The sequence below is a fragment of the Mycobacterium paraffinicum genome, from assembly GCF_001907675.1.
GTDB lineage: Bacteria > Actinomycetota > Actinomycetes > Mycobacteriales > Mycobacteriaceae > Mycobacterium > Mycobacterium paraffinicum_A.
The window spans coordinates 54,766-110,455 of record NZ_MPNT01000018.1; the positions used below are offsets into that span (position 1 = coordinate 54,766).

Annotated in this window: 58 protein-coding genes and 1 pseudogene (2 of these 59 running past the window's edge); 20 read left to right on the forward strand and 39 right to left on the reverse strand. The window is 69.2% G+C overall.

Annotated features, from left to right (window positions below):
• Together BRW65_RS19240 and BRW65_RS19245 are read left to right on the forward strand one after the other, a co-directional pair.
• Positions 1-716, forward strand: partial view of a (2Fe-2S)-binding protein gene (locus BRW65_RS19240; RefSeq protein ID WP_073877374.1) — the 3' portion only. The gene continues 1 nt to the left of window position 1, outside the view; only the last 716 of its 717 coding nucleotides appear in the window; the start codon is cut by the window's left edge — 2 of its three bases fall inside, at positions 1-2; it ends in the stop codon at positions 714-716.
• A gap of 5 nt (positions 717-721) precedes the next feature.
• Positions 722-1,342, forward strand: coding sequence for a flavodoxin family protein (locus BRW65_RS19245; RefSeq protein WP_073877376.1), 621 nt, complete (start codon positions 722-724; stop codon positions 1,340-1,342).
• A gap of 4 nt (positions 1,343-1,346) precedes the next feature.
• On the opposite strand, the gene BRW65_RS19250 is transcribed toward BRW65_RS19245, so the two are convergent.
• From BRW65_RS19250 to BRW65_RS19260, 3 genes are read right to left on the reverse strand one after another with little or no spacing between them, the layout of a single operon-like run.
• The gene (locus BRW65_RS19250; RefSeq protein ID WP_067747316.1) at positions 1,347-1,541 is read right to left on the reverse strand and encodes a DUF3046 domain-containing protein; all 195 of its coding nucleotides are present in this window, start codon (positions 1,539-1,541) and stop codon (positions 1,347-1,349) included.
• 43 nt (positions 1,542-1,584) lie between these two features.
• A complete protein-coding gene (locus tag BRW65_RS19255; RefSeq protein WP_208611895.1) occupies positions 1,585-1,857 on the reverse strand; it encodes a hypothetical protein in 273 nt (90 codons plus the stop codon).
• Positions 1,858-1,889: 32 nt separating this feature from the next.
• On the reverse strand, positions 1,890-3,056 hold the full coding sequence (locus tag BRW65_RS19260; RefSeq protein WP_073877380.1) for a glycosyltransferase: 1,167 nt from the start codon (positions 3,054-3,056) through the stop codon (positions 1,890-1,892).
• Positions 3,057-3,109: 53 nt separating this feature from the next.
• Between BRW65_RS19260 and BRW65_RS19265 the strand changes: the two genes are divergently transcribed.
• Positions 3,110-3,541, forward strand: coding sequence for a limonene-1,2-epoxide hydrolase family protein (locus BRW65_RS19265; RefSeq protein ID WP_073877382.1), 432 nt, complete (start codon positions 3,110-3,112; stop codon positions 3,539-3,541).
• Here the strand turns inward: BRW65_RS19265 and pspM are convergent.
• From pspM to pgsA, 4 genes are all read right to left on the reverse strand, one after another.
• Complete coding sequence (gene pspM / locus BRW65_RS19270; RefSeq protein WP_073877384.1) at positions 3,538-4,347, reverse strand: phage shock envelope stress response protein PspM; 810 nt, start codon at positions 4,345-4,347, stop codon at positions 3,538-3,540. The two genes, BRW65_RS19265 and pspM, sit on opposite strands and share 4 nt — an antisense overlap.
• Positions 4,348-4,357: 10 nt before the next feature.
• On the reverse strand, positions 4,358-5,188 hold the full coding sequence (gene pspA / locus BRW65_RS19275) for a phage shock protein PspA (protein ID WP_073877386.1): 831 nt from the start codon (positions 5,186-5,188) through the stop codon (positions 4,358-4,360).
• A gap of 127 nt (positions 5,189-5,315) precedes the next feature.
• A complete protein-coding gene (clgR, locus tag BRW65_RS19280; protein WP_073877388.1) occupies positions 5,316-5,666 on the reverse strand; it encodes a transcriptional regulator ClgR in 351 nt (116 codons plus the stop codon).
• Positions 5,667-5,781: 115 nt separating this feature from the next.
• Positions 5,782-6,351, reverse strand: a complete 570-nt coding sequence (gene pgsA, locus BRW65_RS19285) for a CDP-diacylglycerol--glycerol-3-phosphate 3-phosphatidyltransferase (RefSeq protein WP_139273179.1) — start codon at positions 6,349-6,351, stop codon at positions 5,782-5,784.
• 68 nt (positions 6,352-6,419) lie between these two features.
• Between pgsA and BRW65_RS19290 the strand changes: the two genes are divergently transcribed.
• Positions 6,420-6,947, forward strand: coding sequence for an amino-acid N-acetyltransferase (locus tag BRW65_RS19290; RefSeq protein ID WP_073877392.1), 528 nt, complete (start codon positions 6,420-6,422; stop codon positions 6,945-6,947).
• A gap of 75 nt (positions 6,948-7,022) precedes the next feature.
• Here BRW65_RS19290 and BRW65_RS19295 read toward each other — a convergent pair whose 3' ends face one another.
• Positions 7,023-9,506, reverse strand: a complete 2,484-nt coding sequence (locus BRW65_RS19295; RefSeq protein ID WP_084187880.1) for an FtsK/SpoIIIE family DNA translocase — start codon at positions 9,504-9,506, stop codon at positions 7,023-7,025.
• Between the two features lie 170 nt (positions 9,507-9,676).
• Here BRW65_RS19295 and BRW65_RS19300 point away from each other — a divergent pair, with 170 nt between their 5' ends.
• Genes BRW65_RS19300 through BRW65_RS19310 form a run of 3 tightly spaced genes read left to right on the forward strand, consistent with a single transcriptional unit; the run spans position 9,677 to position 11,677 of the window.
• On the forward strand, positions 9,677-9,991 hold the full coding sequence (locus tag BRW65_RS19300) for a putative quinol monooxygenase (protein ID WP_073877394.1): 315 nt from the start codon (positions 9,677-9,679) through the stop codon (positions 9,989-9,991).
• A complete protein-coding gene (locus BRW65_RS19305) occupies positions 9,988-10,809 on the forward strand; it encodes a mycofactocin-coupled SDR family oxidoreductase (RefSeq protein WP_139273183.1) in 822 nt (273 codons plus the stop codon). The genes BRW65_RS19300 and BRW65_RS19305 overlap by 4 nt, the downstream gene beginning before the upstream one ends.
• 4 nt (positions 10,810-10,813) lie before the next feature.
• Positions 10,814-11,677: an SAM-dependent methyltransferase gene (locus BRW65_RS19310; protein WP_073877398.1), complete on the forward strand. Its 864-nt coding sequence runs from the start codon at positions 10,814-10,816 to the stop codon at positions 11,675-11,677.
• 79 nt (positions 11,678-11,756) lie between these two features.
• Here the strand turns inward: BRW65_RS19310 and BRW65_RS19315 are convergent, their stop codons facing one another.
• From BRW65_RS19315 to BRW65_RS19355, 9 genes are all read right to left on the reverse strand, one after another.
• Positions 11,757-13,433 carry a ribonuclease J gene (locus BRW65_RS19315; protein WP_073877400.1) on the reverse strand — a complete coding sequence of 559 codons (1,677 nt, stop codon included), beginning with the start codon at positions 13,431-13,433 and terminating at the stop codon, positions 11,757-11,759.
• Between the two features lie 20 nt (positions 13,434-13,453).
• A complete protein-coding gene (gene dapA / locus BRW65_RS19320; RefSeq protein WP_073877402.1) occupies positions 13,454-14,356 on the reverse strand; it encodes a 4-hydroxy-tetrahydrodipicolinate synthase in 903 nt (300 codons plus the stop codon).
• Between the two features lie 70 nt (positions 14,357-14,426).
• The gene (gene thyX / locus BRW65_RS19325) at positions 14,427-15,179 is read right to left on the reverse strand and encodes an FAD-dependent thymidylate synthase (RefSeq protein WP_073877486.1); all 753 of its coding nucleotides are present in this window, start codon (positions 15,177-15,179) and stop codon (positions 14,427-14,429) included.
• A gap of 10 nt (positions 15,180-15,189) precedes the next feature.
• On the reverse strand, positions 15,190-16,251 hold the full coding sequence (locus BRW65_RS19330; protein WP_073877403.1) for a restriction endonuclease subunit S: 1,062 nt from the start codon (positions 16,249-16,251) through the stop codon (positions 15,190-15,192).
• Positions 16,248-17,618: an N-6 DNA methylase gene (locus BRW65_RS19335; protein WP_073877406.1), complete on the reverse strand. Its 1,371-nt coding sequence runs from the start codon at positions 17,616-17,618 to the stop codon at positions 16,248-16,250. The genes BRW65_RS19330 and BRW65_RS19335 overlap by 4 nt, the downstream gene beginning before the upstream one ends.
• Positions 17,618-18,871, reverse strand: a complete 1,254-nt coding sequence (locus tag BRW65_RS19340; protein WP_432206440.1) for a winged helix-turn-helix domain-containing protein — start codon at positions 18,869-18,871, stop codon at positions 17,618-17,620. Before BRW65_RS19340 ends, BRW65_RS19335 begins: the two co-directional genes overlap by 1 nt.
• Positions 18,872-18,909: 38 nt before the next feature.
• Entirely contained in the window at positions 18,910-19,611 is a 702-nt protein-coding gene (locus BRW65_RS19345; RefSeq protein WP_073877408.1) for a DivIVA domain-containing protein, read from the reverse strand.
• Positions 19,612-19,696: 85 nt separating this feature from the next.
• On the reverse strand, positions 19,697-20,194 hold the full coding sequence (locus tag BRW65_RS19350) for a dihydrofolate reductase (RefSeq protein ID WP_073877410.1): 498 nt from the start codon (positions 20,192-20,194) through the stop codon (positions 19,697-19,699).
• Entirely contained in the window at positions 20,191-20,991 is an 801-nt protein-coding gene (locus tag BRW65_RS19355; protein WP_073877412.1) for a thymidylate synthase, read from the reverse strand. The genes BRW65_RS19350 and BRW65_RS19355 overlap by 4 nt, the downstream gene beginning before the upstream one ends.
• A 209-nt stretch (positions 20,992-21,200) precedes the next feature.
• Between BRW65_RS19355 and BRW65_RS19360 the strand changes: the two genes are divergently transcribed.
• Positions 21,201-21,941: a dienelactone hydrolase family protein gene (locus tag BRW65_RS19360; protein ID WP_073877414.1), complete on the forward strand. Its 741-nt coding sequence runs from the start codon at positions 21,201-21,203 to the stop codon at positions 21,939-21,941.
• Here the strand turns inward: BRW65_RS19360 and BRW65_RS19365 are convergent.
• The 4 genes from BRW65_RS19365 to BRW65_RS19380 form a co-directional block, all read right to left on the reverse strand.
• Positions 21,930-23,144, reverse strand: a complete 1,215-nt coding sequence (locus BRW65_RS19365; RefSeq protein ID WP_073877416.1) for a glycosyltransferase — start codon at positions 23,142-23,144, stop codon at positions 21,930-21,932. The genes BRW65_RS19360 and BRW65_RS19365 overlap by 12 nt on opposite strands.
• Before the next feature lie 198 nt (positions 23,145-23,342).
• Positions 23,343-24,434: an acyl-CoA dehydrogenase family protein gene (locus BRW65_RS19370; RefSeq protein WP_073877418.1), complete on the reverse strand. Its 1,092-nt coding sequence runs from the start codon at positions 24,432-24,434 to the stop codon at positions 23,343-23,345.
• Positions 24,431-25,624, reverse strand: a complete 1,194-nt coding sequence (locus BRW65_RS19375) for an acyl-CoA dehydrogenase family protein (RefSeq protein ID WP_073877420.1) — start codon at positions 25,622-25,624, stop codon at positions 24,431-24,433. The genes BRW65_RS19370 and BRW65_RS19375 overlap by 4 nt, the downstream gene beginning before the upstream one ends.
• Positions 25,625-25,626: 2 nt before the next feature.
• Positions 25,627-26,403 (reverse strand): SDR family oxidoreductase, encoded by a 777-nt coding sequence (locus BRW65_RS19380; protein WP_073877422.1) that lies wholly within the window; start codon positions 26,401-26,403, stop codon positions 25,627-25,629.
• A 90-nt stretch (positions 26,404-26,493) separates the two neighbouring features.
• Between BRW65_RS19380 and BRW65_RS19385 the strand changes: the two genes are divergently transcribed.
• On the forward strand, positions 26,494-26,841 hold the full coding sequence (locus BRW65_RS19385) for a PE-PGRS family protein (RefSeq protein WP_073877490.1): 348 nt from the start codon (positions 26,494-26,496) through the stop codon (positions 26,839-26,841).
• Here the strand turns inward: BRW65_RS19385 and BRW65_RS19390 are convergent, their stop codons facing one another.
• The 3 genes from BRW65_RS19390 to BRW65_RS19400 all read right to left on the reverse strand — a co-directional run bounded on the left by BRW65_RS19390 (position 26,842) and on the right by BRW65_RS19400 (position 31,931).
• Positions 26,842-30,081, reverse strand: a complete 3,240-nt coding sequence (locus tag BRW65_RS19390; protein WP_073877424.1) for an acetyl-CoA carboxylase family protein — start codon at positions 30,079-30,081, stop codon at positions 26,842-26,844.
• On the reverse strand, positions 30,078-31,622 hold the full coding sequence (locus BRW65_RS19395) for a class I adenylate-forming enzyme family protein (RefSeq protein ID WP_244168142.1): 1,545 nt from the start codon (positions 31,620-31,622) through the stop codon (positions 30,078-30,080). Before BRW65_RS19395 ends, BRW65_RS19390 begins: the two co-directional genes overlap by 4 nt.
• Positions 31,623-31,712: 90 nt before the next feature.
• Positions 31,713-31,931: a hypothetical protein gene (locus BRW65_RS19400; protein ID WP_073877428.1), complete on the reverse strand. Its 219-nt coding sequence runs from the start codon at positions 31,929-31,931 to the stop codon at positions 31,713-31,715.
• A 363-nt stretch (positions 31,932-32,294) separates the two neighbouring features.
• On the opposite strand from BRW65_RS19400, the gene BRW65_RS19405 reads away from it, so the two are divergent.
• Genes BRW65_RS19405 through BRW65_RS19415 form a run of 3 tightly spaced genes read left to right on the forward strand, consistent with a single transcriptional unit; the run spans position 32,295 to position 35,388 of the window.
• A complete protein-coding gene (locus BRW65_RS19405; RefSeq protein WP_073877492.1) occupies positions 32,295-32,951 on the forward strand; it encodes a response regulator in 657 nt (218 codons plus the stop codon).
• A gap of 3 nt (positions 32,952-32,954) precedes the next feature.
• Positions 32,955-34,511 (forward strand): GAF domain-containing protein, encoded by a 1,557-nt coding sequence (locus tag BRW65_RS19410; RefSeq protein WP_139273180.1) that lies wholly within the window; start codon positions 32,955-32,957, stop codon positions 34,509-34,511.
• A 43-nt stretch (positions 34,512-34,554) separates the two neighbouring features.
• Positions 34,555-35,388, forward strand: a complete 834-nt coding sequence (locus BRW65_RS19415) for an acyl-CoA thioesterase domain-containing protein (protein ID WP_073877430.1) — start codon at positions 34,555-34,557, stop codon at positions 35,386-35,388.
• Here BRW65_RS19415 and BRW65_RS19420 read toward each other — a convergent pair.
• The 3 genes from BRW65_RS19420 to dapB form a co-directional block, all read right to left on the reverse strand.
• Complete coding sequence (locus tag BRW65_RS19420; RefSeq protein ID WP_073877432.1) at positions 35,385-35,786, reverse strand: flavodoxin family protein; 402 nt, start codon at positions 35,784-35,786, stop codon at positions 35,385-35,387. The genes BRW65_RS19415 and BRW65_RS19420 overlap by 4 nt on opposite strands.
• Positions 35,787-35,848: 62 nt before the next feature.
• The gene (locus BRW65_RS19425; RefSeq protein WP_073877434.1) at positions 35,849-36,304 is read right to left on the reverse strand and encodes a hypothetical protein; all 456 of its coding nucleotides are present in this window, start codon (positions 36,302-36,304) and stop codon (positions 35,849-35,851) included.
• 7 nt (positions 36,305-36,311) lie between these two features.
• Positions 36,312-37,049, reverse strand: coding sequence for a 4-hydroxy-tetrahydrodipicolinate reductase (dapB, locus tag BRW65_RS19430; protein WP_073877496.1), 738 nt, complete (start codon positions 37,047-37,049; stop codon positions 36,312-36,314).
• A gap of 104 nt (positions 37,050-37,153) precedes the next feature.
• On the opposite strand from dapB, the gene BRW65_RS19435 reads away from it, so the two are divergent.
• On the forward strand, positions 37,154-38,503 hold the full coding sequence (locus BRW65_RS19435) for an HNH endonuclease signature motif containing protein (protein WP_073877436.1): 1,350 nt from the start codon (positions 37,154-37,156) through the stop codon (positions 38,501-38,503).
• A 9-nt stretch (positions 38,504-38,512) separates the two neighbouring features.
• Here the strand turns inward: BRW65_RS19435 and BRW65_RS19440 are convergent, their stop codons facing one another.
• Positions 38,513-39,595 carry an NAD(P)H-dependent amine dehydrogenase family protein gene (locus BRW65_RS19440; RefSeq protein ID WP_073877438.1) on the reverse strand — a complete coding sequence of 361 codons (1,083 nt, stop codon included), beginning with the start codon at positions 39,593-39,595 and terminating at the stop codon, positions 38,513-38,515.
• A complete protein-coding gene (locus BRW65_RS19445; RefSeq protein ID WP_073877440.1) occupies positions 39,592-40,599 on the reverse strand; it encodes a Rieske 2Fe-2S domain-containing protein in 1,008 nt (335 codons plus the stop codon). Before BRW65_RS19445 ends, BRW65_RS19440 begins: the two co-directional genes overlap by 4 nt.
• Positions 40,600-40,771: 172 nt before the next feature.
• Between BRW65_RS19445 and BRW65_RS19450 the strand changes: the two genes are divergently transcribed.
• Together BRW65_RS19450 and BRW65_RS19455 are read left to right on the forward strand one after the other, a co-directional pair.
• Positions 40,772-41,347 (forward strand): TetR/AcrR family transcriptional regulator, encoded by a 576-nt coding sequence (locus BRW65_RS19450; RefSeq protein WP_139273184.1) that lies wholly within the window; start codon positions 40,772-40,774, stop codon positions 41,345-41,347.
• Complete coding sequence (locus tag BRW65_RS19455) at positions 41,344-41,856, forward strand: GNAT family N-acetyltransferase (protein ID WP_073877444.1); 513 nt, start codon at positions 41,344-41,346, stop codon at positions 41,854-41,856. The genes BRW65_RS19450 and BRW65_RS19455 overlap by 4 nt, the downstream gene beginning before the upstream one ends.
• On the opposite strand, the pseudogene BRW65_RS19460 reads toward BRW65_RS19455, so the two are convergent.
• Positions 41,843-42,343 (reverse strand): annotated as a pseudogene (locus BRW65_RS19460) (flavin-containing monooxygenase); the annotation flags it as partial. The gene BRW65_RS19455 and the pseudogene BRW65_RS19460 sit on opposite strands and share 14 nt — an antisense overlap.
• Positions 42,344-42,550: 207 nt before the next feature.
• Here BRW65_RS19460 and ald point away from each other — a divergent pair.
• Entirely contained in the window at positions 42,551-43,666 is a 1,116-nt protein-coding gene (gene ald / locus BRW65_RS19465; RefSeq protein WP_073877446.1) for an alanine dehydrogenase, read from the forward strand.
• Here the strand turns inward: ald and BRW65_RS19470 are convergent.
• From BRW65_RS19470 to rpsO, 4 genes are all read right to left on the reverse strand, one after another.
• The gene (locus tag BRW65_RS19470) at positions 43,663-44,688 is read right to left on the reverse strand and encodes a nitronate monooxygenase (RefSeq protein WP_073877448.1); all 1,026 of its coding nucleotides are present in this window, start codon (positions 44,686-44,688) and stop codon (positions 43,663-43,665) included. The genes ald and BRW65_RS19470 overlap by 4 nt on opposite strands.
• A 4-nt stretch (positions 44,689-44,692) precedes the next feature.
• Positions 44,693-46,048, reverse strand: coding sequence for a M16 family metallopeptidase (locus BRW65_RS19475; RefSeq protein WP_073877450.1), 1,356 nt, complete (start codon positions 46,046-46,048; stop codon positions 44,693-44,695).
• On the reverse strand, positions 46,026-48,293 hold the full coding sequence (locus BRW65_RS19480; RefSeq protein ID WP_073877452.1) for a polyribonucleotide nucleotidyltransferase: 2,268 nt from the start codon (positions 48,291-48,293) through the stop codon (positions 46,026-46,028). The genes BRW65_RS19475 and BRW65_RS19480 overlap by 23 nt, the downstream gene beginning before the upstream one ends.
• 306 nt (positions 48,294-48,599) lie before the next feature.
• On the reverse strand, positions 48,600-48,869 hold the full coding sequence (gene rpsO, locus BRW65_RS19485) for a 30S ribosomal protein S15 (RefSeq protein WP_003878661.1): 270 nt from the start codon (positions 48,867-48,869) through the stop codon (positions 48,600-48,602).
• A gap of 170 nt (positions 48,870-49,039) precedes the next feature.
• Here rpsO and BRW65_RS19490 point away from each other — a divergent pair, with 170 nt between their 5' ends.
• Together BRW65_RS19490 and BRW65_RS19495 are read left to right on the forward strand one after the other, a co-directional pair.
• Positions 49,040-49,381, forward strand: a complete 342-nt coding sequence (locus tag BRW65_RS19490; protein ID WP_073877498.1) for an ArsR/SmtB family transcription factor — start codon at positions 49,040-49,042, stop codon at positions 49,379-49,381.
• A gap of 3 nt (positions 49,382-49,384) precedes the next feature.
• On the forward strand, positions 49,385-49,870 hold the full coding sequence (locus tag BRW65_RS19495; RefSeq protein WP_073877454.1) for an SRPBCC family protein: 486 nt from the start codon (positions 49,385-49,387) through the stop codon (positions 49,868-49,870).
• 23 nt (positions 49,871-49,893) lie between these two features.
• On the opposite strand, the gene BRW65_RS19500 is transcribed toward BRW65_RS19495, so the two are convergent.
• Positions 49,894-50,871 (reverse strand): bifunctional riboflavin kinase/FAD synthetase, encoded by a 978-nt coding sequence (locus BRW65_RS19500; RefSeq protein WP_073877456.1) that lies wholly within the window; start codon positions 50,869-50,871, stop codon positions 49,894-49,896.
• 101 nt (positions 50,872-50,972) lie between these two features.
• Here BRW65_RS19500 and mntR point away from each other — a divergent pair, with 101 nt between their 5' ends.
• Complete coding sequence (mntR, locus tag BRW65_RS19505; protein WP_073877458.1) at positions 50,973-51,665, forward strand: manganese-binding transcriptional regulator MntR; 693 nt, start codon at positions 50,973-50,975, stop codon at positions 51,663-51,665.
• Positions 51,666-51,696: 31 nt separating this feature from the next.
• On the opposite strand, the gene BRW65_RS19510 is transcribed toward mntR, so the two are convergent.
• Entirely contained in the window at positions 51,697-52,887 is a 1,191-nt protein-coding gene (locus BRW65_RS19510; RefSeq protein WP_073877460.1) for a lipid-transfer protein, read from the reverse strand.
• Between the two features lie 163 nt (positions 52,888-53,050).
• Between BRW65_RS19510 and BRW65_RS19515 the strand changes: the two genes are divergently transcribed.
• A complete protein-coding gene (locus BRW65_RS19515) occupies positions 53,051-53,875 on the forward strand; it encodes an SHOCT domain-containing protein (protein ID WP_073877462.1) in 825 nt (274 codons plus the stop codon).
• 4 nt (positions 53,876-53,879) lie between these two features.
• On the opposite strand, the gene truB is transcribed toward BRW65_RS19515, so the two are convergent.
• The 3 genes in view from truB to BRW65_RS19530 are tightly spaced (each overlapping or abutting the next) and all read right to left on the reverse strand, a layout consistent with a single transcriptional unit that may run on beyond the window.
• A complete protein-coding gene (truB, locus tag BRW65_RS19520) occupies positions 53,880-54,785 on the reverse strand; it encodes a tRNA pseudouridine(55) synthase TruB (protein WP_073877464.1) in 906 nt (301 codons plus the stop codon).
• The gene (gene pptT / locus BRW65_RS19525; protein ID WP_073877466.1) at positions 54,782-55,462 is read right to left on the reverse strand and encodes a 4'-phosphopantetheinyl transferase PptT; all 681 of its coding nucleotides are present in this window, start codon (positions 55,460-55,462) and stop codon (positions 54,782-54,784) included. Before pptT ends, truB begins: the two co-directional genes overlap by 4 nt.
• Positions 55,459-55,690, reverse strand: the end of a protein-coding gene (locus BRW65_RS19530) for a metallophosphoesterase family protein (RefSeq protein ID WP_073877468.1). It continues 746 nt past the right edge of the window; the window shows 232 of its 978 coding nt (coding positions 747-978); its start codon lies beyond the right edge, outside the window; the stop codon is at positions 55,459-55,461. The genes pptT and BRW65_RS19530 overlap by 4 nt, the downstream gene beginning before the upstream one ends.

The window sequence follows — 55,690 nt, forward strand, 5'->3', positions numbered from 1 at the left end:
TGAACGTGCGAGACATCTCCGCCGAGCTGGCCGAAATATCTTCCTACCAAGGGTTTTTCGCGCTGACCGTGGGCGGTGACGCGGCCGGGTGGCACCCGGTCCGGCAGTCCTACGCCGACGGGTTCACCGACTTGGTCGAGGCCACCGCCCGGCGCTATCACACGACGGATCTGCGGATCGGCGCCTCGCTGGTTCACCTCGGACACGCCACCCGCCTATGGTCACCCGTGCTCGCGTGCGCGCTGGGCCACGGCGTCGTCCCCGACCTGGGCGACCTGCAACGCGCCGACGACGGGGCGCGACTGCGGTTGCCCGCGCCGGTCGGGATCCCGGTCAGCTCACCGAACGCGCTGTACCGGTTGGTCGTGCAAGAGCACATGCAACCGCTTGCCGCCGGTCTGCGAGTGGGGTTGGCGCCCGCCCTGCTCGCGGGCAACGTCGCGTCCGCGCTGGTCGGAGCGGCCCGCGCACTGCTCGTCGTGCGGCCCGACCTGGGCGCGCCGATCGCCGAGACGGTCCATGCGCTGCTGGGCACCGGCGTGCTGGCCGGATCGGGTGTGCTCACCGGTCCGTCCCTGGGCTTCAGACGCCGTAGTTGCTGTCTCTTCTACCGCCTGCCCGGCGGATCCGTCTGCGGCGACTGCGTCTTCGAGAGGTCACCGTCGGACCGGACTCGGGCGCCCCGTCGTTTGCCCCACTCGCGCAAGGGTATCTGAGCACCATGCCCACCGAGACATCCCTGCGAGCCCTTGCGCTGACCTGTTCGTTGAAGAAGAGCCCGGCGCCGTCGAGCAGCGAGCTGATCGCCGATCAGGTGCTCGCCCAACTGCGCGGCGCGGGGGTCGGCACCGAGAAGGTGCGCTGCGTGGACCTGGCGTTGCTGCCTGGCGTGGAGGCCGACATGGGCCCGGGCGACGAGTGGCCGGCGCTGCTGGAGAAGATCAGCGCGGCGGACATCGTGGTGCTGTCGACGCCCACATGGGTCGGCCATATGTCCAGTGTCGCGCAGCGCGTTCTGGAGCGCCTCGACGCCGCGATCTCAGACAAGGACGACGCCGGACGGCCCCGGATGGTGGGCAAAGTCGCGCTCGCGGCGGTGGTGGGAAACGAAGACGGCGCACACAAGATCGTCGCCGACCTTTTTCAGGCGCTGAACGACATCGGTTTCTCGATCCCCGCGCAGGGGTGCACCTACTGGAACGGCGAGGCCATGCAGGGGACGGATTTCAACGACCTCGACGACGTGCCCGAAGCGGTGGCGGCCACGACCGAAACGGCGGCCCGCAACGCGGTCCACCTGGCGGCGCTACTGCGGCAGCACGAATACCCGCCCTACGAATAGGCAGTCACCACTGGTCGCGCGGGACGTCGAAGTCGACGCACAGGGCGCGCCACACGTCGCGGGGCTCGACCCCGTCCTCGATCGCCTGGGCGGCGGTGCGGCCGCCGAAACCGGTCAGCACATGGTCCGCCAGCACCGAAGACCCGTAGGCCGCACCGAATCGCAGGACGACCCGCTCGTTGAATTCCGTTAGCCGCACGCCAGCAAGATACCCACCGGGCGCCGATCGGACACCGGCCGCGTCACCGCCAGCTCGCCGGCAGGTCGATCAGGTGATTGGGGCAATAGTCCTGCACGGCCTCGGACATGGTGGTCCGTGCCCGCTGCGCCGACATCCGCGAGCGCAACTGCATGAAGGCGTACTCGGCCGGCGCATAGCCCTGCTCGGCGGCGGCCGGGTCGTCCATCAATTGGCACGCCTGCTGCTCGTCGCCGCTGTCGGCGCGTGCGACGCCCGAACTGAACATCAAGGCGAGAAGCAGGCCGCCGGCCGCGATCGATTTCACTGCCTTCAATGGCGATGCCCTCCTTTGCGCGGCCTTGGCCATCAGCCCGTCAGAGCGAGCGCGTCGTGGCACACCCGCACCGGATCGGCCACACCGGCGATGCTAGCGGCGGCGGTCTGCGCGGCCTGCCGATACCGAGGCGACGAAAGCACCTCGTTGACGGCGGCCACCAACGCCTCGCCGGTCAGTGGCCGGACCAGCCGCCCGCTGCCCTGCCGGACCACCCGGTTGGCGATCTCCCACTGATCCCCGCCGCCGGGCACCGCTACCAGCGGCACCCCCGCCAACAGGGTCTTGGCCACCATGCCGTGCCCACCGCCACAGATGACCAGGTCGGCACGCGTCAGCAACTCGACCTGGCTGCCCAGCCCGACCACCGCCCACGGCGGCACCTCCAAATCCGCCCCGCCCAGCCGGGAGATCACCAACCGCGAGCCGGCGGGCAGCGTCTCCCCCGGCCGCAGGCGAGCCAGCGCGATTTCGGCCAGACCCTCGGTCCCGGTCGACGCGGTCGACGGCGCCACCACGACCACGGGCCCGGAGCCGGCCGGGATGTCCAGCACCCGATCGGTCGGTTCGAAGTGCAGTGGGCCCACCACCACGGCCTCCGCCGGCCAGTCCGGCCGGGGAACCTCGAGGGCGGGCAGGGTTGCGATCAGCCGCCGCAGCGGCCCGGGGTCGTGCGCCGGCAGCCCGATCTCGACCCGGACGGCGGCACGTTGCCGTAGGCCCGCGCGCCAGGACCGCGCGGTGAGCGCCCGCATCGTGGTGTCGCGGAGCCGGCCGCGGATGCCGGTGCCCGGCGCCAGCCCGCTGCCGATCGGCGGCAACCCCTTCGAGGGCAGATACAGCGGATGCGGGTCGAGCTCGACCCACGGGATGTCCAACAGCTCGGCGGCCATGCCACCCCCGGCGGTGATGACGTCGGAAACCACCAGGTCGGGCGCCAGCTCGCGCAGCGCCGGCACGTTGAGGACTGCCATCCGCGCCGCGCGCCGATGGATTCGCGCGCCGGCGTCGACGTCGAGGTCGGTGGCCACCAGCCCGTCCAGCGGGGCGGCGTCGATGCCGACGGCACGGGCGGTGTCGACCCATTCGGCCCCGGTGAACAGCGTGGGCTCGTCACCGGCCCGGGCGAAGCGTTGGCAGAGCGCAATCGCGGGAAACGAGTGCCCGGGATCCGGCCCGGCGACCACGGCGACACGCATCGGCCTTACCCTGCCACAGCACGCGACCGCCACGCTCGCCTACGCTGGCGATCATGACCGAGCTGACCGGGACAACCGTTGCGAACACCCGCACGGTCGAGACCTTCCTGAACGCCCTGCAGGACGCCGATTACGACGCCGCCGACGCGGCACTGGACGACAACCTCGTCTACGAAAATGTCGGGCTGCCGACGATTCATGGCCGTGCCAGGGCCATGAAGCTGTTTCGCCGGATGAACGGCCGCGCCGCCTTCGAGGTGAAGATCCACCGCATCGCCGCCGACGGCGGGGCGGTGCTCACCGAGCGCACCGACGCCCTGATCTTCGGCCCGCTGCGGCTTCAGTTCTGGGTGTGCGGGGTGTTCGAGGTCCACGACGGACGAATCACGTTGTGGCGGGATTACTTTGACTTATTCGACATGTTCAAGGCCACCATCCGTGGCCTGGCGGCGGTGGTGCTGCCGTCGCTGAAGGCGACGTTCTAGCTGGCTCCGCGCAGACCGCCGAGTTCGTCAAACGCCTGCGCCCAGCCGACCAGCCGGTCGGTGGCCCCGGTCAGCTCGGCGCGGTAGCGCTGCGCGGCCGCCAACTGATCGCCGTTGGCGGAGGACACCAATTGCGCTGCCGCGGTGACCATTTCGTTGTACTGGCGAACACCGGCGCTCAGCTGCGCGGTGAACGCGTTGATCGTGGGCACCAGATAGGTTCGGGACGATTCGCTGGACTGGGCCGCCCGCTCCATCGACACCACCTCCGCGGCGGTGGCCGCCATGGCCGCCGAGCTCTTGTTGGCCGCCGCGGTCAGGTCGCGTATTTCGGCGGTCGGCAACATCGAACCCCGCTCGATCACGTTCAGCAGGGAGAGGAATCCGCGCTCGGAGGCGCCCAGCGCGTACATCGCGGGCCGCGCCGCCGAGCCGGGCGGCGGTAGCCGTCGCACGTTCGACGGGCGGGGCGTGGGCAGCGGCTCGGAACGCAACCACCGGTAGCGCAGCAACAGCAGCGTCGCCGGGACGGCCATGACGACCGCGACAGCGCCGGTGATCTCCAGCAGCAACGCGAACCACCCCCACGCCGCCAGCAGCATCGTCACCGCCGCCCAGAACACGCAGCCGACGGCGAATATCAGCCCCCACCGCAGCGCGCGGCGACGCTGCCGCAACAGCCGCGCACGGGGATCCGCTGCGGCGCTGAGCTTTTGGGCCACCAGGCCGGATAGGTCGGCGGCGGTGGCCAATCCCCGCCCCAGCAACGTGCGCCAGAGCCCGCCCCGTGTCTCGCTCACCGCCATGACGCGCCGGCTACTGGCCAAAGGGCTTCTCGGTGGCCGCGCCCCCAGTCGTCTCGGCGGGTGCGGGAGCCGCCTGGGGAGTGGCTCCGGCGGCGGGCGTGCCACCGGTAGGCAACGCTTCGCCGCGCATCGAGGCGCGGATCTGCTCGAGCCGGGAGTGGCCGGCCATCTGGACGCCGGCCTGCTCGACCTCGAGCATGCGGCCCTGCACCGAGCCCTGGGCGAGCTCGGCCGATCCGATCGCGTTGGCGTAGCGGCGTTCGATCTTGTCGCGCACCTCGTCGAGGCTGGGCACGTTGCCCGGCGCAGCGATCTCGCTCATCGAGCGCAGCGAGGCGCTCACCTGTTCCTGCATCTTCGCCTGCTCGAGCTGGCTGAGCAGCTTGGTGCGCTCGGCAATCTTCTGCTGCAGCACCATCGCGTTCTGCTCGACCGCCTTCTTGGCCTGAGCGGCCGCGCTCAGCGCCTGGTCGTGCAGCGTCTTGAGGTCCTCGACGCTCTGCTCAGCGGTCACCAGCTGCGCCGCGAACGCCTCGGCGGCGTTGTTGTACTCGGCGGCCTTGGCGGCGTCGCCGGCTGCGGTGGCCTGGTCGGCCAAGGTCAGCGCCTGGCGGACGTTGACCTGCAGTTTTTCGATGTCGGCGAGTTGCCGGTTCAGGCGCATCTCCAGTTGGCGCTGGTTGCCGATCACCTGGGCGGCCTGCTGGGTCAGCGCCTGGTGAGTGCGTTGCGCCTCCTCGATGGCCTGCTGGATCTGCACCTTGGGGTCGGCGTGCTCGTCGATCTTCGCGTTGAACAGCGCCATCAGGTACTTCCACGCTTTGACGAACGGATTGGCCATGAGTGAGCTCCACCTTCGCTTCTTGTAGGCCGGATGATCCCGGGCCGGGCCGGCGCTTGTCGCTCAATTTAATGGGTCAGCGCCGATCGCCCTACCCCTGGCCGTCGATCCTTGCGCCCGGTTTCGCTCAGGCGATCGCCAGCGACGCCACCGGCGGGATGACGACCTTGGTCTCGGCATCGATGCTGGCGCCACGCAGCCCGTCGGCGGGAGCGCTGTGGGCCACGCGTTCGCGCGCCCGTTCCTGGCCGGCCATCCGCTCGCCGGCGTCGGTCAGCACTGACGACAGCGGAACCTGTAAGGCCTCGCAGATCGCGTTGAGCAGCTCGCTGGACGGCTCCTTGCGCCCACGTTCCACCTCGGACAGGTATCCGAGGCTCACTCGCGCCGAGTCGGACACTTCGCGCAGCGTCCGGCCCTGCGTCATGCGAGCCTCACGCAGCACGTCGCCGATGACCTCGCGCACTAATGACGGCATTCCTGCCCTCCTTCGTCCAGTGAGCCTGCTCGGCACGCATCGACCGCGACTGCAGGCGCTCACAAGATGAAACGCGGCGGGCGGGGTCTTGGTTCCCGTTTCAGCTAATGCCGAATCAGTCGCGCGTCCGGCGCACTTCCCGCACGGTCGACACCACGTAGTCGATGCCGGTGACGATCGTGAGCACGATGGCCACCCCCATCACCACCGCCGCCGCCACCCGCAGCGGCCCCGACAACGGCAGGACGAACAGGCCGATCGCCAGCACCTGCACCACGGTCTTGACCTTGCCGCCCCAGCTGGCCGGGATGACCCCGCGGCGGATCACGGCCAGCCGCAGCACGGTCACCCCGAGCTCGCGGGCCAGGATCACCACGGTGACCCACCAGGGCAGGTCACCGAGCATCGACAGGCCGATCAGCGCCGACCCGACGAGCGTCTTGTCGGCGATCGGATCGACGAACGCCCCGAATTCGGTTGCCATGCCGTAGTTGCGGGCCAGCAGGCCGTCCAACCGATCCGTGATGCAGGCGAGCGCGAAAATCACGAAAGCCACGATCCGGAAGACGACGTCGTGACCGTCCTTGGCGAACAGCGCGAGCAGGAAGATTGGAACCAACACCAGCCGCAGCAACGTCAGGGTGTTAGCGAGATTTGCGATGTGGACGCGGCCTGGCGGTCCCATTAGCGGACCCGTTTGCGGCTGCCCCGACACTGCAACAGAATAACTGTTGACCAGCGCACCCCTGCCCGATGCCGATACTGTTAGCCGTGACCGATAGTTCGCAGGACTGCTTGGTGCGACGCGCGCGAACCTCCGACGTCCCCGCCATCAAGCAGCTCGTCGACACCTACGCCGGCAAGATCCTGCTCGAGAAGAACCTGGTGACGCTGTACGAGGCGGTCCAGGAGTTCTGGGTGGCCGAGCGCGAGGGCGCCGTGGTCGGTTGCGGCGCGCTGCACGTGATGTGGTCCGACCTGGGCGAGATCCGCACCGTCGCGGTCGACCCGGCGATGACCGGCCACGGCATCGGCCACGCGATCGTCGACCGGTTGCTGGAGGTCGCGCGCGAGCTGCAGCTCAAACGGCTGTTCGTGCTCACGTTCGAGACCGAGTTCTTCGGCAAGCACGGGTTCACCGAGATCGAGGGGACGCCGGTTACCGCCGAGGTGTTCGAGGAGATGTGCCGCTCCTACGACATCGGTGTCGCCGAGTTCCTGGATCTGAGCTATGTCAAGCCCAACATCCTGGGCAACTCCCGCATGCTGCTGGTGCTGTAGTGGCGGACTTGCCCGCCGAACGTGCGGCTGGCCGCACAGTCGACGTCCAACGTGCGGCTGGCCGCACAGTCGGCGCTAGAAATCGGGCTCGGGATCGCCGCCGTCGGCGTCGCTGCCGCCCCGGATCAACGCCAGCGTTCCGGCCAGCTCGTCGGGCTTGACCAGCACCTCGCGCGCCTTGGATCCCTCGCTCGGCCCGACGATGCCGCGCGTCTCCATCAGGTCCATCAGCCGGCCGGCCTTGGCGAAGCCAACCCGCAGCTTGCGCTGCAGCATCGAGGTGGAGCCGAACTGGCTGGACACCACAAGCTCGACCGCCTGCAAGAACACGTCCATGTCGTCGCCGATGTCCGGGTCGACGTCGGTGCGCTCGCCGGTCGGCTTGGCGGTGGTGACGCCGTCGGTGTATTCGGGCTCGGCCTGCTCTTTGCAGGCCCCGACAACGGCCTGGATCTCCTCGTCGGTGATGTAGGCGCCCTGCAGGCGCAGCGGCTTGCTCGCGCCCATCGGCAGGAACAGGCCGTCGCCCATGCCGATCAGCTTCTCGGCGCCGGCCTGGTCCAGGATCACCCGGCTGTCGGTGAGCGACGAGGTGGCGAACGCGAGCCGCGACGGCACGTTGGTTTTGATCAGGCCGGTGACGACGTCCACCGACGGGCGCTGGGTGGCCAGCACCAGGTGGATGCCCGCCGCCCGGGCCTTCTGGGTGATCCGCACGATTGCGTCCTCGACGTCGCGGGGAGCGGTCATCATCAGGTCGGCCAGCTCGTCGACGATCGCGACGATGTACGGGTAGGGCCGGTATTCGCGCTGGCTGCCCAGCGGCGCGGTGATGGCCCCCGACCGGACCTTCTCGTTGAAGTCGTCGATGTGGCGCACCCGGGAGGCCTGCATGTCCTGGTAGCGCTGCTCCATCTCCTCGACCAGCCAGGCCAGCGCGGCGGCGGCCTTCTTGGGCTGCGTGATGATCGGGGTGATCAGGTGCGGAATGCCCTCGTACGGCGTCAGCTCCACCATCTTCGGGTCGATCAGGATCATCCTGACCTCCTCGGGGGTGGCCCGGGTCAGCAGCGACACCAGCATGGAGTTGACGAAGCTGGACTTACCCGAACCGGTGGAGCCGGCGACCAGCAGGTGCGGCATCTTGGCCAGATTGGCCGAGATGAAGTCGCCCTCGATGTCCTTGCCCAGCCCGATCACCAGCGGGTGGTGGTCGCGGCGGGTCGACGGCGCGGTGAGCACGTCGGCCAGCCGCACCATTTCCCGGTCGGTGTTGGGCACCTCGATGCCGACGGCGGACTTGCCGGGGATCGGCGCCAGCATGCGCACGCTCTCGGTGGCCACCGCGTAGGCGATGTTCTTCTGCAGCGCGGTGATCTTCTCCACCTTGACGCCCGGGCCCAGCTCGACCTCGTAGCGGGTGACGGTCGGCCCGCGGGTGCAGCCGGTGACGGCGGCGTCGACCTTGAACTGGGTCAGGACCTCGCTGATGGCGTCGGACATGACGGTGTTGGCGGCGCTGCGCTTCTTCGGCGGGTCGCCGGCGATGAGCAGGTTCATCGAGGGCAGCGTGTAGGGGCCTTCGACGACCCGGTCCAGCACCTCGGTCTTCTTCTTGTCGCGCCGGCGGCCCTTGCCGATGGCCGGCTCCGGCGTGGTGGGGATGTCGTCCTCGTTGTCCCGCAGGGCCGGGGCCGGGTCGGCCGTCGGCCAGGCCTGCGGCTCCTCTTCGGGAAGCGAGCTCTCGTCGTAGAAGTCTTCGGCCACAGCGGAATCCGCGTAGTCGTCATAGTCGTCGTACTCGTCGTACTCGTCGTCGCCGACCAGCCGGGCGCCGAACATGGCGCGGACCGCGTCGGGCACCTCGCGGATCGTGGTTCCGGTCAGCAACAGCAGGCCGAACATGAAACCGATGAACAACAGGGGCGCGGCGATCCAGGCCGTCAACCCGTCCGACAGCGGGCCGCCGATCGCGAAGCCGATGAATCCCGCCGCGTGGCGGCGCGCCTCGGGGTCCTCGGGCGAGCCGGACCACAGGTGCCGCAGGCCGAGCACCGACAGCGCGATCAGGGTGCCGCCCAGGATCAGCCGGGGGCGTGCGTCGGGATTGGGCTGGGTTCGCATCAGCGTCACGGCCACCGCGGCGGTGACGACCGGGAGCGCCAGCACGCCGGCGCCGACAAAGGTGCGCAACAGCGTGTCGACCCACGCGCCGACCGGCCGCGCGGCGTTGAACCACGAACTCGCGGCGACCACGACGGAAAGCCCGAGCAGCATCAGCGCGATCCCGTCGCGGCGGTGCCCCGGGTCGATATCGCGGGCCCGCCCGATCGACCGGGCCGCGCCGCCGGTGCTGCGCGCGGCCATCAGCCAGGTGGCACGCAGGGCGCGGCCGCCGGTCAGCCCGGCGGCCACCAGCAGCGACTGGTTGCGCCGTTTCGCGGGCCTGCTCGGCCGCTTGCGGGGTGCCGCCGGCCGCGCGCGACCCGAGCCACTCCGCGACGTGGCCTTTGACCTGCTCGTTCGAGCTTTGGAGCGGGCGGCGGTCTTGTTAGCCATGTCGGCAAGGGTAGTCGCATCGACATCATCTACACCACCCGCCACACTGGTAACGGTTTGGTCATGTGAGCCAGCTGACGGGAGGGACGCGACGCCGCGTGAGTAGGGTGACAACCGGTGCCGGAAGTCATGCACGTCACCCACCCCGTTAGCCCCCAGGAGGCCCCAGCATGCCCGTCGTCGTCGTTGCCACCTTGACCGTCAAACCGGAATCGGTCGACGCAGTCCGCGACATCCTCACGCAGGCAGTGGAGGAAGTGCACAACGAACCGGGTTGCCAGTTGTACTCTCTTCACCAATCGGGCGAGACCTTCGTGTTCGTCGAGCAGTGGGCCGACGAAGAGGCGCTCAAGGCCCACAGCACCGCACCGGCCATCGGCAAGATGTTCGGCGCGGCCGGCGAGCACCTGGCCGGGGCGCCCGACATCAAGATGCTGCAGCCGGTGCCCGCGGGCGACCCCGACAAGGGTCAGCTGCGGCCCTGATGACCGGGCCACTCGAGGGCAAAGTCGCCTTCATCACCGGAGCGGCGCGCGGCCAGGGTCGCGCGCACGCGGTGCGGCTGGCCGCCGACGGCGCGGACATCATCGCGGTCGACCTGTGCGACCAGATCGCCAGCGTCCCCTACCCGCTGGCCACCGAGGAAGACCTGGCGCAAACCGTCAAGCTGGTCGAGGACACGGGCTCGCGCATCGTGGCCGCTCGCGGCGACGTCCGCGACCGGGCGTCGCTGTCGGCCGCCCTGCAGGCCGGCCTCGACGAGTTCGGCCGGCTCGACATCGTGGTCGCCAACGCCGGCATCGCACCGATGCAATCGGGTGACGACGGCTGGCGCGACGTCATCGACGTCAACCTCACCGGCGTGTACAACACCATCAAGGCCGCCATTCCGACCATGGTCAAGCAGGGCACCGGGGGCTCGATTGTGCTGATCAGTTCCAGCGCCGGGCTGGCCGGCGTCGGCAGCCCGGACGCCGGTTCGGTCGGGTACGCCGCCGCCAAGCACGGCGTGGTGGGATTGATGCGGGTATACGCCAATCTGCTTGCCACCCAATATATTCGGGTCAACTCGATACACCCCTCGGGTGTCGAGACCCCGATGATCAACAACGAGTTCACCCGGGAATGGCTGGCCAAGATGGCCGCCGCGACCGACACCCCCGGCGCCATGGGCAACGCCATGCCGGTGGAGGTGCTGGACGTCGAGGACGTCGCCAACGCGGTGGCGTGGCTGGTGAGCGACCAGGCCCGCTACATCACCGGCGTGACGTTGCCGGTCGATGCCGGCTTCTTGAACAAGTAGTCGAATGGCACGAAACTCCGCCGCACAGACCGCCTTTGGGCCGATGGTGCTGGCCGCCATCGAACAGAACGAGCCACCGGGCCGCCGCTTGGTGGACGACGACCTGGCGGAACTCTTCCTGCCGGCGCCGCTGCGATTGCTTGTCGCGGCGACACGCGCCGGGCCGGTGCGGCGCCTGATGATGCGCGGATCCGAGTGGTCGGGCCGGGGGCTGTGGGCGAATCTGGCCTGCCGCAAGCGTTTTATCGGCGACAAGCTGGCCGAGGCGCTCGACGGCATCGACGCGGTCGTCATCCTCGGCGCCGGACTGGACACCCGCGCCTACCTGCTGACGCGGCAGATCCGCATCCCCGTCTTCGAGGTCGACCTGCCGGTCAACGTCGCCAGGAAGCTCAAGACGGTCCGGCGGGTGCTGGGCGGGCCGCCGATGTCGGTCCGTCAGGTGGCGTTGGACCTCGAGCGCGACGACCTGCTCACCGCCCTCGCCGAGCACGGCTACCGCACCGACTACCGGGCATTCTTCATCTGCGAGGGCGTCACCCAATACCTGAGCGAAGCGACCGTCCGGCGGACGCTGGAGGGGCTGCGCGCGGCCGCGCCCGGCAGCCGTCTGGTATTCACCTACGTCCGGCGGGATTTCATCGACGGCACGAATCGATACGGCACCCGCACGCTCTATCGCAGCGTCCGCAAGTTGTGGCGCTTCGGCTTACAGCCCGACGCGGTCGCCGCGTTCATCGCGGAATACGGGTGGCGACTGCTGGAGCAGGCCGGCCCCGACGAACTCGTCCAGCGATACGTGCAGCCCACCGGTCGCAAACTCAAGGCCTCGCAACTGGAATGGTCGGTCTACGCCGAGAAGATCTAGCGAACGCTGCCGCGACACATAAACGTCTGCGACGACGCGCCGCCTGGGTCGCAGCGGTCTATATCTGGTGACGCCGACTTCAGACCTCGATGACCGTCGGCACGATCATCGGTTGCCGCCGGTAGGTCTCGCCCACCCACTTGCCGACGGTGCGGCGCACGGCCTGGGCGATGCGGCCCGGGTCGGTGATGTTGTCGGCGGCGAGCAGTTCCAGCTCCGCCTCGACCCGGCGCCCGGCGGGTTCCAGCGCCTTGGGATCCTCCGAGAACCCGCGGGAATACAGGTGCGGCACGGCCACCGGACGCCCGGTACCGCGCTGGACGACCACGGTCACCGCGACGAATCCCGATGACAGGATGAGCCGTTCGCCCAGCGTGATGTCGCCGACGTCGCCGCTGATCAACCCGTCGACGAACATCTTGCCGACCGGCACCGCCCCGGCGATCGACGCCGTGCCGGCCACCAGGTCGACGCTGACGCCGTTCTCGGCCAACAGGATCGACTCCTCCGGCACCCCGGTACTGGCCGCCAGCTTGGCGTTGGCGCGCAGCATCCGCCAGGTGCCGTGCACCGGCATGACGTTTCGCGGCCGCACGCCGTTGTAGAGGAACAACAGCTCACCGGCGTACGCGTGGCCCGAAACATGCACGCGGGCTTGAGCATTGGTGACGACGCGGGCACCGATCTTGGCGAGCGAGTCGATCACGCCGTAGACCGCCTCCTCGTTGCCGGGGATCAACGACGAGGCCAGCACGATCAGGTCGCCCGCCGTCAGCGTGATGCTGCGATGCTCGCCGCGCGACATCCGCGACAGCGCCGACATGGGCTCGCCCTGGGTGCCGGTGGTGATCAGCACGACCCGCTCGGGCGGCATCATCTCGGCCGCGCCGATGTCGATCACGTCGGAATCGGCCACCCGCAGGAACCCGAGCTCGCGGGCGATGCCCATGTTGCGCACCATCGAGCGCCCCACGAAGGACACGCGCCGGCCCAAAGCGACCGCGGCGTCGATGATCTGCTGCACCCGGTCCACGTTGGAGGCAAAGCACGCCACGATGACACGGCCCTCGGCACCCCGGATCAGGCGATGCAGCGTCGGCCCCACCTCGCTTTCCGACGGCCCCACGCCCGGGATCTCGGAATTGGTCGAGTCACAGAGGAACAGGTCCACCCCGGCGTCACCGAGCCGGGACATCCCGGGCAGATCGGTGGGCCGGCCGTCGAGAGGAAGCTGGTCGAGCTTGATGTCACCGGTGTGCAAGACCGTTCCCGCGCCGGTGTGCACGGCGATCGCCAGCGCATCCGGGATGGAGTGGTTGACGGCGAAGTATTCGCACTCGAAGACGCCGTGCGTGCTGCGCTGCCCCTCGGTCACCTCGACGAACACCGGCTTGAGCCGGTGCTCACGGCATTTCGCCGCCACCAGCGCCAGGGTGAACTTCGACCCGACGACCGGGATATCGGGACGCAGCTTGAGCAGGAACGGGATGCCGCCGATGTGATCCTCGTGCGCGTGGGTCAGCACCAGCGCCTCGATGTCGTCGAGCCGGTCCTCGATATGGCGCAGGTCCGGCAGGATCAGGTCCACACCGGGCTCGTCGTGGGTGGGGAACATCACCCCGCAGTCGATGATCAACAGCCGGCCGAGGTGCTCGAAAACCGTCATGTTGCGGCCGATTTCGCTGATGCCGCCCAGCGCGGTGACCCGCAACCCACCAGTGGTCAACGGACCAGGAGGGGCGAGGTCTACATCCACTTATCGGCCACCCTCTGCGATCACCGCAGCACCGACGCCGCGCGCATATCGGCGGCCAGCGCGTCGAGCTGAGCGGGCGTGGCCGGCATCTGCGGCAACCGGGGATCGCCAACCTCGATGCCCTGCAGGCGCAGACCCGCCTTGGACAGCGTCACGCCGCCCAGCCGGCTCATGGCGTCGCACAACGGGGCGACGGTGCCGTTGATCTTGCGGGCCGTCGCGATGTCGCCGGACGCGAAGGCGGACAACATCTCCCGGAGCTGACCCGCAGCCAGATGCGAGATCACACTGATGAATCCGGTGGCGCCCATGGCCAGCCACGGCAGGTTGAGCGCGTCGTCGCCGGAGTAGTAGGCCAGTCCCGTCTCGGCCATGATCTGGCCGCCGCCGTGCAGGTCCGCCTTGGCGTCCTTGACGCCGACGATGTTGGGATGCAACGCCAACGCGCGGAGCGTGTCCGGTTCGATCGGCACTACCGACCGCGGCGGAATGTCGTAGAGCAGCACCGGCAACTCGGTCGCGTCGGCGACGGCGGTGAAGTGCGCGATCAGCCCGCTCTGCGGCGGCCTCGAGTAGTAGGGCGTGACCACCAGCAGCCCGTGGGCGCCCTCGGCCGCGCAGGCCTGGGCCAGCCGGACGCTGTGAGCGGTGTCATATGTGCCCGCGCCGGCGATGACCCGGGCGCGATCGCCCACGGCCTCCAGCACGACGCGCAACAGCTCCCGCTTCTCGTCGTCGGTGGTGGTCGGCGACTCACCGGTGGTTCCGGAGACGACCAGGCCGTCGCATCCGGCGTCGACCAGATGGTTCGCCAGTTGCGCGGCGGCGGCGGTGTCCAGGGAACCGTCGGAGGCGAACGGTGTCACCATCGCGGTCAGCACGGTTCCCAACCGGGCCGGGGCGTCGAATCCGACGGTGCTCACGGTCTTCAGGTTACCTGGCGGCGGCAAGCTCTTTAGCAACGGCGCGGACGTGCGTTGACGGTCGGAAATCTCAGGCTTCGGTCGCCAGCGGGCTGGTGGCCACCTCGGTCCCGTCGGCCAGGGTCGAGATCTCGAAGTCGGCGAACACCGCGGGCGCGGCGTCGGCGAGCTGGCGCAGGCACTCGATCGCCAGCCGCCGGATTTCCACGTCGGCGTGCTCGCTGGCGCGCATGGCGATGAAGTGACGCCACGCCCGGTAGTTACCGGTCACGACGATGCGGGTTTCGGTCGCGTTCGGCAGCACGGCCCGAGCGGCCTGCCGCGCCTGCTTGCGCCGCAAAACGGCGTTGGGCTGGTCGGCGAACTTGGCCTCCAGCTTGGCCAGCAGCTCGGCGTAGGTGGCCCGGCTGGCGTCGGCGGCCTCGGTCAGGATGCGCCGCAGTTCGGGGTCGTCCTCCATTCCAGGGGGCACCACGACGTGCGAGTCCCCCTCCGGCACGTAGCGCTGCGACAGCTGCGAGAAGGAGAAATGCCGGTGCCGGATCAGCTCGTGCGTGAGGGACCGGGAGACGCCGGTGATGTAGAACGACACGTTCGCGTGCTCGAGCACGGAGAAATGCCCCACGTCGATGATGTGCTTGATGTAGCCGGCGTTGGTCGCGGTCTTGGGATTGGGCTTCGACCAGCTCTGATAGCAGGCGCGGCCGGCGAATTCGACCAGCGCCGGCCCGCCGTCGGTGTCGGTGGTCCACGGCACGTCCGGCGGTGCCAGGAACTCGGTCTTGGCGATCAGTTGCACGCGTAGCGGCGCGGTCTCGGCCACGGCGCTCACCTTAACGTGGTGACCGAATCGGGAGTTCACCCGATATCAGCAGCGGCAGCAGCGCGTCGCGCAACGCGGACAGCCGCGCGCTTTCGGCGCGGCGCGCATGGCACAGCGCGCCCAGGCCGGTGACGGTCTGCTTCTTCGCGGCGGGCAGCCGCCGGACGTCGGGGACCCGCGCCTCCAGCAGATCGCGCGGTTGGATCCGCTGATGACTCCCCGACGTTCCGGCGACCCGACGCTGCAGCCATTCGGAAACCTCCGGTTGCCGCACGGCCGACCACAGGGCGGACGCGTCCACGCCCGTCGGCACCAGGACGACGAACTCGCTGCTGGCCAGGGCCATTCGCGACGGCAGCCTGGGCACGTTCCAGATTCGCGGGATCCTCGGGTTGAGCTTCGCGAACAACACGCATGGCCCGGACAACAGGAACTTGCCGCTCCTGAGAGACTCGGCACTCACCAGGCCCGGGTCCGCCCCGTCGTCGAAGGCCGGAAGGCTGAAGTGCGCGACCACCTCGTCGAATTCGGCCACCTCGAGGAACGCCGTCGACCGGCTCGCCAGGCTGGACACCGGCACGCGCTGGCGGACCGACCCGCCGATGGCCACGATCAGGTTCTCGGCGGCCTCGATCACCCGGTGGTTGGCGGAGATCTTGTCGTCGAGGGCGCCGAGCAGCTCGGCGATCGCCCTGCGCTGGGGCGCCGCCACGCTGTGCACCGCGACGTCGCGCAGTATTCGTTGGCTCAGCAGCGACTGTCCCGACCCGGAGCGGTGATCGCCCAGCCGGCAGGTGTGCAACGCGTAGTACCAGTACCGCGTCTCGCGTGGGTCCTTCGCCCGGCATACCAGTGCGTTCTCGGTGACCCACGCGTCGGAGTCGCAGTACCGCAGACTGCCGCACTGCGACCCGACGCGCCCGAGGACGATCAGCGGCCCGGCCGCGTTGTGCTCGGCGGCATAACCGATGGCCCCATTGGCGCCGTAGACGCGAATGCGTCCCCCCGGCGCTCCTCGCGGCGCCCTGCTGCCGCTACCGAAGTCCAGGTGGTCCCCCAGCGTGGTGTTCATCGCAGGCGTTCCAGCTGTTGGCGCACAACGCCTTCCAGGCGCGCAGACTCGTTGAGCGCCGTCAGCAGATCAGCGGTCAGCCGCTCGATCCGCTGCTCGACCGGCTCAGCGTCGTCCTCGGCGACGGGCGCACCGACGTAGCGACCCGGCGTGAGCGAGTAGCCGGCCGCCGCGATGTCGTTGAGCGACGCGGAGGCGCAGAATCCCGGAATATCTTGATAAATAATGGCTTTCGCGGCGGATTCCGACCCACGCCACGCGCGGTAGGTATCGCCGATGCGGACGATCTCTTGGTCCGTCAGCGCCCTTTCGGAGCGCTCCACCAGATGGCCGAACCCGCGCGCGTCGATGAACAACACCTGGCCGGACCGCTCGCCCTTGTCGGTGTCGAAGAACCACAGGCACACCGGAATCGAGGTGCTGCGGAACAGCTGCGCGGGCAGGGCAACCATGCACGACACCAGGTCGGCATCGACGATTCGGGCACGAATAGCGCCCTCCCCCAACGTGTTCGACGACATCGAGCCGTTGGCCATGACCACGCCGGCCTTTCCGCCGGGTGCCAGTTTGGACAGGATGTGCTGGATCCAGGCGTAGTTGGCGTTGCCGGCGGGCGGGACGCCGAACCGCCAGCGTGGGTCGTGCTCGTCGCGGACCCAATCCCTGATGTTGAAGGGCGGATTGGCCATCACGTAGTCCATCTGCACGCCGGCGTGCAGGTCGTCGACGAACGTGTCGGCGCACCGCGCGCCCAGGCCGGTGCTGTCGATGCCGTGCACGGCGAGGTTCATCTTCGCCATTCGCCAGGTCTGCTCGACGCTTTCCTGTCCGCAGATCGTGACCCGTTCGGGGTCACCGTCATGCTCGGCGATGAATCGCTCGGTCTGCACGAACATGCCGCCGGATCCGCAGCATGGGTCATACACCCGCCCGCTCGACGGTTCCAGCACCTCGACGAGAACCCGGACCACGCTGGGCGGGGTGAAGAATTCGCCGCCCCGCCGCCCCTCGGCGCGCGCGAAATTGCCCAGGAAGTACTCGTACACTTCGCCCAGCAGGTCCCGCCCGCGGCCCGGCTCGCCGAACCGCGCGCCGTCGAGCAAGCGCAACAGCTCGCCGAGCCGGCGCCGGTCGAGGTTCTCGTAGAGCCGCGGCAGCGCCGCGACCTCCATCGCGTCATCGACGAGCCGGCCGATGTTCGGCGATTCCGCGTTGTCCGCCAACGACTTCCACTGCGTGGCGGCGGCGTGCTTGAGGTAGACCAGCCCGAGGATGACGTCCTTGTACTGGCTGGCCGACAGGGAGCCGCGCAGCTTGTTGGCCGCGCTCCAGAGCGTGTCTTTGAGCTGTCTGTCCGTCGCCCGCATCAGCTGACCGCCCGCAGGTCGGCGGCCAGGTCCCCCCGGGTCGCGACGCTGAATCCGCTCAGGCCCAGCCACGACGCCATGGACCGCAGTTCACCGGCCAGCGCCTCGACGACGCGGGGCCGCGGGGCGCCGGGTTCACCGAAGGCGCCCATGACGCGCAGCGTGTCGGCGGCCCGGTCGGCCTTGAGGTCCACCCGCGCGACCAGTCGCCCATCCATCAGGAGCGGCCACACGTAGTAGCCGTATTGGCGCTTGGCGGCCGGCGTGTAGATCTCGATGCGGTAATGAAACCCGAAGAGCCGCTCGACGCGGGGCCGGAAGAAGATCAGCGGGTCGAACGGACACAACAGCGCCGTGCCGCGGTCGGCGCGCGGCACCGTCCGACCGGCGCGCAGGTAGGCCGGCGCGGGCCAGCCGTCGACCTCGACCCGCTCGATCTCCCCCGCGGTCAGCAGGGCGGCGACGGCGGGCTTGACCTGCTGCGCCGACAGCCGGAAGTAGTCGCGGATGTCGGCCTCGGTGCCCACGCCGAGCGCGGTGGCGGCCCGCAGCGTGAGTTCCCGGAGGGCCTCCTCATCGTCGACCTCCCGCGCCAGCACGCCCGCCGGCAGCACGCGTTCGACCAGGTCATAGTGGCGGGCGAAGCCCACCCGCGTGGCCGTGGTAAGCACACCGGCGGCGAACAGCGCCTCGGCGACCCACTTGGCGTCGCTGCGGTTCCACCAGGTGCCCTTCTTGCGCCGCGGCGCGGCATATTTCGAGGCGAGGTGCGCCTCGATCTGCCCGGCGGTGCTGGGACCGAGTTCGGCGACCGCGGCGACGATGTCCTCGGCGAGGTGGGGGTTGGCCTTGACGATGTGGGTGCCCCAGCGACCGTGGCGGTACTGGCGCATTCGCCAGCGCAACAGCGGCCAGTCGTCGACGGCCACCAGCGCGGCCTCGTGCGCCCAGTATTCGGCCAGCAGCCGCGCCGAGCGCGGGCCCCACGCCGCGCGATCCAGCACGTCGCGGTCGTAGGGCCCGAGCCGGCTGAACACCGGCGCATAGTGGGCGCGCACCGCGACCGACACCGAATCAAGTTGCAGCACTTGGATTCTAGATATCAAGCGCCTCAAGTTGGCGCGAGTGATCGGACCGGCGGGCCGCGGCTCGGTAAAACCTTGGGCCGCAACGGCGATTCGACGGGCTTGCGCGGCCGACAGCCTGCGGGTCGAGATCGACACGGCGCCGAGAATACCGGCCGGGTGCGACAACGCCCCGCGTTGACGCGACGCCGCTCGTTCGAGGCGGGCTAACCCGTGCTGACTTTTCCGTCCAGCGGCACGACGACACTGGGTTCCGGGGCGCTCTTCTGCTCCTGGTAGGCCGACTCGAGGGCGGCCGGAACCGCTTCGAGGTCGCGGAATACGCCCATCAGCTGCTCGAGGACGTTGATCCGTTGCCGGATCGCCTCGTCCGCCGCGCGCTGGGCCTGCTCGCGATAGTGGTCGGCCTCCCGCTGGGCGTCTCGCCAGGCCTTGTCGATCGCGGCTTCCGTTTCGGCGCGCATCTCGGCCAATTCGGCCTCGAGCTGCTTCTTGGCTTCTTCGTAATCGGTTTCCATGGCTTTTCGTTGATCGGCCATCTCCGCCAACTCCTCTTCGTGCTTTCGCTGCGCGGCCTGGACCTCAGCCTCGGTCGCTGCGATCATCGCGTCCGCTTCGCTGCGCGCCTCGGCCTGCATCTCGGCAACCTCGTCGACCGCGCGGCGCAGCATCTGGGCCATCCGGCGCTGCACCGCGTGGGGCGACGGTGAGGTGTCGGTGAGGAGGGCGACCTCCTTACGCAGCGCTGCCGTTTCGTCGCCGGCCGCCTTCAGCCGGCTTCTCAGGTTCTCGACGTCGTCGAGCAACAACTGCTGCTTGGTGGTCAACATCTCGATGTGCGCGTCGACCGCGGACGGGTCGTAACCCCTGAAGATGCGGGTGAACGCTTTCGTGGGTTCGGTTATCACTGCCAATTCCCCCTTCTGGCAACGCGTGGTGACCTGGTCAGACCGACCCCCGCGTCCGAGTATGTCACGGTCGCGGACACCAGGCTCATGCCCGACGGTAGCTGTGCAGCCGGTACCGCAGCCCCGTGCGGCTGACCTGCCACTCCCCCGTCTGACCCAGCCAGGTGTCGTCGAGCATCGGCGCCAGCGCGTCGTCGTCGTCGCGCCGCAGGTCGACTTCGACCTCGGTGACCTCGCACCGGTTGGCGTCTGGCAACGCGAGCAGATAGACCTGCTCGCCGCCGATCACCCAGGCCTGCGGCTCGCCCTCGCATCCGGCGAGAGCCGCCTCGAGCGACCCGACTACCTGCGCCCCCTCGGCCACGAAGTCGCTCCGTCGCGAGAGTACGACATTGTTGCGGCCCGGCAGCGGCCGGACCTTGGTCGGCAACGACTCCCATGTGCGCCGGCCCATCACCACGGTATGCCCGATGGTCAGCTCTTTGAACCGGATCAAGTCCTCGGGCACCCGCCAGGGGATGTCACCGCCGCGACCGATGATGCCGGATGTCGACTGAGCCCAGATCAGCCCCAGCTCCGTCATACCGCGACGGGGGCTTTGATTGCCGGATGTGGGTCGTAGTTCTTCACGACCACGTCCTCGTAGGTGTAGTCGAAGATCGAATCACGCTGCGCCAGTACCAATTCCGGGTAGGGGCGCGGCTCGCGGCCGAGCTGGGTTCGCACCTGCTCGACGTGGTTGTCGTAGATGTGGCAGTCGCCGCCCGTCCAGACGAACTCACCGACCGACAGGCCGGCCTGGGCGGCCATCATGTGGGTGAGCAGCGCGTAGCTGGCGATGTTGAACGGCACCCCGAGAAACAGGTCGGCGCTGCGCTGATACAACTGGCAACTCAGCCGACCGTCGGCCACGTAGAACTGGAAGAAGGCGTGACACGGCGGCAGCGCCATCTGCGGGATCTGCCCGACGTTCCAGGCCGATACGATGATCCGCCGCGAGTTCGGGTCGGTGCGCAGCAACTGAAGCGCCGCGCTGATCTGGTCGACGTGCTCGCCGGACGGCGTGGGCCACGATCGCCACTGCACGCCGTATATCGGACCGAGATCGCCTGTGTCGCTTGCCCACTCGTCCCAGATGGTGACGCCATGCTCGTGCAGCCATGCGACGTTGGAATCGCCGCGCAAGAACCACAGCAACTCGTAGACGACCGACTTGAGATGCACCTTCTTGGTGGTCAGCAGCGGGAAGCCGGCCGACAGGTCGTAGCGCAACTGCTGGCCGAACAGGCTGCGGGTCCCGGTGCCGGTGCGGTCCGATTTGGCCGTGCCCTGCTCGAGCACCAGGCGCAAGAGGTCTTCGTAGGGCGTCGGGATCGGCACGCGGAAAGCTTAGCGGCGATCGCAAGCGCGGCGAAGCCGGGCGCGGCGGGTCGACGCCAAAAAATCCCGCGGCGATCGCAAGCGCGGCGAAGCCGGGCGCGGCGGGTCGACGCCAAAAAATCCCGCGGCGATCGCAAGCGCGGCGAAGCCGGGCGCGGCGGGTCGACGCCAAAAAATCCCGTCCAGACGCCGGGAGTAAAACGAATGCCATGCCGAAAACCACTGACAGCGTCACCACCGCCGACGGCACTTGTCCCGTCGGCCTGTTCACCCCCGACGGTCCGGGCCCCTGGCCGGGGGTCGTCATGTACTGCGATGCCGGCGGGGTGCGTGACACCTTCGACCAGATGGCCGCCAAACTGGCCGGCTTCGGTTACGCGGTGCTGCTCCCCGACGTGTATTACCGCAGCGGCGACTGGGCCCCGTTCGACATGGCCACCGTGTTCGGCGACGAGCGAGAGCGCAGGCGGCTGTTCGGCATGATCGGCAGCCTCACCCCGGACAAGATCGCCGCCGACGCCACCGCGTTCTTCGACTACCTGGTGGCCCGGCCCGAGGTGTCCGGGGAGCGCTTCGGCGTGTGCGGCTACTGCATGGGCGGGCGGGCCTCCCTGATCGTCGCCGGCCGGGTCCCGGAGCGCGTTGCCGCCGCGGCGTCGTTCCACGGCGGCGGCCTGGTGACCGACGCCGCGGACAGCCCCCACCTGCTGGCCGACCGGATGAGCGCGACGGTGTATGTGGGCGGCGCCAAGGACGACGCCTCCTTCACGCGTGAGGACGCCGAACAGCTGGACAAGGCGCTCACCGCGGCCGGCGTGGAGCACACCATCGAGTGGTATCCGGCCGCACACGGATTCGCGGTGCCGGACAACGCACCCTACGACCCGGCCGCGGCCGAGCGCCACTGGCAGGCCATGACCGAGGTCTTCGCTTCGGCGCTACCGCGTTAACCCATCTAGCAGCAACGACGCGGCGACCAGCGCCCCGTCGGTGCGGATCGTGGCGGCCGCGGCGCTCGCCCGCGCACGGGTCTCCGGAGTCAGGACGGCCTTCAGGGCGGCGGTCAGCGACCCGACGGTCGGTGCCGGGCCGCCGTGCGCGATGCCGATGCCCAGCTCCGCCACCCGGCCGGCCCAGTACGGCTGGTCGGCCCCCTGCGGCACCAACACCTGCGGCGCGCCGGCCAGCGCGGCGGTGGTCGTGGTGCCCGCGCCGCCATGGTGCACGACGGCCGCAACCCGGGGGAACAGCGCCCGGTGGTTGAGCTCACCGACGGTCAGGCAGTCGTCCCGGTCGTCTATCGGGCTCAGGCCTGACCAGCCCCGGTAGAGGATCGCCCGCTGGCCGAGGGCACGGACGGCGTCGACGACCGCGCGGGACAGGTCGTTGGCGGCGCGCATGGGCATGCTGCCGAAGCCGACGTACACCGGTGGCGGCCCGGCGTCGAGGAACGCCGCCACGGCCGCCGGCAGGGGGCGTTCATCGGAGAGCAGCCACGCCCCCGTCTGGACCACGTCCAGACCGCCGCCCTCCGGCCACGGGCTCAGGGACGGATCCGCCGCCAGCCACGGCCGCTCGGTCAGGGCATAGTCGCGGATGTCATCCACCGGCGGCAGGCCAAACGACGCGCGGTGATCGTTGAGCGTCGCGCCGAACAGCGTGTGCATGTGCTGCGCGTCCATCTGCCACAGCACCCGGTTGTCGATCAGGCCCGGGGGCACCTGGCCGGCGTAGGTCGGGGGCAGGTGATGCGGCGACGGCAGGATCGTCGGTTGGTAGCTCACGTAGACGTAGGGGATGTCCAGGCGTTCGGCCACCGACCGCGCTCCGGCCGCCACCGGGGGGAAGCCGGTCGCCAGCAGCAGGTCGCAACCGTCGGCCGCGTCGGCCACCGTGTCGAATTGCGCGGCGACCAGCCCGTCCAAGTGCCGGCGCAGGTCGGCCTCCGACGGCCTGAGCCCGGTCGCCCACGCCCGCCACGAATCGCCGAATGGCTTCAGCGGCAGGTCGATTCCGGCGAGCAGGTCCGCGAATTCCTGGTCCGGCGGCGCGCAGACCCGGACTTCCGCGCCGAGGGCCCGTAACTGGACTCCGAGTGCCGCCAACGGTTCGACCGCCCCGCGCGAATCGTGAGTGGACAGCAACACCCGCATTCCGATGCTTATCACCTCCGCACGGCGCGGCCGGCCACGTCGTCGGCCACCGCGGACCGACACTGTCTCACGAAACGGCCGTCCGCCGGGCGCCCCGATCTTCCCGCGAGGAGCCCGTACCGCCGCGAATGCGGCAGCGAAGTAACCAATTTCGCCGTTCCCCGGGGGCTCGCGGGGAAAAAATCAATCCGAGCCCAACTAGTTCGGCGGCAGGTCCACCAACTCCGCCAGTCGGGCGCGGTGACGGTAGGCGGTGCCGAAGATCAACTGATCGCTCTTGGCCCGCTTGAGGTACAGGTGCGCGGGATACTCCCACGTCATGCCGATGCCGCCGTGCAGCTGGACGCATTCCTCGGCCGCGTGCACGGCGACGCCGCTGCAATACGCCTGGGCCAGCGCCGCCGCGACGGCCGCGTCTTCGTCGGCGTGGGCGCAGGTGTCGGCGGCGTAACGCGCGGCCGCCGTCGCCGCGCCGACCTCGAACCACAGATCGGCCAGCCGGTGCTTGATCGCCTGGTAGGAACCGATCGCGCGGCCAAACTGCTTGCGCTGCTTGGCATAATCCAGCGTGGTCTGCAAGCACCACTGGGCGACCCCGAGTTGCTCGGACGCCAGTAGCGCCGCCCCCGTCCGCAGCGCTTCGGCGACCGGCCCGTCCGCGGGCCCGACGCGTGACGAGTTCACCGCCGAAAGGCTCACGTCGGCAAGGGGTCTCGTCATGTCCAACGCCAGCAGGGGCGACACCTCCACCCCCGCCGCGGTGCGCGAGACGGTGTGCAGCTCGGCCCCGTGCGGGCCGGCGACCGGCACCACCAGCACGTCGGCCTCGGCGGCTCCGGCCACGCTGGTGACGGATCCGCTCAGCCCGTCGGCGCCGCTGGTGACCAGCCCGATCGAATCGCCTGGCGCGGTGGACAGCGGCACCGCCAACGCGGCGGTCAGCTCGCCCCGCGCCAGCGCGGACACGGACTCGGTGTCGCCGGCGCGCAACAGGGCGACGGTGGCCAGCACCGCGCTGGACAAGAACGGTACCGGCGCGACGGCACGGCCGATCTCCTCCATGACGACCGCGGCCTCCCGGGCAGACGCGCCGGCCCCGCCGAGGGATTCGGGCACCAGCAGTCCGGCCACCCCGAGCTCGGCGGCCAGTGTGCGCCAAAGGGGCGAAAAGTCTTGCGGCTCAGGGCCATAGGCCCGTGTCACCGATTCGGGTGGGCACCGGTCGGCGAACAGGCTACGGACGCTGTCCCGCAACGCCTCCTCGGTATCGGAGTAGAGCAGGTCAGTCACCGGTCCAGGTCCTTCCACGGTCTGTCCTTATCCACGCGATGCTCGCCCGGCAGGCCGAGGATCCGCTCGGAGATGGTGTTGCGCAACACCTCCGACGTGCCGCCCTCGATGGAGTTGCCGCGAGCCCGCAGGTAGCGATATCCCGGCCCGCGACCGACCAGGTCAACCGTTTCCGGTCGGCGCATGGTCCAGTCGTCGTAGCGCAGCCCGGCTTCACCGTGCAGTTCGATTTCGAACCCCGAGATCGCCTGGGCCAGGCGGGCGAAGGCCACCTTCATGCCCGCCCCCTCCGGTCCGGGTTGACCCACGCTCGCCTGCTGGCGCAGTCGTGCACCTGCGAGCCGCAGAACCTCCGCGTCGACCCACAACCGCATCAACTCGTCGTGCATGGCGGGCTCGCGCACCGCCGGCTCGGTTCGCCACGCGTTGGTGACCTTGCCGATGTGGCCGCCCTCCCGCGGCGTTCCGGCGCGGGTGCCGATGGCGACTCGCTCGTTGTTGAGGGTGGTGGTCGCGACGCGCCAGCCGCCGCCCTCCGGACCCAGCCGATTGGCGTCGGGCACCCGGACGTCGGTGAGGAACACCTCGTTGAATTCCGCCTCGCCGGTGATCTGCCGCAGCGGGCGGATCTCGACACCGGGTTGCGTCATGTCGCACAGGAAGTACGTCAGGCCGGCGTGTTTGGGCACCGCCGGGTCGGTGCGCGCGACCAGGATGGCCATGGTCGCGTGCTGTGCCTGCGACGTCCACACCTTCTGCCCGTTGACAATCCAATCGTCCCCGTCGCGGACCGCCCGTGTGGACACGCCCGCCAGGTCCGAACCGGCGCCGGGCTCGCTGAACAACTGGCAGTAGATCTGTTCGCCCGTGAACAACGGGCGCAGGAACTTTCGCTTCTGCTCGTCGGTCCCGAACGCCGCGATCGTCGGCGCCGCCATGCCCATGCCGATGTAGTTCTTGGCGGTGCCGCCCACCGGCGCACCCGCGGCGGCGAGCTCGGCGTCGACGAGTTCCTGGGCCTTGCGCGGCAGGCCCAGCCCGCCGAAGCCCTGCGGCAGGTGCACCCATGCCAGGCCCGCGTCGTACTGTGCGCCGAGGAATTCCGGTGGGTCGGTGGTGACCGGATCGTGCTCGTCGAGCAGCGCATGCACCCGCGCCTTCAGGTCCACCGCCACATCTTCGGTGGTCATGGCTAACCCTGCGACCGGGTCTGAAAGCCTTGTGCGGCACCCAGGACCTGGCCACCGTCGATCACCATCGTTTCACCGGTGATCCAGCTCGCGGCATCCGACACCAGGAAGGCCACGGCGCCGGCGACGTCGGCGGGCTCGCCGATGCGTCCGAGCGCGACCGAGGACGCCAGCAAATCCTCGTCGTCCTTCCACAACGCCTCGGCGAGCCGGGTGCGCACCACCCCCGGGGCGATGGCGTTGACGCGGATGCGGGGCGAAAGTTCCAGCGCCAGTTGCTTGGTGACGTGGATCAGCGCGGCCTTGGTGGCGTTGTACATGCCCATGGCAGGCGATTGGTGCAGTCCGCCGATGGAAGCGGTGTTGACGATCGCGCCGCCGTGCTCGCCCATCCAGGCTCTGACGACCTGCGAGGTCCACAGCAGCGGCGCCCAGAGGTTGACGTCGAAGATCTTGGTGAAGCGGGCGTGATCCTGGTCGATCAGCGGACCGTATGCGGGGTTGGTGCCCGCGTTGTTGATCAGGATGTCCACGCTGCCGAAGCGCTCGCACGTGAAGTCCACGCAGCGCCGCGCGGCGTCTTCGTCGACGGCGTGCGCGCCGACACCGAGGGCGTTGCCGTCCACCTGCGCGGCAGCCTGGTCGGCGGCCTCCTGCTTGCGGGCGGTGAGCACCACGTTGGCTCCAGCGGCGGCGAGCTGCTGGGCGATCGCGAGCCCGATTCCGCGCGAGGCGCCGGTGATGATCGCGGTTCGGCCGGTCAGGTCCTGTGAGGTCATCGTGGTGCGCCTTCCGTCCCGCGAGAGCCAACGGTTTGCCGCTCGCTACTTGGATGTTTTACACGTGTGCGTGCGTGGTATGCGACCGGCATGTTCTCGAAATTAACCCTCACGAAAAGACTGGTGGTGGGCGGGGCTGCGGCCGCCGCCATCGCCATTGCTCCGATCGCCATAACCGATTCTCTTGCTTCCGCGCCCGCGCCGTCCGCGGCACCCACGCACGTGGTGTTCAAGGACGACCCGGGCGGTGGCGGCTGCGACGCCAACGGCAACTGCGGTTCGGGCGGCCAGTTCAACGGCCCCGGCGGCGGTCCCGGCGGCCAGGGCTGCGTCCCGGGCGTCGGCTGCGGCTCGGGCGGCCAGAACGCGGGGCCCGGCGGGATTCCGGGCGGCCAGGGCTGCCTGCCCGGCGTCGGCTGCGGTTCCGGCCACGCCTGATCACCTCGATCCCGACGGCTCCCGGAGCCTGGCAATCCAGACCCGGGAGTCCGCGGGATCGATGACGTCGTCGAGTTCGAATGTGGTGGCCGCGCGCAGCGCCTTGCCGTGCTCGTAGGCCGCGGCCACCAACTTGTCGAACAACTCCTGGCGTTTGACAGGGTCGCCCTCGGCGGCCAGCTCCTTGCTGAACCCGAGGCGGACGGCGCCCTCCAGGCCCATCCCGCCGATCTCGCCGGTGGGCCAGGCGACGGTGAATTGCGGTGCCCGGAAGGATCCGCCGGCCATCGCCATCGCGCCGAGCCCGTATGCCTTGCGCAGGATGACCATGCCGACCGGCACGGTCAGCCGCGCGCCCAGGACGAACATCCGCCCGAACCGCCGGACCGCCGCGTCCTTCTCGGCGTCGGGCCCGACCATGAAGCCCGGCGTGTCGCAGAGCGAAATCACCGGCAGCCGAAACGATTCGCACAGGGCCAGGAAGTCGCCGGCCTTGTCGGCCGCCTCGGCATCGATGGCGCCGCCGAGGTGGTGCGTGCTGTTCGCGATCAGACCGTAGGCCGCCCCCTCGACGCGGACCAGCGCGGTGACGATGCCGACCCCGTAGTCGGGCCGCAGCTCCAGCATGGAACCGGTATCGACGATCGCCTCGATCGCCCGGTGTACGTCATAGGCGCGTAACCGGTTCTGCGGTACCACATGCCGGGCCAGCCGCGGGTCGGGCGCCGCCCATTCATCTACTGCGCCTTGGAAATAGGACAGATACTGCTTGGCCAGCGAAACCGCGTGCGCCTCGTCGCGGGCGACCAGGCTCACCACGCCGTTGCGCCGCTGCACACCGATCGGGCCGATCGCCTCCGGCGGGTACACGCCGAGGCCGCCGCCCTCGATCATGGCCGGCCCGCCCATCCCGATGTTGGCGTCCGGCGTCGCGATGATGACATCGCACACGCCGGCCAGCGCGGCGTTGCCGGCGAAACACCGGCCCGAGACGATGGATATCAGCGGCACCAGGCCACTCAGACCGGCCAGCATCCGGAAGGTCGGCACGTCCAGCCCGGCCGCGCCGCCGGCGTCGGTGTCTCCCGGCCGCCCACCGCCGCCCTCGGCGAACAGCACCACCGGCAGGCGTTTACGGGCGGCCAGGTCAAACGCGCGGTCGGTCTTGGCGTGGTTGCGCATGCCCTGCGTGCCCGCCAGGACGGTGTAGTCATAGGACACCACGACGGCCTCGGCCGCCGCTCGCTCGAAGCGGTCCGCGCCGATCGTGGCCAGCCCGGCGACCAGGCCGTCGGCCGGCGTGTTGGCGATGAGGTCGTCTTCCGAGCGCCGACTGCGCTGTGCGGCAATGGCCAGCGCGCCGTACTCGATGAAGCTGCCCGGGTCGATCAGATCGGCGATGTTCTCTCGCGCGGTGCGACGGCCTTGCTTGTGCCGCTTGGCAACCGCGGCCTCGCGGCCCTCGTCGAGGGTGAACAGACGCCGTCGGCGCACCTCGTCGAGGTCGCCGCGCGGCCGGTCGAGATCCGCTGTGTCACTCGCGGCGCCGCCGCCCGCTCCGCCTCCGGTGCGGGCGAAGACCAGCAGCGGGTCACCCGTCCCGACGATCTGCCCGGGCACCACCAGAACCCGCACGGTCCGCAGCGCGTCAGGCGCGGCGAGCACGTGCTGCATCTTCATCGCTTCGAGGACGACGAGCTGGCTGCCCGCGCCGAAGTCGGCGCCCTCGGGGACCACCTCGATGACGGTGCCCGCCAACTGCGCGCGCAGCACGTCCTCACCCGGATACAGTTCGACCGGCGCGGCAGGCACCTCGTGCCGGTGCGACGCAGTGGCCGCGGCGAGCTCGGGCAGCGTCTCGTCGAGGAAATCCGTGGTGACCCAGCCGGATTCGACCTGCGGGTGGGACAGCAGCTCGCGCAGGAAGTCTATGTTGGTGCGGACGCCCTCGATGCCGAACTCCGTGAGGGCGGTACGGGCCTTGCGCAGCGCCGCCTGCGGCGACGACCGGTGCACGTGGGCGACGACCTTCGCCAGCAGTGAGTCGTAGTGCGGGTTGACGACCAATCCGGCCCGGCCGTAGGTGTCCACGCGGATGCCCGGCCCGCTCGGCGGCGAGAACACGCTGATGGTGCCGGCCGCGGGCACGACCGACAAGTCCGGGGTGAGGGTCTCCATGTTCACCCTGGCCTGAATCGCGATGCCGCGGTGCGCGGCGGGCTCGCCCATGACCTCGTTGCCGTCGGAGGCGATTCCCGCCGGTAGGCCGAGCTGGTAGAAGGAGGCGCCCCCGGCGATCGCCAGCTGGACGGCGACCAGGTCGAATCCGGTCGTCTCCTCGGTGACGGTGTGCTCGACCTGAATTCTCGGGTTGACCTCGAGGAACACGAACTCCTCACCGGCCACCAGGAATTCGACCGTGGCCAGTCCGCGCAGCCCGACCCGCGCGCACAACCGGACCGCCGCCCGGTGCAGATCATGCCGCATCGCGTCGGAAAGCCCTTGGGCGGGGGCGATTTCGACGAGTTTCTGGTAACGCCGCTGGATGCTGCAGTCGCGGTCGCCGAGCGCGAGCGCGCGCGTTTGGTGCCCCGCCGGCGCGGCGACCACCTGCACCTCGATGTGCCGCGCGCCGTCGAGGCGCGCCTCGGCGAACAGCGCCGGATCCCCGAAGCCCAGTCGCGCCTCCGCGGCGCACTGTTGGTACGCGGCGCCGATCTCGTCGGCGCTGCGCACCGTGCGCATGCCCCGGCCGCCCCCGCCGGCGAGCGCCTTGATCATGACGGCGCCGCCCCGGTCCGCGAAGAACGCCTCGACGTCCGCGACGGTGCTCGGCCCGTCGGTCGCCGGCAACACCGGCACCCCGGCGGCGACGGCCGCGCGGCGGGCGGCCGACTTGTGGCCCACCAGTTCGAGCACGTCGGCGTCCGGTCCGACGAACGTGTGACCGGCACCGGCGCAGGCCCGCGCGAATTCGGCGTTCTCGCTGAGGAACCCGTAACCCGGGTGGATCAACTCGGCGCCCGAGCTTTTCGCGGCGGCCAGCACGGCCGGCTGGTCCAGGTAGGCCCGCGGCCCGGCGCCCGGCAGGCCAACCGCTTCGTCGGCCGCGTGCACGTGCGGGCTCTCGGCGTCGTCCTCGGCGTAGACCGCGACCGTTCGCATGCCCAATTCGACTGCGGTGCGGACGATTCGGAGTGCGATCTCGCCGCGGTTGGCGACCAGCACGGTCGCGCTCATCGCAGCGGCTCCCCCCACTGCACCTGTCCGCGAAGCTTGCCCTTGAGCAGCTTGCCACCGGCGTTGCGCGGCAGCGCGCTGTCGACCACGGTGACGTACTGCGGCACCTTGAAATCGGCGAGCTGTTCGCGGCAGTGGTCGAGCACGGCCGGCACGTCGATCTCGTCCGCGCCACCGAACAGCACGGCGCCCACCTTCTCGCCCATGACGTCGTCGGGGACCGCCAGCACGCAGGCGTCCGCGACGTGCGGCGCGGCGAGCAGCACGGCCTCCACCTCGACGCTGGAGACGTTCTCGCCGCCGCGATTAATGATGTCCTTGAGCCGGTCGACGATGTGCACCCGCCCCGCCTCGTCGACGCGCACGACATCGCCCGTGTGCAGCCAGCCGTCCACGATGGTCGCGGCGGTCGCTTCCGGCCGGTTCCAGTAGCCAGCGGTGATGTTCGCGCCGCGCACCACCAACTCGCCGACGCCCGGCTCGTCGCCGCCGAACGGAATCAGGCCGAGGTCGACGGACGGGACCGCATACCCGACCGAGTCGGCGTGCTCGACCGCGTCCCGGCTCGGCAGCACGGTCATCAGCGAGGCCGACTCGGTCATGCCGTAGCCGTTGAAGACCGTGGCTTGCGGAAAGGCGTTCTTCACCGAGCGCACCAGCGACGGTGCGATCGGTGCGCCGCCGTAACCCACCCAACGCACGCCGGAGACGTCGGCCTCGGCAAAGCCGTTGTGCCGCAACATCAGTGCGTAGACGGCCGGCACGGTGACCATGACGGAGATGCGCTCGGCGCTCAGCGTGGCGATCAACCCGTCCAGATTGAGGGCGGGCATGATCACCGACGCGCCGCCCAGCCGGGTGGCGGCCAGCAGCTGTGAGTTGCAACCGGTCACGTGAAACAGCGGCACCGAGATGAGCGTACGCATGGCATCGCCCAGGTCGCGCGGCTGTTCCAGACAGCGAATCGCGTTCTCGGTGTTGGTCAGAAAGGCCTCGTGGGTGGTCGGCACCCCTTTGGGGTGGCCGGTGGTGCCCGACGTGTAGAACAGCGCGGCCACGTCCGCGGGGCCGAGCCGGTCCGTCACGTACGGCTGCCCGTCGGGCAGCGGGGCGTCGGCGGCCAGGTCCAGCGCCGCCCCGGAGTCAGCGAGGACGAACTCGACCTCCGGCTGCGCCGAGCGTGTATTGACAGCCACCGCAACTCCACCGGCCATCACGATGCCCCAGAACGCCAGCACCCAGTCGATGCCCGCGGGGTAACGCACCGCGACGCGATCACCGGGCCGCAGCCCGCCCGCGCGCAGCCCGCCGGCGACGCGCGCCGCGCGGTCCCACAGCTGGCGGTAGGTCAGTCGGCCGGCGCCGAGCTCGACCACCGCCTCGCTGTCCGGACGCCGCTCGACCTGTTGGGCGAGCATGTCCAGCAGCGTGGCGGGCAGGTCGTCGTAGTGGGGGACGCCGGCGGCGTCGCGGGTCACGCCTGTCGCCGGAAACGGGTTGTGGTCGCGATGAATTTCGAGGACTGCGCCCCGCTGCGTCACGTCTCGACCTCCGTCACATCGAACAGTCATGTCCCGGCTGTGAGCGTAGTAGGCCGGCCCGCGCCCAGAGCTGGAAACGGTGCTGCCGGATCAGTGCGGGGGCTCCGCCGGCACACCGGAAAGACCGTCCGCGATCCCCCGCTCTATGTCGTGTTGCTGCATGTCGTGTTGCTGCGCCGGGGCGGCACCTGGCGGCGTGTCCGGACAACCGCAACCGAGGGTGCCGAAGACGCTGGGGTCGGCGTGAACCGGTGTCCCGACACCGCAGCTCAGCGTCAAAGCGGCGGTGAGCAGTATCTTGGCGATCACATCGCGGCTCCTCCTCACCCGGCGCCTACACCCCCGACACCTAAGCGGACGAGGACGCGCACTAACGGGTTCCACTGACGAGAGCGGGTGCGCCGTTGCGGACAATCGCCGCCTCGGCCGAGTTGAACGCGAGGGTTTCGACCAGGTGGACCACAGAGCTCACCGGGTACCGGCCGCCCACGGCGCGGATACTGGTCGAAGAAGTGGTGGTCGTCCTCATAACCCCCAGGTTCGCGCGCCGCCGGGTCGGTGTCGTCGGTGCTGACACCCGTCTTGCGGGACCGGCAGCGTGACCGCGGCGATACCGGCTGGCTGCAATACGCTCGGCACTGCCAGTGCGATCACACGAAAGGATCGGGTCAGGTGGAGCCGGGGGTGCGGGTCGTCGTCGCGGACGACGACGTGCTGTTGCGGGAGGGATTGGCCAGCCTGCTGACCCGATCCGGTTACCGCGTCGTCGGTCAGGCCGCCGACGCCACCCGCCTGCTCGAACTGGTCCGTCAGGAGGGACCGGAGCTGGCAATCGTCGACATCCGGATGCCGCCGACGGGCACCACGGAAGGAATCGACGCCGCGATGACCATCCGCGAGGAGCTGCCAGTGGTGGGGCTGGTGATCTTGTCCGCGCACGTAGACGTCGAACCCGCGATGCGGCTCCTGGCCAACGGCCGCGGCGTCGGGTACTTGCTGAAGACGCGGGTCACCGATGTCGACGATTTCCTGGATACGCTGGGCCGAATCGCCGACGGTGGTTGTGTGGTCGACCCCGCTCTGGTCCAGGAGTTGGTCGAATCGCGCACGCGCAACGACCCGCTGGCCGCGCTGAGCCCACGGGAGATGGAAGTCCTTGCCCTGATGGCGGAAGGCCGGTCGAACGCCGGCATCGCCCGCCGCTTGTGGGTCACCGAGGGCACGGTCGAGAAGCATGTTCGCAGCATCATGACGAAACTGGAACTACGCGAAACCCCGGACGATCATCGACGGGTTCGTGCGGTCATCACCTTCCTGGAGGCTCGCTGACCAGTGTCACCGGCTAAGTCGTTGAGCCTGTCCCGCCTCGGCTCGGCGTTGCTGTCGCGGGATCCCCTGCCCATACCGCTGGGGCTCGCGGTCGTCACCGCCTGCATTGGGGTGGAGACCGCAGTCATGCTGCTACTCAAGACGCTTGCCGCCGAGAACGCCTTCGGTGTGCTCTACCTCATCGGGGTCTTGGTCGTCGCATCCGGCTGGGGCGCCGGATTGACCGTCGGCACCGCGGCGCTCAGCGCGTTCGCTTTCGACTACTTTCGCAGCTGGCCGGACACCAAGGTGGTGCCGGCCGAGCCCCAGGACTGGACGGTCTTGTTGGTCTTCGTCGTCGTCGGACTGGTGGCGAACGTTCTAGCGCGCACCGCGCGAGCCAACGCCGCGGCTGCCGAGCAACGGCGGCAGGACGCCGAAGCGAGCCGCGATGAGCTCGGCGTGCTGGCCGGGCAACAAGCGGGGCTGCGGCGGGTTGCGACCCTGGTGGCACGCGGGGCGCGGCCGTCGGACGTCTTCCCGGCCGTGGCGAATGAGCTGGCGAGGTCGCTCGGCGTTGCCAACGCCGCACTCTGGCGTTACGAGAATGACGGCACCGCAACGCTTATCGCGGCCCGCGACGACCCCGGGCGGGTGGTGCGGACGCCCGTCGGCAGCCGCTGGCCCCTGGACGGGGAGAATATCGGCGCCACGGTGGCCCATTCAGGTCGACCGGCTCGAATGGACACTCACGACACGGCGATCGGTGACGTGGCGGCACTGATCACTGGCCTCGGATTGCGCAGCGGCGTGGGTGCGCCGGTCGTGGTCGAGGGCAGGCTGTGGGGGATCGCGGTCGTCGGCTCCTCTTCGGAGCCCCTGCCGCTCGATACGGAGCAGCGGATCGGTGAATTCACCGAACTCGTCGCCACCGCAATCGCCAACGCCGAAGCCCACGCGGCGCTCACCGCTTCCCGGGCGCGTCTTGTCACCACCGCCGACGATGCCCGGCGCCGCCTGGAACGTGATCTGCACGACGGCGCACAACAGCGGCTGGTATCCCTCGCACTGCAACTCCGCTCCATCGAAGCCGGGGTGCCGTCCGAACTCGGCTGGCTGAAAGACCAAATATCCGCCGCTGTGACGGGTCTGAACGCAGCCTCGACCGACCTGCAGGAGCTTGCTCGGGGCATTCATCCGGCGATCTTGTCGAAAGGTGGCCTCGGTCCCGCGCTCAAGGCGCTCGCCCGCCGCTGCCCCGTTCCGGCCACCGTTCGCTTGGCACTCGAAGGACAGATACCCGAGTTCGCCGAAGTTGCGGCGTATTACGTTGTCGCGGAGGCACTTACCAACGCGACCCGGCATGCACACGCCTCAGCGATCGATGTCGACGCCCGGATCGAGGAGTCGAAGCTGGTGGTCGCCATTCGCGACAACGGAGTGGGCGGAGCCGACAGGCGCAACGGATCCGGGCTCGTCGGTTTGATAGACCGGGTCGAGGCGCTCGGTGGCCAGCTCGACATTGCCAGTCCCCCCGGCGGCGGCACCGCCCTGCGGGCGGCGATCCCTACCCGCGCATGACAGCGCGCAGGTTCCGGCCGCGCGGTGTCTTATCGTGATAGCGATGACCATCGACGATTCCGCCATCATTCCCGAGGCGTTCTTCACTGTCGACGGCGACTCGTACGTTCCGGGGGTGATGACCCGAGGCCCGTGGGGTGCCGCGATGGGCGGACAAATCGTCGGTGGCCTGTTGGGTTGGGGCATAGAGCAATCCGGCATCGAGCCCGACTTTCAGCCGGCCCGCCTCACGGTCGACCTGCTCCGCCCGGCGTTGCTCGAGCCGGTTCAGATTCGGATTTCGGTGCAGCGGGAAGGTCGGCGGATCAAGCTCGTCGACGGCGCGCTGGTGCAGAACGGCAACACCGTCGCGCGGGCCAGTGCGCTGTTCCTGCGCCGAGGGGAGCATCCCGACGGGACGGTGTGGTCGCCGCCCCTTGCCACGCCGCCGCTTCCCGCCGATTCCGGCGGCTTCCCGGCCGACATGCCGTTTCTGATCTGGGGTTACGGGGCCACCGCCGCGGGCAGCCCGGGCATCGCGGCCGGCGAGTGGGAACAGTCCCACTCCCAGAAGTTCGCGTGGACGAGGATCTTTCGCCCGATGGTGCAGGGCTATCCCCTGACCCCCTTCATCCGACTGGCTTTCGTCGGTGACATCACGAGTTCGCTGACGCATTGGGGCACCGGCGGATTGCGCTACATCAACGCCGACTACACCGTCACCGCCAGCCGGTTGCCCGACGGTGAGTTCCTGGGGCTGGCGGCGCAAAGCCACTACGGCGCGGCCGGGGTGGCCACCGGCGCCGCTACCCTGTTCGACCGGCGCGGGCCGATCGGCACCAGCTCGACGCTGGCGCTCGCCCAACCGGCCGAGGCGTTCAAACCGCCCTACACCTAGGCCATCAGCTGGGCGGCAACCGTCGCCCCGAGTTCCCAGCAGGCCTGCAGGTCGACCCCGTCCGGCTTGCCCGAAACCACAACGGTCTCTGCGGCTTTGGCCCAGCCGAGGCCGGTGGTGATCGACATGACGCCGCGCTCGGCGCCCTCGGTGCCCTCGTTACCGTGCAGGTACAGACCGAACGGGCGGCCGCGCGTCGAGTCGAGCAACTGGTAATAGGCGCAGTCGAACGCGTGCTTGAGCGCACCGCTCATGTAACCCAGGTTCGCGGGGCTGCCGAGCAGGTAGCCGTCGGCCGCCAGCATCTCAGCCGGTGACACGGTCAGCGCCGGTCGCCGCACGACCTCGACGCCCTCGATCTCGGGGTCGGTGGCCCCCGAGACGACGGCCTCGAACATCTCGTGGCAGTGCGGTGACGGTGTGTGGTGAATGATCAACAGTGTCTTACGCGGTGTCTCGTTCACAGGCGGCCCTGCAGTTCCAGCGCCGTCTTCATGGCTTCCCGCGCCCGGCGGCGGTCACCCGCGTAGTCGTAGGCGCGGGCCAGCCGGTACCAGCGCCGCCAATCGTCGGGGTGGTCTTCGACTTCGGTGCGTACCGAGGCGAACAGGGCGTCGGCGGCGTCGCGCTCGATGCGGCCCGACGCCCGCCGCGGCAGCGCGCTGGTGTCGAGCTCCATGCCGTCGGCCGCAATCAGAGTGGCGAGCTTCTGGTGGGCGAACCCGAAGCGCAGGGTCGCCACCATGGCCCACAGCCCGATCAGGGGCATGATCAACACCGCCAGGCCCAGCCCCACGGCGGCGCCCCGGCCCGAGGCAATCATCGCGACGGCCATCCGCCCTAGCAGCACGAAGTACACCAGCATCGCGACGCACAGGAACGCGATCAGCAACTGGATGCGCAAGGCGGCGTTCATCGCGGGCTCACTGCAGGTCGAGCAGCGGCTCGAGCCCCACCGTGAGGCCGGGGTGTTCCCTGACGCGCCGCACGGCCAACAGCACGCCCGGTACGAACGAGGTGCGGTCAAGGCTGTCGTGGCGGATGGTGAGCGTCTCCCCTTCGGTGCCGAACAGGATTTCCTGGTGAGCGACCAGACCCGCCAGTCGCACCGAGTGCACCGGGATGCCGTCGACGTCGGCACCGCGGGCGCCGGGCAGGCCGGTGCTGGTGGCATCGGGGTTGGGCGGCAGTCCTTTTCGCGCCTCGGCGATCAGCTTCGCGGTCCGCGCGGCGGTGCCCGACGGGGCATCCGCCTTGTGCGGGTGGTGCAGCTCGATCACCTCCACCGAATCGAAGAAGCGCGCCGCCTGCTTGGCGAAATGCATTGACAGCACGGCGCCGATCGCGAAGTTGGGGGCGATGAGGACGCTCGTGTTGGGACTGTTCGCCAGCCAGGACTCGACCTGATCCAGTCGTTCGGCCGTGAAGCCGGTGGTACCGACGACGGCGTGAATTCCGTTGGCGATCAGAAACTCTAGATTGGCCATCACCACGTCGGGGTGGGTGAAGTCGATGACCACCTCGGTGTCGGAGTCAGTGAACATGCTCAGCGGATCGCCGGCGTCGACCTCCGCGGACAGCGTCAGATCCTCGGCGGCCTGCACTCCCGCCACCATCGCCGAACCGACCTTGCCCTTAGCTCCCAAGACGCCTACCCGCATGAGCTTCACCCTAGACCGGGCCGATTCATCCACAGTCGGGTGTTTATCCACAACCGTGGCCTTGTCGGTGGCGCGGTACGGGGGACGGCAGCTACCGTTCGAACATGCGTTCGATCGAGGAGATCCCGCCGGAGGTGTCCGGGGCGCTGGACGCGCTGGACGCGGCCGGCGCGGCGGTGCGCGGGCTGAAATTCGACGCGCTCAGCCCCGCCATTCGGCTGCGGGCGTTGGAGCGGATGGAGACCGCACGCCGGCAGCAGGTTGCGACCAGTCACGACCTGATCGCGGGCCTGGCGCAGGAGGATCCCGGTGACCTGGGCGGGCCGGTCCACAAGGTCATCGGCGACTGGCTGCGGATCAGCTACAGCGAGGCATGCCGGCGGCTTCGAGACGCGAGGCAGCTCTCGCCGCGGTTGACCCTCACCGGCCAGGAGTTGCCGCCCGAGTTGCCCGCCACCGCCGCCGCGTGGCGGGACGGCGCCCTCGACGGGCAGCACCTGCGGGTGATTCAGACGTTCGTGCGCGACCTGCCCGACGCCGTGCCCGCCGCGACGGTAGCAGCCGCCGAACAGTTCCTGGCCCGGCAGGCGGTGCAGTTGCGGCCCGACCAACTGGAGAAGGTTGCGCACCGGTGCGCGCTTCGGATCAACCCCGACGGGAAGTTCTCCGACACCGACCGCGCCCGGCAGCGCGGCTTCACGTGGGCCGGGCAGCGGGCCGACGGGATGACCATCGGGAAGCTGATCGCTTCCCCGGAGTTGCGCGCCAACCTCGACGCCTGGCTCGCGCGGTTCGCCGCACCCGGCATGTGCAACCCCGACGACGAACGGCCCTGTGTCGACGGCGAACCCAGTGCCGAATCCGCGAGCGGCGACTTGCGCAGCCACGCGCAGCGCCAGCACGACGCGCTCAACGCCTTGGTGCGCGGCCAGCTGGGCAACCCGCACCTGGGTGCGCACAACGGATTACCGGTCACGGTCATTGTCTCGACTACGTTGCAGGAGCTGACGGCGGGCACCGGGCGGGCGGTGACGGGCGGCGGAACGGTGCTGCCGATGCGCGACGTGATCCGGCTGGCACGCCATGCCTACCATTACTTGGCGGTGTTCGACGAACACTCGGACCGCCCGCTCTATCTCGCCCGGTCGCGGCGAATCGCCACGCCGGATCAGCGCATCGTCCTGTATGCGAAGGACCGCGGCTGCACGCATCCCGGCTGCGACGCGCCCGGCTACTGGTGCGAGGTGCACCATCTCGACGAGTGGGCCGCCGGCGGAATCACCGACGCCGACAAGCTCACGTTTGCCTGCACTCCGCACCACAAGCTGATCGAAAAGGGCTGGCGGACAAGGAAGCTGCCCAACGGCCGCACCGAATGGGTCCCCCCGCCGCAGTTGGACCGTGGCCAGCGCACCAACGACTACCACCACCCCGAACGCGCCGACGACCCTTGACGCGCGCGGTTACCTCTTGAACCGCCCCGCGAACCCGCGCAGCGGCAGGTCGGCGCTGGTGATGAGCCCCGGCGGCGCCGCCACGACGGATTTGATGGAGGCCAGCGCGGGCATGCCGGTGACGGTCATGCCGATGGAGGCGAAGTTGTCCGGGTTCGACAGGTCCACGCCGGGCTTGGGGAAGATCATGTGCTTGTTATAGATGCACGGGTCGCCCTTGATCTGAGTGATGTAGCAGCCCTTGATATTCCAACTCGGGTCGGTGTGCGGCGTCATCTGCCACTCCAGGTGCGTCTCGACCCGGGGCACCCCGTCCACCATGCCCTGGTACTTGATGTAGTTGCCGCCCAGCGAGCCCTTGGGCAGCGTGTACCAGCCCAGGTCCACGTCCTTGGTGCAGGCGCCCAGCTCGTAGCTGAACTTCACCTCGTCCAGCGGCAGGTCGAAGCAGTCCGCCATCATCAACACGCTGTCGGCGAAGACGCGGGTGTATTTCTCCAGCTTCGAGGGGATCTCCGGATCGTCGACCGGCTGGCCGTAGCCCACCTCGATCCAGGTGTCCTTGGAGTGGTGGCATGACACGTCGACGGACTCGATGGTGGTGACGTTCTCGATGTCGGCGACGTCGGCCGAGCACACCACGCCGAGTATCTGGTTGAGGCCCGGGTTCATTCCCGTCCCGTAGAACGTCGCGCCGCCCAATTCGCACGCCTCGGCCAACAGTTGGCTCACCGGCTTGCCCGACGGGTGCGGGTGGTTCTTGTCGCGGTGCCAGCCGGTGATCCAGTCGGCGGTGGTCACGATATCGATGCCCGCCTCGAGCACCCGTACGTAGAGGTCTTCGTCGGGGAAGACCCCGTGGAACGTGAGCACGTCGGGCTTGGCGGCAATGATCTCGTCGACGGAGCCGGTGAACTTCACCCCGTTGGGCGCCCCGCCGACGAACTCGCCCGTGTCCTTACCGACCTTCTCCGGTGAATAGCAATGCACGCCAACGAGTTCGAGGTCGGGATAGGTGGCGATCCGCTTGATCATCTCCGAACCGACGTTTCCGCTTCCGACCTGGAAGACACGAATCGGCGAGCTACTCATTGCATGGAGCCTTCCTGTGATGCGAATGCCTCGGGATAGAACTGCTTGGCCCACTTGCGAATTGCGGTGAAGCCTTCGTACTCGTCGGTGGCCAGCGCCGGCGGGTCGGAGTAGCGCTGGTGCTGCCAGATCTCGATGTCCTGCTCGAACTGGCGGATCACCTCGCGGCCGAACTCGGCCGCCTTGCGCTCGGCGCGGCCCGGATCCTTACCCGGCGTGCGACCGATGTAGACCATGAACCGGACATCGGAGGTGAACTCGTCGACCGGGGTGACCGCGGAGATGGTGCGGTTGTCGATCATTCCCCAGCTCTTGGTCACCGCGATGCCCAACCCGCCGTTGACGGCCTCGACGCCGCTGTTGACGTCCTCGATCTTCTGTCCGTCGTCACCCTCGAACGTGATGGTGAAGTCGACGAAGGACACCGGCTCGGCGAATTCGTGGCGGGTGAAGACCGGCACGATGGGCGTGTTGTGCACGAACTTGAAATGCGCGAAGTCGACACCGTTTTCCAGCACGTACTGCGGGTGCAGCTCCAGGGCCGGCCGGTACAACCGCTGTTGCGGGTAGTAGCCGTCGGCGCTGCTGCCGTCGTGAAACGCGCCGAATACGTCGGGGGCCTCGAAGTACGGGTCGCGGCGCTCGACGTCGTGCCAGATGTAGACCGACGAATTGCGTTCCACCACGGGGTAGGTGCGAATGCGCCGGCCACGGTTGGGCCGATCCTGGTAGGGAATGCAGACGTTGCGGCCCTCCTGGCTCCACTGCCACCCGTGGAAAGGACACTGCAGGACTTCACCGACGACCTTGCCGCCGTACCCCAGATGCGCGCCGAGGTGTTCGCAGTAGGCGTTCATGACGGTGAGCTGCCCGGACTCGGCCCGCCAGGCGACCATTTCCTGGCCGAAGTACTTCATCTTGTGCACGTCGCCGACACCGATCTCGTCCGACCAGGCGACCTGGAACCAGCCGGTTGGTTTCATCGACAAGGGCGGCTTAGCCATGCGGGATCCCTCCTTGCAACGAATGATAGGCCGGGCCGTCAACAAATCAAAGTACCCTCTATGAAACTTTCAGCGCCCTGCGCGATAGGCTCGGCAAATGACTCGGCAGGTGAGCGGGGCCGGAACCGCGAACCGGCGCCCCAACCGCCGTGGCAACGCCACGCGCGAGAGCATGCTCGAAGCCGCGCTGACGTCGTTGGCCTCCGGTGACCCGGGCTCGGTTTCGGCCAATCGGATCGCCAAGGAGATCGGCGCCACCTGGGGCGCCGTGCAATACCAGTTCGGCGACACGGACGGGTTCTGGGCGGCGGTGCTGCACCGCACCGCCGAGCGGCGCGCCGCGACCTTTTCCACGCTGTCGACGCCGATCTCACCCGATGCGCCCCTGCGCGAGCGGGTCGGCGCCATCATCGACACCCTCTACAACGGGCTGGCGTCGGCGGACTCGCGCGCGATCGAGAACCTGCGGGCGGCGCTCCCCCGCGACCCCGGCGAGCTCGAGCGCCTGTTCCCGCGCACCGCCGCCGAGCTGTTCTCCTGGGGCAAGAGCTGGCTGGAAACCTGCCAGAACGCGTTCGCCGGCCTGGACGTCGACCCCGATCGGGTGCGCGAGGTGGCCGCGCTGATCCCCGGCGCGATGCGCGGGCTGGTCTCCGAGCGCCAGCTCGGCTCGTACGCCGACCTGGACATGGCGCGGCGGGGCCTGACCAACGCGCTGGCGGCCTACCTGGAGCAGTCCAGGCCGTGACCACCGGCGGCCTCGCGATCCGCCGAGCCGGACCGGGTGATTTCACCCCGGTCGCCGAGATGCACTATCCGGTCTGGCGCCAGTCCTGGGCCGGCATGCTGGCCGACTCCACACTCGACGTCCTTGGATCGGCGCGGCGCTGGGCCATCCTCGCCTACCCGCGCATCCTGCAACGCCGTCACTGGAGCATGTGGCTCGCCGAATCCGGTTCGGCGACAATCGGTATGACCATCTTCGGCCCAGATCCCGCGAATCCAAAACAAATAGAACTCGACTCGCTGTACGTCGCGGCAGAATCCCAAGGGCGCGGTGTCGGCGCGCGACTGCTCGCCACGGCGCTGCGTGAAAGCCCGTTGGGGGACGTCGTCTTGTGGTGCGCTGAGCACAATACGCGGGCGCGAGGGTTCTACGAGCGCAACGGCTTTCACCCCGACGGACGTACCCGGAATTGGGAGCCGCTGCCCGGTGTCAGCGTCACCCACCTGGGCTATCGGCTCAGCCGGCGGTGACGTGTCGGCGCAGGTCGTACTCGCCGAGATCGGTGCTGGCCAGCATCGCGCGATGTTCACCCGGCGTGAAGGGCCACACCTCGGGTACCCCGTCCTTGTTGAGATACCAGCTGTCGCAGCCCGTGGTCCACACCGTGTCGGGCATCGCGGCGCGCAGCTTGGCGTTGAAGCTTTCGGTCGCCGGCCAGGTCGGCTCCACCGTGTCGAATTCGCCACGGCGCCAACGCTGAATCCAGCGCAATATGTGGTCGGCCTGCGATTCGGCGACCGTGGTCAGCGCGAGGTTGCCGACCGGGCTGTGCGGCCCCAGCATCATGAAGAAGTTGGGGAAGCCCGGCAACGCCACCGTCCGGAAGGCGCGGCGGCCGTCGCGCCACACGTCGTCGGCGGTGATGCCGTCGCGGCCGATCACTAGCATCGGCCGGAAGAACGCGTGGGTGTCGAACCCGGTGGCGAGCACGATGACGTCCGCCTCGTGCAGGACGCCGTGCACGTGGTGCCCCAGCGCCGTTTCGCGCTCGCGTTATGCCCGGTGAACACCGCCCCGGGTCGCGCGTCGACGTGCACGGTTCCCGTCACGCAGGGGTCGGTCATGCGCGGATCATAGTCACGGCGCGCGCCGCTGGAACCCCGATTGCGGCCTATCCCAACTTTCTCCACACTTGAGGGCGAACCTCCAAGACAAGGGGCAACCATGCGCGTCGGCGTACCGACCGAGACCAAGGCCAACGAATTCCGGGTGGCCATCACGCCCGCCGGCGTCGCCGAACTGACCCGCCGCGGCCACGAGGTGCTCGTCCAGGCCGGCGCCGGGGACGGATCGTCCGTCCCCGACGAGGAATTCAAGGCGGCGGGCGCCCAGTTGGCCGGCTCGGCCGAACAGGTGTGGGCCGAGGCGGATCTGCTGCTGAAGGTGAAGGAACCGATCGCGTCCGAATACGGCCTGCTGCGCCCCCACCAGGTGTTGTTCACCTATCTGCACCTGGCCGCGTCCCGCGCCTGCACCGAGGCGCTGTTGTCTTCGGGCACAACGTCAATCGCCTATGAGACCGTGCAGGCCGCCGATGGCGCGCTCCCGTTGTTGGCCCCGATGAGCGAGGTCGCCGGCCGGCTCTCGGCGCAGGCCGGCGCCTACCATCTGATGCGGTCCCACGGCGGCCGCGGGGTGCTGATGGGCGGGGTCCCGGGCGTCAAACCCGCGGACGTGGTGGTGATCGGCGCCGGTACGGCCGGCTACAACGCCGCCCGGGTCGCCAACGGCATGGGCGCGAGCGTGACGGTGCTCGACGTCAACATCGGCAAACTTCGGCTCCTGGACGCGGAGTTCGGCGGACAGGTTCGCACGCGCTACTCGTCGGCCTACGAGCTGGAGGGCACCGTCACGCGCGCGGACCTGTTGATCGGGGCGGTCCTGCTCCCCGGCGGAAAGGCGCCCAAGCTGGTCTCGAATTCGCTTGTGGCGCAGATGAAGCCGGGCGCCGTCCTGGTCGACATTTCGATCGACCAGGGCGGCTGTTTCGCCGATTCGCGGCCGACCACGCACGATGACCCGACGTTCGCCGTGCACGACACCCAGTTCTACTGCGTGGCGAACATGCCCAGTGCGGTGCCCAAGACGTCGACCGTGGCGCTGACCAACGCGACAATGCCCTACGTGCTGGCACTGGCCGACCGCGGCTGGCAGGCGGCGTGCCGGTCGGATCCCGCTCTGGCCAAAGGCCTTTCGACGCATGACGGTGCGCTGCTGTCCGAGCGGGTGGGCACCGACCTGGGTCTGCCGTTCACCGATCCGGCGAGCCTACTGGCCTAATCGGCCTCGACCAGGCTGGCGATGATGTCGGCCGCCGGCCCGGGTTGCGCCTGTTTGAAGGACGTTCCGGCCCACAGCGGGATGCCGTTCGGGTCCTCCATGGCGGCCGCCGCCTCGCGGATCGGGGAGGTCATCTGGTTGACCTCCGGGTAGCCCAGCGGCGCCACGTTGTCGAGCAGGCGGGTGAAGTTGTTCTCCAAGCCCCGCGCGTAGCGGCCGGAGAAGGCGCGGGTGACGACGGTGGTGCCGAAAACCGGGTTCTTCAGGGCGGTGCGGTGCGCGGTGCTGGTACCCGCTTCGTCGCTGAGCAGCAGCGCCGTACCGACCTGTGCGGCCACCGCGCCGCGCTGCAGCACGGCGGCGACATCCCGGGCGTTGCCCAGGCCGCCCGCCGCGATGATCGGGACGTCGTGGGCGTGGCGGATGCGGTCGATCAGGTGGTGCAGCGATTCGTTGCCGGGCTCCATGTCGGGCGCGAAGGTGCCCCGGTGCCCGCCCGCGTCCGGGCCCTGCACGATCAGGCTGTCCGCGCCGGCGGAGACGGCCACCCCGGCCTCGTACGGCGAGGTCACCGTGACCATCACCAGCAGGCCGAGCGCGCCCAGCCGCCGGATGACGTCGGGCGGCGGCACCCCGAAGGTGAAGGACACCAGCTCGGGCCGCACGTCGGCCACCACCTCGAGCTTGCGCTCCCAGTCGTCGTCGTCGCCGTACTGCGGGTGGCCGACTTCGACCTGGTAGTAGTCGGCGATCTCCTCGAGTTCTTCGGCGTAGTAGTCCAGCGCCATCCAGTCGGCGACGCTGGGTTGCGGCACGAAGAGGTTGACGCCCAGCGGGCCGGTGGTCGCCGCGCGTGCGGCGGCGATGTCCTCGGCGAAACGGTCCGCGCTGCGGTGGCCGCCGGGGACGAACCCGAGCCCACCCGCGTTGGACACCGCCGCGGCCAGCTCGGGCGTGCCCGGTCCGCCTGCCATCGGCGCGCCCACGATGGGCACCATGATGTCCCAAAAGCCCAGTACCACGGGGTTAATTTACCATCGCCCGAAGTTGTTGGGGCAGTGACCGTTTGGAGGGGTACGGGCCCAGGACCGCGGCGCCGTACGGCTGGCTCAGCAGCCGGTGGGCCACCGCGTTGACCTCCTCGACGGTCACTTGGTCGATCTGCCGCAGGGTGTGCTCGATGCTGCGGTGCTCGCCGTAGTTCAATTCGTTGCGGCCCAGCCGGCTCATTCGCGAGCTGGAATCCTCCAGGCCGAGGACCAGCCCGCCCCGCAGCGATCCCTTGGCGATGCGGCACTCCGCCTCGGTGATGCCGTCGCGGGCCACGGACTCGAGGACCTCGTTGGTCACCTGCATCACCTCGGCGAACCGCTCGGGCTGGCAGGCGGCGTAGACGGACAGCGCGCCGCTGTCGGCAAAGATGTCGACCGTCGAGTAGACCGAGTAGGCCAGCCCGCGCAACTCCCGAACCTCTTGGAACAGGCGGGAACTCAGGCCGCCGCCCAGCGCGCTGTGCAGGACCGACAGCGCCCAGCGATGCCGCCAGCCACGCCCCGGGGTGCGCACGCCCAGCGAGACGTGGGTCTGCTCGGCGTCCCGGTTGCCCAGCATCAGTCCGGGCCGCCCGGTCACCCGCCCCGCACCCTTGCGCGGGGCGATCGGCCGGCGCCCACGGACCAGGCGCGGCCCGAAGTGCTCGCGCACCAGCGCGACCACTTCGTCGTGGTCGACATTGCCGGCCACCGCGACCACCATGCGTTCCGGCGTGTAGCGCCGCACATGGAAGGAGTGCAGCTGCGTCCGGGTCATCGACGACACCGACCGCGCCGTGCCGATCACCGGCCGGCCCACCGGGTGGTCACCGAACATCGCGCCCAGGAACATGTCGCCCAGCGCGTCCTCGGGGTCGTCGTCGCGCATCGCGATCTCTTCGAGCACCACATCGCGTTCCAGCTCGACGTCCTCGGCGGCGCAGCGGCCGTTGAGCACCACGTCGGCCACCAGGTCGACCGCCAGCTCCAGGTCGCTGTCCAGCACGTGCGCGTAGTAGCAGGTGTGCTCCTTGGCGGTGAAGGCGTTCAGCTCCCCACCGACGGCGTCCATCGCCTGCGCGATGTCCACGGCGCTGCGGGTGGGCGTCGACTTGAACAGCAGGTGCTCGAGGAAGTGCGCCGCCCCCGCCACGGAGGCGCCCTCATCCCGCGATCCGACGCCGACCCAGACCCCGACCGAGGCCGAACGCACCGCCGGCAGGTACTCGGTGACGACGCGCAGGCCGCCCGGAAGCGTGCTGCGGCGCAGCGCGGTCGAGGGTTCGACCTCAAGGGTGTGCTTGCCGCGGCGCAGGGCCGCGGCCCGCTCAGCTGCTGGCTGTCGCGGCATCGGCAGGTGCGGCCGCCGGGGCGTCGGCCGGGGCCGAGCTGTCTTCCTCCACCAGAACCAGAGAGATCTTGCCGCGCTTGTCGATGTCGGCGATCTCGACACGCAGTTTGTCGCCGACGTTCACGACGTCCTCGACCTTCGCGATCCGCTTGCCCCGGCCCAGCTTAGAGATGTGCACCAAGCCGTCGCGTCCGGGCAGCAGCGACACGAACGCGCCGAAATCCGTTGTCTTGACGACGGTTCCAAGGAACCGCTCGCCGACCGTCGGCAGCTGCGGGTTGGCGATGGCGTTGATCCGGTCGATCGCGGCCTGTGCCGAGGGCCCGTCGGTGGCGCCGACGAACACCGTGCCGTCGTCCTCGATGGAGATCTGCGCGCCGGTCTCCTCGGTGATGGCGTTGATGACCTTGCCCTTGGGTCCGATCACCTCACCGATCTTGTCCACCGGGACCTTGATCGTGGTGACCCGCGGCGCGTAGGGGCTCATCTCGTCGGGCCCGTCGATGGCTTCGGCCATGACCTCGAGAATCGTCAGGCGCGCGTCCTTGGCCTGGGCCAGCGCACCCGCGAGCACCTGCGACGGGATCCCGTCGAGCTTGGTGTCCAGCTGCAGGGCGGTGACGTAGTCCTTGGTGCCGGCGCACTTGAAGTCCATGTCGCCGAACGCGTCCTCGGCGCCCAGGATGTCGGTCAGCGTGACGAAGCGGCGCTCGGTTTTGCCGTCCACTTCGACGTCGTCGGAGACCAGGCCCATCGCGATGCCGGCTACCGGCGCCTTGAGCGGCACCCCGGCGTTGAGCAGCGCGAGGGTGGACGCGCACACCGATCCCATCGACGTCGAGCCGTTGGAGCCCAGCGCTTCCGAGACCTGACGGATGGCGTACGGGAACTCCTCGACGCTGGGCAGCACGGGAATCAGCGCCCGCTCGGCCAGCGCGCCGTGCCCGATCTCACGCCGCTTAGGCGAGCCGACGCGGCCGGTCTCACCGGTGGAAAACGGCGGGAAGTTGTAGTGGTGCATGTACCGCTTGGAGGTCTCCGGCCCGAGTGAGTCGATCTGCTGGGCCATCTTGACCATGTCCAGGGTGGTCACCCCCAGGATCTGCGTCTCGCCGCGCTCGAACAGCGCGCTGCCGTGGGCCCGCGGGACCACGGCGACTTCGGCCGACAGGGCGCGGATGTCTGTGATGCCGCGGCCGTCGATGCGGAAGTGGTCGGTCAGGATGCGCTGGCGGACCAGCTTCTTGGTCAGCGAGCGGAACGCGGCGCTGACCTCCTTCTCCCGACCCTCGTAGGTCTCGGCGAGCCGCTGCAACACTTCGGCTTTCAGCTCGTCGGTGCGCGCGTCGCGCTCGGCCTTGCCGCCGATGGTCAGCGCCTTGGCCAGCTCGTCGGTGGCCACCGACGCCACCGAGTAGTAGACGTCTTCGGCGTAGTCCGGGAACGTCGGGTACTCACCGACGGGCTTGGCGGCCGCGTCGGCCAGCTCCTGCTGGGCGGCGCACAGCACGGCGATGAAGGGCTTGGCGGCCTCCAGGCCCTCGGCCACCACGGTCTCGGTCGGCGCCTGGGCGCCACCCTCGACCAGTTCGATGACCTTGTCGGTGGCCTCCGCCTCGACCATCATGATCGCCACGTCTTTTGCGTCGCCTTCGCCGACTATGCGGCCCGCGACCACCATGTCGAACACGGCGCGCTCGAGCTGGTCGACCGTCGGGAAGGCGACCCAGGTGCCGTCGATCAGCGCCACCCGCACGCCCCCGATGGGGCCGGAGAACGGCAAGCCGCTTATCTGGGTGGACGCCGACGCGGCGTTGATCGCCAGCACGTCGTACAGGTCGTTGGGGTCCAGGCTCAGGATCGTGACCACGACCTGGATCTCGTTGCGCAGCCCGGAGACGAACGACGGGCGCAGCGGCCGGTCGATGAGCCGGCAGGTCAGGATCGCGTCGGTGGAGGGCCGGCCCTCGCGGCGGAAGAACGAGCCGGGGATGCGCCCGGCGGCGTACATCCGCTCCTCGACGTCCACGGTCAGCGGGAAGAAGTCGAAGTGCTCCTTGGGGCTCTTACTGGCGGTGGTCGCCGAGAGCAGCATGTTCTCGTCGTCGAGGTACGCGACGACGGCTCCGGCGGCCTGCTGGGCCAGCCTGCCGGTCTCGAAACGGATGGTGCGGGTGCCGAAGCTCCCGTTGTCGATGGTGGCGGTCGCCTCGAAGACGCCTTCGTCAATTTCAGCTACAGACATGGGTGTCCGTATGGCCTCTCTGGGTATTCAGCTATTTCGCGTCGTCACGCTTAAACCCGAGAGCTTCCTACGAGAGGAAAAAGTCTGAATGCGGCTACGGCCATCGATCGAAGCGGCCGACCTGCCCCAGATCCGGGGAGCCCGGCAGCCACTACCGAAGACCGCCCGATACAGACTGGGCTGCTCCCGTCATGACACGCTGGAACGGCACACGCGGATCTGCGTGGCCGCACCGTTCGCTCGGGCCGAACCGGCCCAGAACGCTCCCACTCTACACGGGCGGACGTAGAGGTCAGTAGACCCGGGTCAGCGGCGCAGGCCCAGGCGCTCGACCAGCGAGCGATACCGCTCGACGTCGATCTGGGCGACGTACTTGAGCAGCCGGCGCCGGCGCCCGACCAGCAGCAACAGGCCCCGCCGCGAGTGGTGGTCGTGCTTGTGCACCTTGAGGTGCTCGGTGAGGTCGGCGATCCGCTTGGTCAGCAGCGCGACCTGCGCCTCCGGGGAACCGGTGTCGGTGTCGTGCAGGCCGTAGGTGCCCAGGATTTCCTTTTTCTGCTCGGCGGTCAGCGCCACGAAAACATCTCCATCAATCGGTGCCGCGAAATTCTCGTGCGTGGCCGCCGCGGACTGCAGCACACGCCGTATCGGCTCGCGAGTCTATCAGCGGCGGCGACGTCGGATGAAATCGCAGGCCAGGACCACACCCTTGACAACATACAACCATTTGGTTGTATGTTGTGTTGGTGACCGTAGACCAGGAAGACCGGGTGGACGCCCTGTTCCATGCGCTCGCCGACCGAACCCGGCGCGACATCATGCGCCGGACACTGGCCGGGGAACACTCGGTGTCCGCGCTGGCACTCAAGTACGACATGAGCTTCGCAGCGGTGCAAAAACACGTCGTCGTGCTGGAAAAGGCCGGCCTGATCACCAAACGGCGAAGCGGTCGCGAGCAGCTGGCCAGCGGTGACGTGGCGGCCGTGCGGTCGGTGGCCGCGATGCTCGGCGAGTTGGAACTTCTCTGGCGCGATCGCATCGCACGCGTCGACGAACTCATCGCATCCGACCCAACCCAGGAGGACTGAACCATGCCCGTGACCGATGTCCAGCACGACCCGGACAACCTGACGCTGACCATCACGGCGGACTTCGCCGCCCCGGTGGCCCGAATCTGGCAGGTGTACGCCGACCCGCGTCAATTGGAGAAGGTGTGGGGCCCGCCGTCCCATCCGGCGACCGTCGTCGACCACAGCCTCACGCCCGGCAGTCGCACCACGTACTTCATGACCGGCCCGGACGGCGAAAAGTACGCCGGCTACTGGGAGATCACGGCCGTTGACGAGCCGACCAGCTTCTCCTTCCTCGACGGCTTCGCCGACCCGGACTTCAACCCGAACCCCGACCTGCCGGTCTCGAGGAATGTCTACACGTTCGCCGAGCACAACGGCGGCACCCGCGCGACGTACGTGAGCACCTACTCGTCCGCCGAGGCGCTCCAGCAGGTGCTGGACATGGGTGTCGTGGAGGGTGCGTCGTCGGCCATCAACCAGATCGACGACCTGGTCGTTTCCTGACGCCTCTTGCCGTCTCCGGCCAATCAGTCCTGGGCCGACAGGGTCGTGCGGGCCCGTTCGGTGTCCTTGCCCATCGCGTCGATGAGGTCCTTGACCGAGTCGAACCTGTGCTGCCCGCGGATGCGCGATACGAAGTCCAACGCCACGTACTGGCCGTAGAGGTCGGCCGTGGTGTCCAGGACGAACGCCTCGACGGTGCGGGTGCGCCCGGAGAAGGTCGGGTTGGTGCCGACGGACACCGCGGCCTGGTAGCGCTTCCCCGGGACGACGGTGCCGGTCACCGGCCCGTGCCCGAGCAGTGTGAACCAGGCGGCGTACACGCCGTCGGCCGGGATCGCCGAATACATGGGCGGCGCCACGTTGGCGGTCGGGAATCCCAGCTCCATGCCCCGCCCCTCGCCCCGCACGACGACGCCCTCGACGCGGTGCGGACGGCCCAGCGCCTCCATGGCAGCCACCACGTCACCGGCGTCGACGCAGGACCGGATGTAGGTGGAGGAGAACGTCACGGTCTCGTTGCTGTGGTGCTCCGAGAGCAGCGACATCGCCTCGACCGCGAACCCGAACCGGTCCCCCGCGCGCCGCAGCGTCTCGACGTTGCCGGCGGCCTTCTTGCCGAAGGTGAAGTTCTCCCCCACCACGACCTCCACGACATGCAGGTGTTCCACCAGCAGCTCGTGGACGTAGCGCTCCGGAGTCAGCTTCATGAAATCGCTGGTGAACGGCATCACCAGGAACACGTCGATGCCCATCTCCTCGACCAGCTCGGCGCGTCGCGTCAGCGTCGTGAGCTGCGCCGGGTGGCTGCCCGGGTAGACCACTTCCATCGGGTGCGGGTCGAAGGTCATCAGGACGGTCGGCACGTTGCGGGCGCGGCCGGCTTTCACCGCGTGCGCGATCAGCTCGGCGTGGCCCCGGTGCACACCGTCGAACACACCGATGGTGAGTACGCACCTGCCCCAGTCCGTGGGGATCTCGTCTTGGCCGCGCCACCGCTGCACGACCGCAAGCCTACGGCGCGCGGCGGTCCACCGGGAGATCCGCCTGCGCGACGGTGGCGAGGAGCACACGATCGGGCCTGGGTTGCCTAAACTTTCTCGTTGTGAAGGCTGACGAAGAGCGTGGCGGTCTCACCGCGGTCGGCCAGGACTATTTGAAAGCCATCTGGAACGCGCAGGAATGGTCGGTCGAGAAGGTCAGCACCAAGATGCTGGCCGAGAAGATCGGGGTGTCGGCCAGCACCGCCTCGGAGTCGATCCGCAAACTTGCCGAGCAAGGCCTGGTCGACCACGAGAAGTACGGCGCCGTGTCGCTGACCGAGGCGGGCCGGCGGGCGGCGCTGGCGATGGTGCGCCGGCATCGGCTGCTGGAGACCTTCCTGGTCAACGAGCTCGGCTACGGCTGGGACGAGGTGCACGACGAGGCCGAGGTGCTCGAGCACGCGGTGTCGGATCGGCTGGTCGCCCGCATCGACGCCAAACTGGGGTTCCCGCAACGCGACCCGCACGGGGACCCGATCCCGGCCCCGGACGGGCAGGTGCCCACCCCGCCTGCGCGACAGCTCTGGGCGTGCGACGACGGCGACACCGGGACGGTCGCCCGCATCTCCGACGCCGACCCGCAGATGCTGCGTTATTTCGCCGACGTCGGCATCAACCTCGACTCCCAGCTGCGGGTCCTGACCCGCCGGGAATTCGCCGGAATGATCTCGGTGGCAATCGACTCCGGCGATGGCGCCGAGACGACGGTCGACCTCGGCAGCCCGGCCGCGCGGGCGATCTGGGTGGTGGGTTAGCTCTTAGCGGGGGGTGGGTGCCCCGCGCCACTCACCGCTCGGCGCGCTGGTAGGCGGTGACGACGGCCGCGCCGCCCAGACCGATGTTGTGTTGCAGCGCGGCGCGCACGCCCTCGACCTGACGCTTGTCCGCGGAGCCCCGCAGCTGCCAGGTCAGCTCGGCGCACTGCGCCAGCCCGGTCGCGCCCAGCGGATGCCCCTTCGAGATCAGGCCGCCCGACGGGTTGACCACCCAGCGCCCGCCGTAGGTGGTGTCGCCGTTGTCGATCAGCTTGGGCGCCTCCCCCGGGCCGCACAGTCCCAGCGCCTCGTACAGCAGCAGTTCGTTGGCTGAGAAGCAGTCGTGCAGCTCGATCACCTGGAAGTCCTCGGGGCCCAGCCCAGATTGATCGTAAACCTGTTGCGCGGCTTGGACGTTCATGTCGTAGCCGATCAGGTTCTTGGCACTTCCGTCGAAGGTCGATTCGAAGTCGGTCGTCATGGCCTGACCGACGATCTCCACGGCCTGGCCGGCCAACCCGTGGCTGTCGACGAAGCTCTCCGAGGCCAGGATCGCCGCGCCCGAACCGTCGGAGGTGGGCGAGCACTGCAGCTTGGTCAGCGGGTCGGAGATCATCCGCGCCGCCAGGATGTCGTCGAGCGTGTAGGACTCCTGGAACTGCGCGAACGGGTTGTTGACCGAGTGCTTGTGATTCTTGTAGCCGATCTTGGCGAAATGCTCTGCGGTGGTGCCGTATTGACGCATGTGTTCGCGGCCGGCGGCGCCGAACATCCAGGGCGCGACGGGCATCGCGAACTCGTCGATCTCCGCCATCGCCTTGACGTGCTTGCCCATCGGCGATTCGCGGTCCTGGGCGCCCCCGCTCAGCGACCCGGGTTGCATCTTTTCGAAGCCGAGCGCGATGGCACAGTCGACGATGCCGCCGCGGATCGCCTGCGCCGCCAGGAAAAGCGCGGTGGAGCCGGTCGAGCAGTTGTTGTTGACGTTGACGATCGGAATCCCCGTCATGCCCAACTCGTAGAGGGCACGCTGCCCGGACGTCGAATCGCCGGCGACATAGCCGACGTAGCCCTGCTGCACCTCGCGGTAGTCGATGCCCGCGTCGGCCAGCGCGTTGGTGCCCGACTCGCGCGCCATGTCGGGGTAGTCCCAGCCCTCGCGGCGGCCCGGCTTCTCGAATTTCGTCATGCCGACGCCGACGACGTACACCTTGTTGGACATAGCTCGCGCCTTCCGAACGGTGGGCATTTTGACACCCGTCTGGTCGGCAGCTTAGCCGTGCGGGTTGGCGGGCCGGAACCCCGCTTGCGGCGCCGTCACCCCATCCTCATTGCGACCATTTTGCGTAGGCTCGAACCAGTACCCACGACGAAAGATCAGGACCATGAAGGCGACGGTTACTCCCGAGGCCGCCAGCGCGATCGCCGAGATCGCCCAGCGCCATGGGCTCTCCCAAGAAGCGGTGCTTTCGATGCTTGTCGCACTGCGCGTCGGGGGCGGCACCATGGCCCAGTTCTCCATCCCCGAACTCGGCGGCAACGGGCAATGGATGCGGGGCGGCATGACGATGGTCGGCAACATGTTCGACAACGCGCTCAAAGCCCGCGTCGACGCGCTGTGCAACGAGTTGGCCCACCTGCTCGCCACCACCGCGGTGTTTCCCGCCCCGCCCCGGCACTCCCCGGCCGCGTTCGCCTCGAACAATTGGTGGCCGGCCGACCTGGGGGTACCGAGCTCGGTCGGCGGCCAGAACGACGTGCGCTACGCGTTCTTCCCGAGCACGCGGCGGCTGGCGATCCACATCAACGGCGTCACAAGGATTTTCGATACCGGCGAGCACCAAATAAGCGGTGTGCAACAGCAGCAGGGCGCCGGCTACAGCTCGGTGAGCTTCACCAGCCAGTTCGGCGCCTTCGGCGTGTCGAGTCTGCATGAGGTCGGTAGCCACCAGGCGGCGCAGTCCCAAGCCGCGCCACCCGCCCCCGGCTACCAAGCGCAATACCAGTCCGGCCCGCCGCAACTCACGCCCGAGGTGCAATTCCCACCCGAGGTACCGGCGGCCAAACCCGCGTCCGGTCCGCCGGAGGATTCCGGAAACTCCCAGGCCATCGTCGCGGCCATCGAATCGCTGGCCGGCTTGCACGAGCGCGGCATTCTGTCCGACGAGGAGTTCGCCGCGAAGAAGGCCGAACTGCTCAGCCGACTCTGACGGGTCAGAGCGTCGCCGGGCGGATCACCACCACCGACTTGGTCCGCGAACCCTCGTCACGCAGCAGCGCGATCACCCGGCCGTCGGCGTCGCTGGCGGCGTAGACGCCGTCGATCCCGGCCGGCGACAGCGCCCGCCCGTTGGCGGCGGCCTCGGCCTCCTCGGCGGTCAGGTCGCGACGCGGGAAGACCAGCAGGCACGCCTCGTCGAGGGTCAGCGACAGCGCCGGGCGCTCGGCCAGGTCGTCGAGCAAGCGGGCCCCCTCCAGCGTGAAGCGGCCGACGCGGGTCCGCCGCAGGGCCGTCAGGTGCCCACCCACCCCGAGGGCGACACCGACGTCGCGGGCCAGCGCGCGAACGTAGGTTCCCGACGAGCAGTCGACCTCGACGTCGACGTCGACGAACTCACCGGCGGGCCGCACGTCGCACACCTCGAACCGGTCGATGCGGACCGGCCGGGCCGCAAGTTCGACGGCCCGGCCCTCGCGAACCAGCCGATACGCGCGCCGGCCGTCCACCTTGATGGCGCTGACCGCCGACGGCACCTGCTCGATGTCGCCACGCAGGCCGGCGACCGCGGCGTCGATCGCCGCGCGCGTCAGGTGCGCGGCCGAGATGGTTTGCAGCACTTCCCCTTCGGCGTCCTCGGTGCTGGTCGTCTGGCCGAGCCGGATGGTGGCGGCGTACGACTTGGAGGCGGCAGTCAGCAGGCCGAGGATCTTGGTCGCGCGGTCGACGCCGATCACCAGCACGCCGGTGGCCATCGGGTCCAGCGTCCCCGCGTGCCCCACCCTGCGGGTGGCGAAGATCCGGCGGCAGCGCCCCACTACGTCGTGGCTGGTCATCCCGGACGGCTTGTCGACGACGACCAATCCAGGACCGAGCCCAGGACCGACAGGGCTCGGGGTCATAGCACGATGGCGGTCAGCACCAGTCCCCGCTCCACCGACCATCGGCCCCGCAGCGCGGTCAGCGGTGGGCCGTCGAGGGCCCGCCCGTCGATCAGGATCTTGGACACGAACACCCCGGCGGTCCCGCCGTCGGGCGGGTCGAGGTCGAACACGATGTGGGCGTCCTCGAATCCGAGCCAGCGTTTGGTCAACGGAAACCAGGCCTTGTACGTTGCTTCCTTGGCGCAGAACAGGATTCGATCCCAGTGCAGGCCCGCGGGCAAGGCCGCCATCTCGTGGCGCTCCTCGGGCAGGCTGATCGCGTTCAGCACGCCGTCGGGCAACACGTCGTGTGGTTCGGCGTCGATGCCCACCGAGCGCACCGCCTCGGTGCGGCCCACGACCGCGCCGCGGTAGCCCGCGCAGTGGGTGAGGCTGCCCACCACGCCGTCGGGCCAGCACGGTTCGCCCTTCTCGCCCTTGAGGATTGGCACCGGTGGCAGGCCGAGCTCGCCCATCGCGACGCGTGCGCAGTGCCTGACGGTGATGAACTCGTTGCGCCGCTTGGCGACCGACTTGGCGATCAGCGGCTCCTCTTCGGGCAGCGGGGCCAGGTCGGGCGGGTCGGAATACAGCTCGGCGTAGGCCAGCTCGGCCGCGTCGGGCAGTACCGAGGAGACCAGCAACTGCTCGGTCATCGATTTTGTCGCTGCCGCAACCGTTCCCGGAACTGCGCGGCCTGTTGCCGCATCTCGGGAGTGATCTCGAAGTGGCCGCCGAAGTCGTTGAGGTAGCCGGGCGCGTATTGCGGATCGGGCAACACCTGGCGCAGCCAGCTGTGCGGCTTGCGGCGCCGCCACTCCCGCGGGTAGCCCACCGACACCTCCTCGAAGCGCACGTCGTCGTACCAGGTGGTGCGTGGGATG

Bases quoted from the DNA above. Each gene is read 5' to 3' on its own strand.
- BRW65_RS19245 (WP_073877376.1), top strand. From the start codon at position 722: ATGCCCACCGAGACATCCCTGCGAGCCCTTGCGCTGACCTGTTCGTTG.
- BRW65_RS19260 (WP_073877380.1), bottom strand. From the start codon at position 3,056: ATGCGTGTCGCCGTGGTCGCCGGGCCGGATCCCGGGCACTCGTTTCCC.
- BRW65_RS19265 (WP_073877382.1), top strand. From the start codon at position 3,110: ATGACCGAGCTGACCGGGACAACCGTTGCGAACACCCGCACGGTCGAG.
- pspM (WP_073877384.1), bottom strand. From the start codon at position 4,347: ATGGCGGTGAGCGAGACACGGGGCGGGCTCTGGCGCACGTTGCTGGGG.
- pspA (WP_073877386.1), bottom strand. From the start codon at position 5,188: ATGGCCAATCCGTTCGTCAAAGCGTGGAAGTACCTGATGGCGCTGTTC.
- clgR (WP_073877388.1), bottom strand. From the start codon at position 5,666: ATGCCGTCATTAGTGCGCGAGGTCATCGGCGACGTGCTGCGTGAGGCT.
- pgsA (WP_139273179.1), bottom strand. From the start codon at position 6,351: ATGGGACCGCCAGGCCGCGTCCACATCGCAAATCTCGCTAACACCCTG.
- BRW65_RS19290 (WP_073877392.1), top strand. From the start codon at position 6,420: ATGCCGATACTGTTAGCCGTGACCGATAGTTCGCAGGACTGCTTGGTG.
- BRW65_RS19295 (WP_084187880.1), bottom strand. From the start codon at position 9,506: ATGGCTAACAAGACCGCCGCCCGCTCCAAAGCTCGAACGAGCAGGTCA.
- BRW65_RS19300 (WP_073877394.1), top strand. From the start codon at position 9,677: ATGCCCGTCGTCGTCGTTGCCACCTTGACCGTCAAACCGGAATCGGTC.
- BRW65_RS19310 (WP_073877398.1), top strand. From the start codon at position 10,814: ATGGCACGAAACTCCGCCGCACAGACCGCCTTTGGGCCGATGGTGCTG.
- BRW65_RS19330 (WP_073877403.1), bottom strand. From the start codon at position 16,251: ATGAACACCACGCTGGGGGACCACCTGGACTTCGGTAGCGGCAGCAGG.
- BRW65_RS19335 (WP_073877406.1), bottom strand. From the start codon at position 17,618: ATGCGGGCGACGGACAGACAGCTCAAAGACACGCTCTGGAGCGCGGCC.
- BRW65_RS19350 (WP_073877410.1), bottom strand. From the start codon at position 20,194: ATGACGGAGCTGGGGCTGATCTGGGCTCAGTCGACATCCGGCATCATC.
- BRW65_RS19360 (WP_073877414.1), top strand. From the start codon at position 21,201: ATGCCGAAAACCACTGACAGCGTCACCACCGCCGACGGCACTTGTCCC.
- BRW65_RS19365 (WP_073877416.1), bottom strand. From the start codon at position 23,144: ATGCGGGTGTTGCTGTCCACTCACGATTCGCGCGGGGCGGTCGAACCG.
- BRW65_RS19375 (WP_073877420.1), bottom strand. From the start codon at position 25,624: ATGACCACCGAAGATGTGGCGGTGGACCTGAAGGCGCGGGTGCATGCG.
- BRW65_RS19380 (WP_073877422.1), bottom strand. From the start codon at position 26,403: ATGACCTCACAGGACCTGACCGGCCGAACCGCGATCATCACCGGCGCC.
- BRW65_RS19385 (WP_073877490.1), top strand. From the start codon at position 26,494: ATGTTCTCGAAATTAACCCTCACGAAAAGACTGGTGGTGGGCGGGGCT.
- BRW65_RS19390 (WP_073877424.1), bottom strand. From the start codon at position 30,081: ATGAGCGCGACCGTGCTGGTCGCCAACCGCGGCGAGATCGCACTCCGA.
- BRW65_RS19415 (WP_073877430.1), top strand. From the start codon at position 34,555: ATGACCATCGACGATTCCGCCATCATTCCCGAGGCGTTCTTCACTGTC.
- BRW65_RS19420 (WP_073877432.1), bottom strand. From the start codon at position 35,786: ATGTTCGAGGCCGTCGTCTCGGGGGCCACCGACCCCGAGATCGAGGGC.
- BRW65_RS19425 (WP_073877434.1), bottom strand. From the start codon at position 36,304: ATGAACGCCGCCTTGCGCATCCAGTTGCTGATCGCGTTCCTGTGCGTC.
- dapB (WP_073877496.1), bottom strand. From the start codon at position 37,049: ATGCGGGTAGGCGTCTTGGGAGCTAAGGGCAAGGTCGGTTCGGCGATG.
- BRW65_RS19435 (WP_073877436.1), top strand. From the start codon at position 37,154: ATGCGTTCGATCGAGGAGATCCCGCCGGAGGTGTCCGGGGCGCTGGAC.
- BRW65_RS19440 (WP_073877438.1), bottom strand. From the start codon at position 39,595: ATGAGTAGCTCGCCGATTCGTGTCTTCCAGGTCGGAAGCGGAAACGTC.
- BRW65_RS19445 (WP_073877440.1), bottom strand. From the start codon at position 40,599: ATGGCTAAGCCGCCCTTGTCGATGAAACCAACCGGCTGGTTCCAGGTC.
- BRW65_RS19450 (WP_139273184.1), top strand. From the start codon at position 40,772: ATGCTCGAAGCCGCGCTGACGTCGTTGGCCTCCGGTGACCCGGGCTCG.
- ald (WP_073877446.1), top strand. From the start codon at position 42,551: ATGCGCGTCGGCGTACCGACCGAGACCAAGGCCAACGAATTCCGGGTG.
- BRW65_RS19475 (WP_073877450.1), bottom strand. From the start codon at position 46,048: ATGCCGCGACAGCCAGCAGCTGAGCGGGCCGCGGCCCTGCGCCGCGGC.
- BRW65_RS19480 (WP_073877452.1), bottom strand. From the start codon at position 48,293: ATGTCTGTAGCTGAAATTGACGAAGGCGTCTTCGAGGCGACCGCCACC.
- BRW65_RS19495 (WP_073877454.1), top strand. From the start codon at position 49,385: ATGCCCGTGACCGATGTCCAGCACGACCCGGACAACCTGACGCTGACC.
- BRW65_RS19510 (WP_073877460.1), bottom strand. From the start codon at position 52,887: ATGTCCAACAAGGTGTACGTCGTCGGCGTCGGCATGACGAAATTCGAG.
- BRW65_RS19515 (WP_073877462.1), top strand. From the start codon at position 53,051: ATGAAGGCGACGGTTACTCCCGAGGCCGCCAGCGCGATCGCCGAGATC.
- truB (WP_073877464.1), bottom strand. From the start codon at position 54,785: ATGACCCCGAGCCCTGTCGGTCCTGGGCTCGGTCCTGGATTGGTCGTC.
- pptT (WP_073877466.1), bottom strand. From the start codon at position 55,462: ATGACCGAGCAGTTGCTGGTCTCCTCGGTACTGCCCGACGCGGCCGAG.